The following is a 57671-nucleotide window of genomic DNA, read 5'->3' on the forward strand; positions in this document are numbered from 1 at the left end:
GGTCATTCCTGATGAAGTGGCATTCCCATACACGATCCGCCTTGTTTCAGAAGTGCTCGAATCCAACGGTTCCAGCTCACAGGCTTCCATCTGCGGTTCCACACTTGCACTGATGGATGCGGGAGTACCGATCAAGGCACCTGTTGCCGGTATTGCGATGGGACTTGTCATGAAAGATGACAAGTACACGATCCTTTCCGATATCCAGGGAATGGAAGATGCACTTGGTGATATGGACTTCAAGGTAGCTGGTACTGAAAATGGCATCACTGCCATTCAGATGGACATCAAGATCGAAGGTCTGAGTGAAGATATTCTGCGTGAAGCACTGGAGCAGGCAAGAACTGGACGTGCCCAGATTCTGGATAACATGCTGGCAACGCTCAGCGAACCACGTGCAGAAGTCAGCCAGTATGCGCCTAAAGTCGAAGTCATGCATATCAAACCGGATCAGATCAGAGGCGTCATTGGACCCGGTGGTAAAAAGATCAACGAAATCATTGATGAAACAGGTGTCAAACTGGATATCGAACAGGATGGTACGGTATTCATCGGCCATACTGATTCTGAAATGATCGAGCGTGCGAAACAGATCATCAAAGACCTGACACGTGTTGCCGAAGTAGGAGAAACCTATATGGGCGAAGTGAGGCGCATTGAGAAGTTCGGCGCATTCGTCCAGCTCTTCCCGGGCAAGGATGCACTCGTCCATATTTCGCAGCTTGATACTTCAAGAGTTGCCAAAGTTGAAGACGTTACTGAAGTTGGGGACAAGTTCCTTGTCAAAGTAACTAACATCGACAACCAGGGCAGAGTAAATGCCTCCCGCAAAGTACTTCTTGAAGAGGAAAAAGGAGAGAAGCAGTAATGATTTTTGATAAAGTTGAACTTGATGAAGTGACTTATGAAGTCACGGGTCAACTGAGAATCAAAGAAGATGATGAAGTGAAGGTCATTTTTGAAGACCTGATGTTCGGAAACACACTCAAAGACCTGAATTCCAGAGAAGAGACAATCGATCATCTCACGCTGAAAAGCAGCGAAGAGACAAGATACAATGCAGAAAAGGTTAAAGTATCCCACCTTACAATAGATGGGAAGTTCTACCACGCCACTTTCAAGTAGGCTTTAGGAGGAAATAATTTGAACGAAGCAAAAAAAAATGAAGCGAAAGTCAAAATCATACCGCTCGGTGGCGTCGGCGAGATTGCAAAGAACATGTACGTGGTCGAAGTGGAAGATGAGATGTTCATCCTCGATGCGGGACTCATGTTCCCGGAGGATGAAATGCTCGGTGTCGATATCGTCATTCCTGACATCACCTATATCCAGGAAAACAAGCAGAAGCTGAAGGGGATTTTCCTTTCCCACGGCCATGAGGATGCCATCGGCGCGATTCCTTATATCATCGATTCCCTCAATGTGCCGATCTACGGATCAAAACTCACTCTTGCACTCGTCAAAGATCGCCTCAAGGCGAAGGGCGTCAACAAGAAAGTGAAATTCTATACAATCAACAGTCAGTCCCGCATGAAGTTCAAAAATGTAGAGATGGTATTCTTTGAAACAAGCCACAGCATTCCCGACTCCTATGGCGTGAGCCTGGAGACGAAGTACGGTTCCATCGTCTACACCGGTGAATTCAAGTTCGATCAGAGCCTGAAGAACGGCTACGGATACAACATGGCAAAGATGTATGATGTCGCCAAAAAGGATGTTCTGGCCCTCATCAGTGACTCCACTGAAGCGGAAAGAAGAGGATACAATACGCCTGAAAACATGGTCGAAGAGCATATTCTGGACGGTTTTGCGAGAGCACGTGGAAGAATCATCGTATCATGCTATGCATCAAACTTTGTACGCATACAGCAGGTTCTGACGAATGCCGCCAAGACACGAAGAAAGGTTTCATTCCTCGGCCGTACGCTGGAGAGCTCATTCAAAGTCGCACGCAATATGGGATATTTCGATATTCCGGAAGGCCTGCTTGTTCCAAGCCATGAAATAGGCGACTATCCTGATAATGAAGTTGTCATCATAGCGACAGGATCACAGGGCGAACCGATTGAAGCACTTGGCAGAATGTCCCGGGGTCAGCATGAAGTGACGAATATCAAGGAAGGCGATATCGTCTATATACTGACGACACCTTCTTCAAATATGGAAGTCATCCTCTACAGCACCATGAATGAACTCGTCAAAGCTGGTGCCGAGGTGGCGACACCTGAGCGCAGTGTCCATGCATCCGGCCATGGCATGAGCGAGGAGCTCAAAACCATGCTCAATGTAATGAAGCCGAAGCATTTCATCCCTGTACAGGGAGAATTCAAGATGCAGATCGCCCATGCCAAGCTTGCCGCTGAAACAGGCGTGGAGCCTGAAAACATCTTCCTGCTGGAAAAAGGTGACGTTGTTACTTATGACGGCCAGAAAATGATCAGCGCAGATAAGGTCACTGCAGGAAATGTACTGATCGATGGCAGCGGCGTCGGCGATGTCGGCAATATCGTACTCAGAGATCGCAGACTGCTCAGTGAAGATGGCATCTTTATCGCTGTCATCACCATCGATCCGAAAAAACGCAGGATCATGGCTGGTCCGGAAATCCAGTCGCGGGGCTTCGTCTATGTCAAGGAGAGCGAAGACCTTCTGAAGGAAGCAGAGGAACGTGTCCATAAGATCGTACTTGATTCGATGGACGAAAAGAAACTGGAATGGAGTACGCTCAAACAGAGTATAAGAGATGATCTCGGCAAGTATCTGTATGACAATACAAAACGACGTCCGATGATCATCCCGATCATATCTGAAATATAAAACAGGAATGAGACTGCCAGTTCTGGCAGTCTCATTGTAAATAGGAGGGAAGCATACGATGGCAAAGAAAACAGGGAAGACGCGGAAAAAGAAGAAGAATAATAGAAGCTATTATTCGATCTCCGCCTTTATTCTCATCGTCATTTTGTTCATCACCATTTTCCAACTCGGTGTCATAGGCACATACATCGATGCATTTTTTGCCTACCTCTTCGGTACAAGCAGGTATTTTACATATCTTATGCTTTTTCTTGCAAGCATATATCTGGCAGCGGAGCAGAAAATGCCACTTACCCGCAGAATGGGCGGTTATCTGCTGATGCAGTTCGGACTGCTGTTCTTGTTCCACACACTGCTTTATATCGTAGACAGAGCAAGAATAGAAGACTTCTATACATTCCAGCAGACTGTGGAAACGATACAGACAGTCGGAATCATGGCCTTCTTCGGTGGCGGTGTCATCGGCCAGGTACTGTTTTCATTTTCGTCCACAGGCATATCCATGATGGGTACACTGCTGCTCGGACTGATCTTCCTTTATATCAGCTATCTGCTGATTACATCGAAGAATATCGAGCAGTCAATATCACATGATATGGCAAAGACATCAGAAGCGCTGAAGAGCATTGCGAATGCGCTCATCAGAGGCCTGAAGGCACTTTTCGACCAGCTGGTCAAACTCTTTTCACGCCTGCGAGAAAAGACATCGGACAGGAAGAAAATGGATGCCAAAACTAAGGCGCCTGCCAAGAAAAAGCAGCAGTCCGCAAAAAAGGATATTGCAGCGGAAAAAGAGGCGCTGCCCGATAAATCGAAGCGGCCTGCCGCCTTTGAAGCAGATGAATCCATCATTGAAACGATGCATGAATACGACCGGACGGAAGCCATTGAAAACAGTGGAGCGACTGCAGATAAAACGGCTGCAGATTCCGGTACGACAGCTGAAATTGAGAAAAAAAGCACTGAATCCACAGAAATTGAATATGAGAATGAAGACTTTGCGGATGATTATGATGCGACAGATGAGGGTGCTGAAGTTGACTCTTCAACCTTTGATGAGGAAGAGATCAAACAGCTGAAGGAGTACGAACTGCCGTCCATCACCATGCTGAACGACGCTGAAGTTTCCGAGACGGTCAGCAATAAGGAAGTACTGAAGCAGGGCAAGATTCTTGAAGAGACGCTGAAGAACTTCGGGGTGAACGCTAAAGTCTCCAAAATCCGTATCGGCCCTGCTGTCACCCAGTTTGAAATCCAGCCGGATATCGGCGTCAAGGTCAGCAAGATCATCAACCTGCAGAATGATATCGCACTCAGCCTGGCTGCCAAGGATATACGAATAGAAGCACCGATTCCAGGAAAGTCCGCAGTCGGCATTGAGGTGCCGAACTCAGTCATCAGCATGGTGACACTGCGTGAAGTGCTCAAACGGCGAACAAGTGATAATCCACTTGAAGTGGCCCTCGGCAAAGATATTTCCGGCAGTCCGATTTCTGCTGAACTGAATAAGATGCCACACCTTCTTGTTGCCGGTTCCACCGGCAGTGGTAAATCCGTCTGCATCAACGGCATCATTATCAGCATCCTGATGAATGCAAAACCACATGAAGTCAAAATGATGATGATCGACCCGAAAATGGTTGAACTGAACGTCTATAACGGTATTCCGCACCTGCTGAGTCCTGTTGTGACGAATCCTCAGAAGGCGAGTGACGCACTGAATAGGATCGTCAGCGAGATGGAACGGAGATATGACTTGTTCTCCCATTCCAATACACGTAACATTGAAGCATACAACCAGTTTCTGGAACGTGAAAGTGAAACACCTGAAAAAGTTCAGAAACTGCCTTATATTGTTGTCATCATCGATGAACTTGCCGATCTTATGATGGTTGCTTCGAAAGATGTTGAAGCCTCCATCACAAGAATTGCGCAGATGGCGCGTGCCGCAGGCATCCATCTGATCATCGCGACCCAGAGACCATCGGTTGATGTCATCACCGGTATCATCAAAGCGAACATCCCATCAAGAATCGCCTTCAGTGTCAGCTCCCAGACGGATTCCAGAACCATCATCGATTCACAGGGAGCAGAGAAGCTGCTGGGCCGAGGCGACATGCTCTTCCTGCCATCCGGCAAATCCAAGCCGATCCGTGTCCAGGGGGCATTCCTCTCAGATAACGAAGTCAGTGATGTCGTCCATTATATAACAAGCCAGATGAAGGCCAACTACGAAAAATCGATCATGAACAAACCGGTTCAAAAAGAGCAGAAGGAATCCGAGGACACGCTCTACCCGGATGCCAAATGGTTTGTCATCGAAGAGCAGCGTGCAAGTGCTTCCCTTCTGCAGCGTCAGTTCAGGGTTGGCTATAATCGGGCTGCCCGTCTGATCGATGACCTTGAGGCAAATGGGGTCATCGGACCAAGCAGTGGCAGTAAACCGAGAAACGTACTTGTACAGAATGAAGAATAAGGAGTAATACATGTATACAGTAGACCGTACTGAAGTGAACCATATCCCGGCAGTCATCATCGAAACGAACCAGTTCAAGACCATAACAGTCCAGCTCCAGTTCAGAAGCAGACTTGAAAGAGACCGCGTAACAAAAAGAAATATATTATCCAGGATGATGATCAAAAGAACCCTCCAGTTTTCGAAGGAGGCAGATCTTCTTAAATATCTCGCCCATTACTATGGTGCCCATCTGACTTCGAATGTCGGCCGTAAAGGTGAGGACCATATCGTCACCTTCGGCATGGAATTCGTCAATGACAGGTTCATCAAGGAAAATTTGGATGTGGCAGGGGAAATGTGCCGCCTGCTGCGTGATGTTCTAAAGACCCCCGTCCATTATGATGAGTCGTATGAAGACTTCTTCAGGAAAGAGAAGCGTCTCTATAAGAACCGTCTCAAGAGCATGAAGGATAACAGGGCACAGTCGAGCTTCCAGTCCATGATCGATGTCATGTTCAAGGACGAAGGATACAAGTACTTGTCCCATGGTGTTCTGGAAGATATCGATGAGATCACTCTTTTGGATATAAAAACAGAGCATGAACAGATGATGGCGGACGATGACCTGGCCATACTGGTTGTCGGCGCAGTGGATGGCAGCATCAAGCAGGATCTCTCCGCAATCTGTTCACGGGAAGAACCGGTTGTGTCCGAGCACAGAGCATATCCATACCGTGAAGTGGAGAAAGTCAGTAGAGCGAAGGATACACAGCAGATCGAACAGGCGAAGCTGAACATGGGATTCCGGGTGAACATCAGTAACCTGCAGGAGCAGATGGCATTCAATGTCATGAATCAGATGTTTGGAGGTTCCGCCTCCTCCCTGCTGTTCAGGAACATCCGCGAGAAGCTGAGTCTGGCCTATCAGATCCATTCACAGGTGGATGTGAGAAACGGCTATCTGTTCGTCATGGGCGGTGTCGATCCGGCCAACGTGGAAAAAGCGGAAGCTGCGATACTCTCCGAGCTTGATGCAATAAGGGAAGGCGCATTCGAAGCGGAGTTCGTTGAAGAGGTCAAAAGAATGATGAGAGTGAACAGGCAGGAAGTCATGGATAAGCCGAAAGGTCTGATCACCATGGAGTACAATCGGCTGATCCAGGGCGTACAGGAACAGTCATGGGAAGAACGGCTCGCTGCAGTGGATAGTGAGATGATCAAGGAGATCAGCAGTCGGGTAGTCCTCGATACTGTATACGTACTGACAAGGAGTGACGAAGATGAAAAGAATTGATTACCCTGAAATAGATGAAAGTGTATACCAGCATCAGTGTGCCAATGGCCTCGACGTATTCATCATCCAGAAGCCCGAGTACAGCAAGAAGTTCGTCACCTACACGACGAAGTACGGCTCGATGGACGATCATTTCAAGGTGGACGGGGAGTCCTTCAAAGTGCCAGAAGGCATTGCACACTTCCTTGAGCACAAGATGTTCGAAAAGGAGGATGGGGATGTCTTCAATCTCTTTTCCAAATATGGCGCCAACGCCAATGCGTTCACATCATATGATCGGACTTCATACCTTTTCAGTACGACTGAGTCTTTTGAAGAGAATCTGAAACTGCTCATGGATATGGTCGAAAAACCCTACTTCACCGAAGAGACGGTCGAAAGGGAGGTCGGCATCATTGGTGAGGAAATAAAGATGTACCAGGATAACCCTGGATACAAGCTCTATTTTGAGACATTGAATCAGATGTATCATAATCTACCGGTCAAAGACGATATTGCAGGTACGGAATCTTCGATTGGTGAAATTACCAGCGACCATCTGTTCCTGTGCCACAGGACATTCTATCATCCATCCAATATGGTGCTCATCCTCGTCGGGGAATTCGATGTTGATGCTGTCATGGCGTCCATCGATACCCATCAGTCGGAACGGAATGTCATGGATGCTCCAGAGATCGAAAGACTGCTGCCCGAAGAACCACGTGAAATCGTCAAGCCCCGCAGTGTGCTTGAAATGGATGTTGAGGAGACACGCGTCATGCTCGGATTCAAACATAAGCAGGGTAGCAATGACGCCATGGAACGTCTGAAAAGAGACCTGTCGGTGATGTTTGCACTGGATATGGTATTCGGCGAGCAGTCGGTGTACTACTATGAACTGATGGAAAAAGGGCTGATCGATGACTCTTTCAATTTCAGCCATATTGAAGAGCCTGCCTTTTCCCATCTGCTGTTTGCGTCCAATACGGAAGCGCCTGAACGGTTTACAGAGGAGATTACGTCTATAATAGAGACAGTCAAGGACAGCGATTTCTTTACAGATGACAAATTGACGGTCCAGAAAAGAGAAATCATCGGTGACTACCTCTCCAGCCTGAATTCGCCGGAGTATATCGCCAACCAGTACACCAAATACTATCTGGACGGCTACGATCTCTATCAGCTGCCTGAAGTCATAGACAGCATTGAAATCGATGATGTAAAACGGCATTTCACTGATGTTCTGGACACCCGGTACATGGTGGAATGCATACTGAAACCGCATGACTAGGCATATCATCGTCGGTAGTACCGGCGATATTGGCAGTGCCATCCATGCCGGCCTCCGGGATGCAGCCGAAATCTGGTCTTTTTCCAGATCCCGGACCCCGGATCACGATGGCATACATCATTTCCTTGATCTGTCCCAACCGTTGGATGCCGTAGCAGTGGAAAATATTTTCAAGGGTATCGATCATGCAGACAGTCTGATCTGGTGTCCTGGGGAAACGCTTTTTTGCATGCTGCAGGATACGCCGCTTGAAAAAGTGGATGCCCAGTACAACATCTCCATCCGATCACTGATCACGTTCATCAACGTCCTCCTGCCAAAGCTCAAGAAAAGTGGATGCGGGCGTATCATCATCATCACTTCGATTTGGGGCCGTCATGGTGCCAGCTACGAAAGTGTCTATGCTGCCATGAAGGGTGCCCAGGAGACACTCATCAAATCTCTTGCCAAAGAGCTTGCAGATACCGGCATTACGGTAAATGGGGTTGCACCCGGCGTTGTTCATGGAAAGATGACCAGTGAGCTGTCTCAGGCGGACCAGGCATTTCTGCTTCAGGAGCTGCCGCAGTCACGCTTTGTCGCGCAGGAAGAAGTCGTACATGCTGTGAAGTACCTGCTAGCTCCTGAAGCACAATCTGTCACAGGTGAAATTCTGAATATCAATGGGGGATGGTATACATGAGTGATACTGAAAAAGGAAAGCCGATGTATCCCGAGAGAAATATTGAACAGTATATGGAATATGAAATTCTGAACAATCGTCCCGGTCTGCTCGGTGACATCTCCTCGCTGCTCGGCAACCTCGGCATCAGCATCGATACGATCAACGGGGTGGAGAACAGAAGGCGCGGACTGCTGGTCCGTACGGATGAACTCAACAAATTGAAGCGCTTCGAATATATGAGCGCCTATATCGATGACATCCAGATACTTAAAATAAGAAAGCCGCAAGTACGGGACAGGCTCGCTGTCAGACACGGCCGCTTCATCAAAAGGGATGAAGAGGACAAGAAGGTCTTTCGGTTCACCCGGGAGGAAATCGGTATTCTGGTGGATTTCCTGGCTGAAATATTCAAGGAGAAAGGCCATAAGCTCATCGGCGTCCGTGGCATGCCGCGTGTCGGAAAGACGGAGTCCATCGTGGCGGGCAGTGTGACAGCAAAGAAGAAATGGCTCTTCCTCTCTTCGACGCTGATCAAGCAGACAGAACGTACAAGCCTGCTCAAAGGTGAGTACGATGAGAATAATGTGTTCATCATCGACGGGGCGGTGACCATGAACTCCACTGGGGATGCCCATAAGCAGCTGATCAGGGAAATCATGAGCTACCCCGCTGTCAAAGTGATCGAACACCCGGATCTCTTTATTGAAGGCATGCAGTACAAGCTCGAAGATTTTGATTATATCATTGAACTCAGAGAAGATGAGAACCAGGAGATCACTTATGAGAAGCATAAGAAACAGCACTGGTTCGAAGATGAAGATATGAATTTCTTTGGTGGAATGTAGGGAGGACCCATGAAACTCGGTGCTTATTTGAAAAATAAAAGAGAACAGTCAGGAATCACTCTGAAGGAGATGCAGGAAAAGTCGGGCATCAGAAAAGATATCATCAGACTGATTGAAATGGGCGATTTAAACGCATTGCCTGAGCCCGCTCATGCGGCTTTCCTGCTGCAGCAGTATACCCGGGCAGTCGGTCTCGATTCCGATGCCATCATGGAAAGGTATGCAGACGAGCTGCCTGATGAAAACGTAAATGAAAGAAAGCGGAACCAGTCTCAGAATGAGGATTATCAGTATTTCAAGAAAGTGCTGATCAGCTTCCTCGTCCTGATCAGTGTCCTTTTCGTCGGTTGGATGGTTCTGCTCCAGGTCGGCGCACAGACGGATCTGTTCGAGAAGAAACCGATCTACGATGTGGAGGAGGAACTCATCACTCCGCCGGAGGAAAGCGAAGAAGAATCTTCAGAGACGGCAGAACAGACAGAGGAGCCGCCGACGGAAGAACCGGAGGAAGCTCCGGCGACCGACTATTCCTATGGTGGCTCCGAAGGCAGTACGTTCTATTATGATCTTCACGTCGTGGAGCCACTGGTCATTTCACTCGCAGGCGAGAACGAATCGTGGGTGACACTGACGGATGACGCAGGCAACACGTATGCTTACGAAAACCTGACTGAAGGGGAGTATGAAGTCTCCCCGGAGGCTTCAATCGTCTATTTGACACTCGGCAATTCGACCGGTATCAATGTCCTCATTGATGGGAAGCCTCTTGATAACCCCGATGCCGGAAATGCAGTCACCGTCTATTATGAATTCAACCTGATAAAGGAGGAGTGACATGAATATACCAAATCAGCTGACTGTATTCAGAGTGCTTCTGATACCGGTCTTTCTGATATTTGTACTTGTGGATTTCGGCTGGGGTACCTTGAGTGTGCTCGGAGGAAATGAAATTACCGTCAGCCAGATGATCGGTGCCATCATCTTCATCGTGGCTGCCCTGACGGATTTTCTGGACGGGTACCTGGCCAGAAGGTGGAACCTGATCACCAACATGGGCAAATTTCTTGATCCGCTGGCCGACAAGCTGCTGGTGACGACTGGTCTGATCGTCCTTGTTGAACTGCAGGTCATCTCCTCATGGATTGCAGTCGTCATCATAGCCCGCGAATTTGCTGTTACCGGTTTGAGATTACTTCAGATCGAACAAGGGTATGTGAGTGCTGCAGGGCAGCTCGGCAAAATAAAGACTGTGTTTCAGATGATCGCACTGATACTTCTTCTGTTCGGTGATATGCTTACGCAGTATGTGCCATTTTCGCCAGGGATGGCAACGATGTACATCGCAGTATTCTTTACGATATTGTCCGGAATCGAGTATTTCTATAAGGGCCGGGCAGTTTTTAAGGCTGATGGGGCGAAATGATTTTCGCGTGCGTTTCTGACAGTTGTGCCATAATTGCGAGCCTGATCTGCAGTTGAAAGATAACCGCTGCAGCAAGTTGTGAAACGGGAACTAAAAGCGAACATATATTCGCTTTTTGGCATCCGATATGGTATAATATATTACGAAATGAATTAATGGAGGGTAATTATGGACGAGAGACAAAAAGCGATAGATACAGTGATAAAGAACATGGAAAAGTCATTTGGCAAAGGCGCCGTAATGAAACTTGGAGATGATGCTGGACGCAAAGTTTCTACAGTTTCCACCGGATCCATCACGCTGGATAAGGCACTTGGTGTCGGAGGATACCCTAGAGGCAGAATCATCGAAATCTACGGACCAGAGTCTTCCGGTAAGACGACCGTAGCACTTCACGCGATAGCATCAGCGCAGAAGAATGGGGGCATTGCAGCGTTCATCGATGCAGAGCACGCTCTGGATCCTGACTATGCGCAGAATCTCGGTGTGGACATAGAGAACCTCTACCTGTCCCAGCCGGATACAGGGGAACAGGCACTGGAAATTACAGAAGCATTCATCAGGAGTGGTGCAGTTGATATCGTTGTAATCGATTCCGTAGCAGCACTGACACCAAAAGCGGAAATCGAAGGCGAGATGGGGGATGCCCACGTCGGTCTCCAGGCGCGACTCATGTCACAGGCATTGAGAAAACTGTCCGGTGCGATTTCCAAAAGTAACACGACAGCAATTTTCATCAACCAGATCCGTGAAAAGGTCGGCGTCATGTTCGGGAATCCGGAAACGACATCCGGTGGCCGTGCACTGAAGTTCTACAGCTCCGTCCGTCTTGAAGTCAGACGTGCCGAACAGCTCAAACTGGGTACGGACATCGTCGGTAACCGTACGAAGATCAAAGTGGTCAAAAACAAGGTGGCTCCACCATTCCGTGTTGCAGAAGTGGATATCATGTACGGTAAAGGCATCTCGAAGACGGGTGAAATGATCGACCTGGGTGTCGAGAATGACATCGTTGAAAAGAGCGGTGCATGGTACTCCTATGAAGGCGAACGGCTTGGACAGGGTAAGGAGAATGCCAAAGAGCATCTTACCAACAACCCTGCACTGCTCGAGGAGATCGAAACGAAACTGCGAAATGCACTCGGATTCGGCAAAGATAAGGACGGAGATGCGTCTGAAGAGGAAGCTGCTTCAGACAAGCTGTTTGACGAGGAAGAACTATAAACGAATAAGTGTATGACCAGTGAGCACCAGAATGCAAATAAGACGTTCTGGTGCTTGCGTTTTTTTGTGTTTATCTTTAGAATTGTATATATATAATATTGATTATGCATGATATTATATACAACAATAGCTAGAGCCTGTTAGGGAGGTGTTTATTGTGGACATGATAGACATTTTCTTAATCTTGCTTGGCATTATTCTAGGTGTTGTAATCGGATATTTTATCGTCAGAAACACTTTGACTAAACGGCAGCAAGAGGCGCGAAGTTCTGCTGAGCACATCATCAATGAAGCGAAGAAGCAGGGTGACAGCCTCAAGAAAGAAAAGCTGCTCGAGGCAAAAGAGGAGAATCAGATTCTCAGGGAGACGTTCGAGCGTGAATCCGGTGAGAAGAGAGATGAACTCAAGGCACAGGAATCCAGATTGCTGAATCGGGAACAAGTTCTTGATAGGAAAAGCGAAGTCCTGGACAAAAAGGATGAGGCACTGGATCACAAAGAAGCCAAAATTGAAGAAAAACAGCAAATGGTTGATGCCGAGGATCATAAGATTAAAGAAATCATCAGTCGGCAAGAAGAAGAACTCACTCGCATCTCCGGACTTACGCGCGAAGAGGCGCGTAATGAAATTTTCGCAGAAGTGGAGCGGGAACTGTCACATGATATGGCTGTAATGGTCAAAGAGAAAGAGAACCAGATGAAGCTGGACGTGGATAAGAAAGCGAAGGAATTGCTTGCTGTGACTGCCCAGCGATATGCAGCAGAATATACAAGTGAATCGACAGTATCAGTCGTTACATTACCAAACGACGAAATGAAAGGCCGCATCATCGGCAGGGAAGGTCGTAATATCCGTACACTGGAAACATTGACGGGTGTCGACCTCATCATTGATGATACGCCTGAAGCGGTCATACTTTCAGGTTTTGATCCCATTCGTCGGGCAATTGCCAAGAACGCACTTGAAGACCTTGTGCAGGATGGCAGAATCCATCCAGGACGCATTGAAGAAATGGTGGATAAAGCCAAACGCAATATGGAGACGAATATTCGTGATGCAGGGGAAGCAGCTGCTTTCGAACTTGATATTCACAATCTTCACCCTGAACTCATCAAGCACCTCGGTAAGATGAAGTATCGACTCAGCTACGGCCAGAACGTGCTTAAGCACTCTGTTGAAGTCGGCTATCTTGCTGGCATGCTTGCAAGTGAACTCGGTGAAGATGTGCAGCTGGCAAGAAGAGCTGGACTGCTTCATGACATCGGCAAGGCCATCGACCATGAGGTGGATGGCAGCCACGTCGAAATCGGAGTGGAACTCGCCAAACGCTACAAGGAGCATGGTACGGTCATTAATGCCATCCATTCGCACCATGGCGATGTCGAACCGACAAGCATCATTTCGATTCTTGTTGCAGCAGCCGATGCGCTGAGTGCAGCAAGACCAGGTGCAAGAAGAGAGACACTTGAGAATTACGTCAAGCGTCTTGAAAGACTTGAAGCCATCGCTGAAGGATATAGTGGTGTAGAGAAGACATTCGCCATCCAGGCCGGCCGCGAAATACGCGTCATGGTCAAGCCGGATGAACTGGATGATCTGAAAGCCCACCGTCTTGCAAGAGATATCAAGAAGCAGGTTGAAGAAGAACTGCAGTACCCTGGACATATCAAAGTGACAGTGGTCCGAGAAATGCGGGCAGTAGAATATGCCAAATAGAAAACCAGCAGGATATCCTGCTGGTTTTCTTATTTTAGTCTATATTTACATATTGATATCGATATCTCTGATGCTGCTGAAAGCTTCGCTTGTCTCCTGGGTGGTGTTGGAAAATCTTTCGTATTTTTCAGCGAGCTTATAGGCACTCAAGTAGAGCTCAAGGCTGTCTTTCGCTTTGTCTTCAATGCTTTCGCTGTTTGAAGGATTCGCCATAAGGGCCAGTTTCGCAAATTCTTTCGGATCGATGGATAATGTCAAATTGTTCACTCCTAAGTTTTTTATAAATTATAGTTTCCCTAAAACATGTATAATAAACATCAAATTGAATTTAAAGGATGAAATCGAATGCGTATTCTATTTATTGGAGATATTGTAGGAAAAGTCGGTCGAAGAATGCTGTCGGAGCATCTTCTGGGACTGAAACGGGAGCACGGTGCCCAGGTGGCCATCGTCAACGGTGAGAACGCTGCCCACGGCAAGGGAATTACTGAAAAGATCTATAAGGAGATCCTGACAAGTGGAGCGGATTTCATCACCCTTGGAAACCATGCGTTTGCCAAGCGGGATGTCTATGAATTCATGGAACAGGATATCCGCATGGTCCGTCCGGCCAATTTTCCGGAAGGAGCACCCGGCAAGGGGTATGGTGTCGTCAATGTAAATGGCGTAAAGCTGCTCATCATGAATCTGCAGGGACGCAGCTTCATGGATGCCATCGACTGTCCGTTCAGAAAAGCGGACGCAATACTCGAAAGTGTGGAAGCTGATGAAATCTTTGTCGACTTCCATAGTGAGACGACAAGTGAAAGCCTCGCCATGGGCCATTACCTGGATGGCAGGGTGGATGCTGTAGTCGGTACGCACACGCACGTCCAGACGAATGATGAACAAGTACTGCCGGGTGGAACAAAATATATTACTGATGTCGGCATGACAGGATTCAAGGACGGCATACTCGGCATACGCAAAGAAGAAGTCATCGAACGGTTCATCCATCAGCTGCCAGTCCGCCATAACGTACCGGAGGAAGGGGCGGGTATCCTTTCCGGTGTCATCATCGATACTGGTACCAATAAAATAGCCAAGATCCGCATTGAGGAATAGCGGTCATCCAATAGGCTGATTTTCGTTCTGGGCATGTCCATATGATCGAAAACTGTCCTGAATTTTGGTATATTAGCATAAGGACAAGGAGGCAATGTGTATGAATGAACAATTGTCATGGAAAGTCGGTGGCCAGCAAGGCGAGGGCATTGAATCGACTGGAGAAATATTTTCAACCACACTGAATAGAATGGGCTATCACCTTTACAGCTACAGGCACTTTTCAAGCCGTATCAAAGGTGGCCATACAAATAATAATGTCAGAATTTCCACTAAAGAAGTAAGGGCGGTCAGCGACAACATCAATATTCTTGTTGCATTCGACCAGCAGACCATAGACCTGAACAGCCATGAGCTTGTTCAGGACGGCATCATTCTTGCCGACAGCAAATTCAGTCCTGAAAAAGATGAAAACCTGAATGTACAGCTTGTGTCCATTCCCTTTACAGAGACTGCCAAAGCACTTGGCAGCCAGCTGATGAAGAACATGGTGGCAATCGGTGCCAGCGCCAGGCTGATGAACCTTGAACTTCAGCCTTTCAAGGATATGATCTATACGATGTTCATCAGAAAAGGGCAGGAGATCGTCGATGCCAACCATGAAGCGCTGATCCAGGGCTATCAGCTGATGGATGATGAGATGGTGCGAATCAAGGGCGACTTTGAAATGCTGCCATCGGACAGCGAACCGCGCCTGTTCCTGATCGGCAACGATGCCATCAGTTTCGGTGCACTGAATGCAGGTGTAAGATTCATGGCGGCATATCCGATCACACCGGCGAGTGAGATCATGGAATATATGATCAACAACCTGCCGAAGGTCGGTGGCACTGTCATCCAGACGGAAGATGAAATCGCAGCAGTGACCATGGCGATCGGTTCCAACTACGCAGGTGCAAGAAGCTTCACCTCATCTGCAGGACCGGGTCTGTCACTCATGATGGAGTCGATTGGTCTTTCAGGCATGACGGAAACACCACTGGTCATCGTGGATACGATGCGCGGGGGACCATCGACGGGTCTGCCGACAAAACAGGAGCAGTCGGACCTCATGCAGATGATCTACGGCACACATGGAGATATTCCTAAAATCGTACTCGCACCTTCTGACGTTGAAGATGCATTCTACACAACGATAGAAGCATTCAACCTGGCCGAGTACTATCAGGTGCCGGTCATCATGCTGTCCGATCTGCAGATGTCACTCGGCAAACAGTCATCTGCGCCATTTGACGTTTCCAGGGTGGAAATCAACCGCGGCAAGACAATTACTGAAGATATTGAAGATCAGGCGGATGAGTACTTCGAACGCTATGGTGACGAGGAAGATGGCATATCGCATCGACCGATCCCGGGTATCAAGGGCGGCATCCACCATGTGACCGGCGTCGAGCACAGCCCGACCGGCACACCGAATGAAAGTCCGGAGAACCGCCAGGTGCAGATGGACAAGCGGATGCGTAAGCTGAAGGACTTTACGATGGAGGAACCATTCAAGGTCCAGGGCAATGTGGACAGCGATCTCCTGATACTCAGTTTCCTCAGTGTCAACGGCGTCGCCAGGGAAGCGGCCGAACGGATCGATGCGGATGTGACGACAGTCAATCTCAAGCAGATCCACCCGTTCCCGATCGATGCTTTGAGACCGTACCTCGATGGCGCCAAGGAGATACTCGTCATAGAGCAGAACTACAGTGCACAGCTGCAGAGCGTACTGAAGATGAACTATCCGGGACATGACAGAATCCGTTCCCACGTCAAATATGATGGCACGCCTTTCAAGCCTGAAGAGATTGAAACGCATATCAACTCGATTCTTAAAATAAAGGAAGTTATGTAATGGCGACATTCAAAGACTTTAGAAATAATATCAAACCGAACTGGTGCCCGGGCTGCGGAGACTTCAGTGTCCAGGCAGCCATACAGAAAGCGTGTGCTGCCAATGGGCTCGAGCCGGATGAGCTCGCTGTCATTACCGGCATCGGCTGCAGTGGCCGTCTGAGCGGGTATATCAAATCATACGGTTTCCACTCCACGCACGGACGCAGTCTTCCAGTGGCCCAAGGTGTCAAGATGGCAAATGATGATCTCACAGTCATCGCCTCCGGCGGGGATGGAGATGGCTTCGCAATCGGCATGGGACATACTGTCCATGCATTGAAAAGAAACATCGATATCACGTACATCGTCATGGACAATCAGGTCTACGGTCTGACCAAAGGGCAGACTTCCCCGTCCTCCGGCAAAGGGTTCGTCACGAAGACGACACCGGAAGGCTCCAAGGAGAATCCGATACAGCCGATCAGAACGGCACTGGCAAGTGGTGCAACGTTCGTTGCCCAGAGTGTCAGCTCGGACATCAAACAGCTGACGGCAATCATCCAGCAGGCGATGGATCACAAAGGATTCAGCTTCATCAACGTATTCAGTCCGTGTGTGACCTACAACAAGGTGAACACCTACGACTGGTTCAAGGAGAACCTGATACCCGTCGAGGATATCGAAGACTTTGATCATACGGATGCAAAGAATGCGATGCAGAACGTCATGGAGTATGACGGTCTTCTGAAGGGCATCATCTACCACGACCAGGAAGCAAAATCCTACCAGGAGAACATTGAAGGATATCTTGACCAGCCGCTCATCAAAAAAGAAATGACGCTGGAAAACGACACATTCGATGAACTGATGGCGGAATTCCGCTAGGTCATATGCCTGAAGCTTCGAGCTTCAGGTTTTTTTATTTTATCTATTAAAATAGTTTGAATTATGTCATAATTGGTTTAATACTTCGGTAACCGAAAGAAATGGGTGGAACAATTGCTGACAGTCTACAAATACGCGCTCAAATATAAGTGGTTCATCGCAGTAGCTCTCTTCTTCATGTTCATTGAACTGGCCGTAGAGCTGCTTCAGCCCTATCTGATCTCGAAAGTCATCGATGATGGCATCGTGGCACAGGATATAGATGCTGTATGGTTCTACCTGCTGATCATGTTCGGCATCAGCATGGCCGCCTTCATCAGCGGCATCATCAACTCCTACTTCTCCAGTCAGGTCGCCACGCGCTTCAGCTATGATATCCGGACGGCACTCTTCCGGAAGGTCCAGTATTTCACACTTGCGACGCTGTCCAAGTTTCCGACGTCAAGCCTCATCACGCGGATGACCCAGGACGTCCTGCAGACGGAAATGCTGCTCTACATGTCTTTACGCATCATTTTAAGGGCTCCGCTGCTCGTCATCGGATCCCTCATCATGTCGTTTGTCGTCAATCCGACGCTCGGCTTCTATCTGTCATTCCTGACACCGGTCCTTCTCATATTTCTTATCCTTACTGCACGCAAGGGCGGTCAGATATTCCTGCGTGTACAGAAACGTCTGGATAAGATCAACCGCTTCATCCAGCAGAATCTTGAAGCGGTGAGGCTGATCAAGGCGAATGATCGGGAAGAGTTCGAAATCAGCAAATTCAGCAAGGTGGCCGGCCGCCTGCGCGACGATACGGTCTATGCACTGAGGCTGATGGAATCCATCATGCCTGTACTGCTTCTGATCATCAACGGCAGTCTGCTCGTCGTGCTGTGGATGGCATCCGATCTGCTGCAGAGCAACAGTGTCGAAGTCGGTGAAGTGGTTGCGGTCATCAACTATGCACTTCGCATGCAGGGCGGCTTCTCCATGTTCGCCTTTATCATCATTGCATTCAGCCGTGCAAAAGCTTCCAGCGAACGGATGGAGGAAGTACTTGAGGCACCGGTTGCAGTGAACAACAACGAAGAAATAAGGAAGGTCGACCAGGCCGGTACAGTGAAGTTCGAAAATGTCTCCTTCAAGTATCCCGGTTCGACACGGTATGTCCTCCGCAACATCAATTTTGAAGTGAAAGAAAATGAAACACTCGTCATCATGGGAGGCACCGGGTCCGGCAAGAGTACGCTGCTCAGCCTGATTCCGAAAATGTACGATGTGAAAGAAGGAGATGTCTATATCAACGGCATCAATGCAAAAGACTGGAACGAGGATGACCTCAGGGAGACCATCGGCTACGTGCCGCAGTCCGCTGTACTGTTCTCGGGCAGTATTTTTGAGAATCTGCTGTGGGGCGATCTCGATGCAGGGGAGGCGGAAGTGTTCACCTCCACCCAGAAGGCGCAGATCCACAACTCGATCAATACTTTCGACCATCGCTACGAGACGCGTGTCGGCCAGAGAGGTGTGACGCTATCCGGCGGGCAGAAGCAGCGTCTGTCCATCGCCCGTGCCCTTGTCCGCAGACCGGGCATACTGATTTTGGACGACAGCACCTCAGCGCTTGATATACGCACGGAATCGGCGCTCTGGGAAGCAATCAAGGAAGAGGAGACGACACAGATCATCGTCACCCAGAAGGTGGTCACGGCCAAGATGGCTGATCGCATCCTTCTTCTCGATGGCGGAGAGATCAGTGCACTCGGACCGCATGAGACGCTGATGCAGGAGTCGTCTCTATATCGATCCATTGTTCAATCGCAGATGGAAGGGGGTCAGCTGGATGATTGATTTTATAAGAAGACCATTCGGCAATGAACCGGTCCTTCGAAAAGAGGAAATCGGACGCAAGAAGAAGAAGGAAGATCAGCGGGCCAATGATATATGGGGCACACTGAAAAGAATGTGGCGCTTCATCAATGAAGAGCGGGTGCTCCTCTATGCCATCATATTCCTCGTCACACTGACCAGTCTGCTCAGCATCACCGGTCCATTCCTCGTCGGCTACATTGTCGACAACTATTTTGTACAGGGGCAGCTCGATGGACTCGCTCCGATCCTGATGCTGCTGCTCGTAGTCTATGTACTGCTGTCTTCAACACAGTATATGGCTGCATTCATGATGGTCGGCCTATCGCAGCGCACGGTATACAAACTGCGCTCCAGACTGTTTTCACACATGCAGAAACTGCCGGTACGCTTCTATGACAAGCGTCAGCACGGTGAGCTGATGAGCCGGATGACAAACGATATCGAAACCATTTCACAGACGCTGAATACATCTTTCATCCAGTTTACGACGAGTGTCGTCACACTCATCGGTACAATCAGCGTCATGATCTACTTGAGTCCGCTTCTGACATTGCTCACAGTATTGATCATTCCGGTCCTGATTCTGGCAGTAGGCTTCATTACGAGGAGAACCGGACCACTCTATAAGAAACGCCAGCGGGCCACTGGTGAAATGAATGGCTATATCGAGGAGATGGTTTCCGGCCAGGAGATCGTCAAAGTATTCTCCCAGGAGGAGACGGCGATCAAAAACTTCAATGAGAAAGCCGGAAACCTCAGGGATATCACTTTCTGGGCATTCCTCTATGCCGGGTTCATTCCGAAAGTGATGAATATGCTCAACAACATCAGCTTTACGATTGTTGCGGGTGCCGGCGGGCTGCTTGCGCTTTCCGGCAATGGGCTGGTAACCATCGGAACGATCGTTGTATTCGCCGAGTACGCGAGACAGTTTACACGGCCGCTTGCCGACCTGTCCAACCAGTTCAACCAGGTGCTGTCGGCCATTGCAGGTGCCGAGCGCGTATTCGGAATCATGGATTCCGAAACTGAGAATGATGAAGGAAAGATCCAGGACAAAGTCATTGAAGGTGAGATCGAATTTGATGACGTATCCTTCTCCTATGATTCCGAGCAGAAGACGCCGACGATCAGAAATCTCAGCTTCAAAATAGAAGCCGGAGAATCTGTGGCACTGATCGGCGCGACAGGTGCAGGGAAGACGACTGTCATGCAGCTGCTCGCCCGGTTCTATGAAACAGATTCCGGTCAGGTCAGGATCGATGGAGATGATATCCTGGACTATGCACGTTCTGCCGTACGCTCACAGACGGCGTTTGTGCTGCAGGATCCATATCTTTTCGAGTCGACGATCAGAGAGAACATACGCTACGGCAAGCTCGATGCGACGGATGAAGATGTCATTGAAGCGGCAAAGCTTGCCAATGCCCATGATTTCATCGTCGAGCTTGAAAATGGCTATGATACCATTCTTGAAGCGGATGAAGGATTCATTTCCCAGGGTCAGAAGCAGCTGATTTCAATCGCCCGCGCACTGATTACGGATCCCGCCATCCTGCTACTGGATGAAGCGACAAGCAGCATCGATACCGTGACGGAGCTCAAGATCCAGGAAGCACTGGAGCGTCTCATGAAGGACCGCACCAGCATCATCATCGCCCACAGGCTCAACACGATCAAGGCGGTGGACAGGATCTTCGTCATGGACCTCGGTGAACTGGTCGAAAGCGGTTCGGAACAGGAACTGCTCGAGCTTGGGGGACGCTACTTCCAGATGGTCTCCGATAATAAATAGCTTCACAAAAGTCTGAAAATGTATTAAGATGGGTTCAACCGAATAAGAAACGACCACTAGGGGTGTCCATTTGGACTGAGAATCACCCTCATTACCTGATCTAGATCATACTAGCGTAGGGAAGTGGCATATTTTCCTACAAATATGCACACCACTCGCTAGTGGTGTGTTTTTTATTTGGAAAATATCTCTTGGAGGTTTTCGTCATGGTAAAAAGAAATGGACTGACACTGACTGATGTACTGGTCACAGTCGTCATTGCACTTGTATTTTCATTCATCTACTCGATATGGGGCGGTGTCTATACGGCACTTGAACCGCTGGGTCTGCACTTGAACCAGCTGCTCTATGGAATGTGGTTCATTGCGGCGGTGGTCGCCTATCTGATCATCAGGAAACCGGGGGTGGCGCTGATTGCTGAATTTGCGGCAGCTTCGGGTGAGACGATCGTGCTGCTGCAGTTCGACGTCATGCTGATCGTCTATGGACTGATCCAGGGTCTGGCGTGCGAGATTGTTTTTGCGATTGTAAAGTATAAGAGCACTTCGCTGATGGTCGCCGTCACTGCAGGAGTGGCAGCGGCGCTCTCCACACTGCCGCTCGACTGGTATTATGGCTACCTCGGCCAGCTCGCAACGTGGAATCTGCTGCTCATGTTCGGCTTCAGAGTGCTGAGTGGTGCACTCATAGCCGGCGGTCTTGCCCATCTGCTCTATCAGGGGCTGAAGGGAACCGGCGTACTGAAGCTTGTCGGTCGTAAAGTGCCCGCAGACGAAGGGTTATAGTAGTGGGCATCGCAGTCAGAAATCTCAGATTGAAGTTCCCGGAAGCACAGGCACGTCTGTTTACAGATCTTGATCTGAAAATAGAAGACGAGGAGAAGGTGCTGATCGTCGGTCCAAGCGGCTCGGGCAAGAGCACGCTCCTTAATGTGCTTGGCGGGCTCATTCCGAATGTCATCAACGTGCCGATGAAGGCTGATCAGCTGGCCCTTCCGGATTCCGCTGCCTATGTCTTCCAGGATCCGGATGCCCAGTTTACGATGCCGACAGTCGCTGAAGAGCTGGCATTCGTCATGGAGAACAGACAGGTCAGGGCAGAGGATATGGATCAGCAGCTCAAGGAGGCACTCGGTACGGTCGGCCTGGATGTCGATCCCATCACCGCCATCCAGACGCTGTCCGGCGGCATGAAGCAGAAGCTTGCCATTGCCAGCGCACTGCTGCAGCAGGCGGATACACTGTTTCTTGATGAGCCGACGAGCATGCTCGATGACGGTTCTGCATCGCATCTGTGGGAAACAATCCAGCAGATGTGGAAGGGTCGTACGGTAGTGATCATCGAGCATCGTGTAGAAGATATATGGGATAAGGTTGATCGTGTCATCCTCATGGATGATGCGGGGCGGATCGACAGGATGGCGTGCCCTGATGAAATGCTCAAGAATCATCGGGATGCACTTGATGCATTCGGCGTCTGGCATCCGGAGTCCTGGTGCAATGCGCCGGAGTTTTCCGAAATAGAAGCGCAGCCCGATGTACTGCTTGAAGCCAGGCACCTGATGGTCAATAGAGGAAGCAGACAGCTTTTGACCATCGATGCACTTGATATCAGAAAAGGCGAATGGATTACACTTGAAGGGGACAACGGAACAGGCAAGACAAGCCTGCTCCTTGCATTGATGAGACTCATTCCTTCAAAAGGGGACGTTCTTTTTAAAAATAGAAAGGTGAGGAAGCCGAAGCACTATGGAGGCGCACTCTATCCGGTATTCCAGAATCCTGAACTGCAGTTCATTACAAACACGGTCTTTGACGAGGTGTTCATCAACCTCGAGCTGCATTTCGACAAGGGAGAAGCTGAGCGGAGAGCCGGGGCATTGCTTGATAGGCTCGGTCTCGGCAAAGTGGGGCATCTGCATCCGCTCGAGATTTCAACAGGGCAGAAGCGGCGTCTGAGTGTAGCGACCGCAGCAGGCGGTATTCCTGAAATCATCATTCTGGACGAACCGACTTTCGGTCTTGACCAGCGTCATGCATTCCGGCTGCTTGAAATGCTGCATGATATGGTCAAGTCGGGCACGACCATCATCATGATCACCCACGATGAAGAAATCAAGGTACGGTATCCATCGAGAAGGCTGCGGATAGAAGAAGGAAAACTGGTGGAAGAAGCGGGATTTGATGCTTGAAGCAATCAGACATTACAGTACACCTGCCGATCAGGTCAATCCGCTCACCAAGATCCTGATTGCGGTCGGACTGTTCCTGACCGTCATATTCATCCATGATCCGAACCATCTCTTCCATCTTTCGATTCTGATGCTGATCCTGCTCGCCCTGCTGAGCGGTGTCAAAATACGGTATCTCGCACTGTTCACTGTCACCATCCTGTTTTTCGGAATGATCTCGAGCCTGTACATGATTTTCTACGGAGAAGGTACGACTACGCTACTACGCTTTGGCATCGTTCACATTACAGAGGAAAGTGCTGTGCGGGGCCTCCATATCATGATGCGCGGTGTCGTGCTGTCTTTCTTCGGCGCACTGATTGTGTTCACAACCAGATTGACGGACGTCTTCTACAGCATGATGCAGCAGGGCAGGCTCAAACCGAAGTTCGCCTACGCCTTCATGGCTGCGATCCGCATGGTGCCGATCATCGCAGGTGAGTATATGACACTGAGACGCGCCCGCAAAGTGAGGCGTCCATTGATCCACAGGAAATACATCAGCGGCTATAAAGGTTTCTCCACCACCATCATCACGCTTTTGAGCCAGAGCATCCGCCGGGCCTACCGCCTTGGCATTGCGATGGAATCGAAGGGTTTCGATGATGGAGCGAGAACATACTATCATCGGACGTCGTTCTCGGTACTCGACATCATTTTCATCATCGTCATCATTCTGACTGTCATTTCTGCCAGTGAGCTCGGTCAGTGGTACAGCCCATTTCCGACAAGGGATGCCAGATGAGATGGCAGCCAAATAGTTTTGAAATATGCAGTGAAAACATATATACTGATATAAGATTTGATTCACCGATGATTGTTGCGGATGATGAATGAATAATGCCGGTCCTCCGGTGTCAGAATATGAAAAGGTGGAAGCTCTATGTATACGAAAGACGATATTGTAAAAGAAGCAAAAGCGCTTGGCAGCATGATTGCAGAGACCGAGCAGGTCGATTTCTTCAAAAAAGCTGAAGCGAAGATTCACGAGAACAAGGATGTCCGTGAAAAGATGGCAAGTCTGAAAAGCCTTCAGAAACAGGCTGTCAACTTCCAGAACTATGGTAAGGAACGCGCCTACCAGATGACCGAGGAAAAGATCAGGAAGGTCGAAGCCGAGCTTGATGAAATGCCGATCGTCAACCAGTTCAAGGAGTCCCAGGGAGAAGTCAATGAGCTGCTCCAGATGGTTTCACACGCAATCAGCCAGACGGTGACAAATGAAGTCATCACTTCCACAGGCGGCGATATTCTCGAAGGTGAAACCGGGGCGGCCATGAAAAACATGCCGAACCAGGGCAATCACTAGTATCAGGCCATCAAAGGATCGCACATTCATGTGCGGTTCTTTTTTTGTTCCTCAAGTTCAGATAAAAAGAAAAAGAGTGCGGCTCGCAGTTCAACATGGATGCGGGCACGTGATATAATGCAATTATATTTTAGTAATGGAAGTGTTTAGATGGCTACAGTAACACCAATGATGCAGCAGTATTTGAATATCAAGGAGGAGTACCCAGATGTACTGCTCCTATACAGGATGGGGGATTTCTACGAACTGTTCTATGATGATGCGATCACTGCGAGCAAACTGCTCGAGATCACGCTGACGTCACGTGACAAGAAGAAGGATCCGATTCCGATGTGCGGCGTTCCCTATCATTCAGCGAAGGGCTATATCGAGCGCCTGATCGACCAGGGCTACAAGGTTGCCATCTGTGAACAGCTCGAAGACCCGAAGCAGACGAAGGGCATGGTGAAAAGGGGCGTGGTGCGGGTCATCACGCCGGGCACACTGATCGATGACTTCGGCATGGATGACGGCCGCAGCAACTATATTCTTGCACTGGATGAACAGGGCGGCTTTTTCAATGCATCCTATTCGGATATATCAACGGGGGAGATATCCGCATTCTGTACGGATGATCTGACAGTTCTGAAAAGTGAGATCGACCGGATCGGTCCGAGGGAGATTGTCATCGAGGAGAATATCCAGGGCATTCTGTCCGAACTGTATACAGACCCCCCGGTCAATACCCCGTTCACAAATGATGTGCATCATGCACTTGACTATGACCCGGCGATCACCGAAGGTGAAAAAAGGTCGCTGGATCTGCTCATCAGCTATATCCGTGCCCATAATATGCGAGATCTGAAGCATTTCAGAACAGTGGCAAAGCATCGCATCAAGGAGACGATGCAGCTCAACTATGCCGCCCTGTCCAACCTGGAGCTCCTCGAGAGCCTGCAGACCAAGAAGGCGAAAGGGTCGCTCTTCTGGTACATGAACCGGACCGAGACGCCGATGGGCAAGCGAAAGCTGAGAAAATGGATTGAGCGGCCGCTGCTCAGCCAGGAAGCCATCGGTGAACGTCAGAACGTGGTGGCTGTATTACTGGACCACTTCCTGGAAAGGGAGGATATCAGGCAGCTGCTCAATAACGTCTACGACATCGAGCGGCTCGTCGGACGCCTCAGTTTCGGCAACATCGATGCCAAGGATCTGGTCCAGATGCGGGATTCCCTGGCAGGGCTGCCGGCAATTCAGAGTATGCTTCAGCAGATCGGGCTGCTTGATACGCCTTTATTCAAATCTTTCGATACACTGCAGGATGTCCACACACTGCTCGAATCGAGCCTTGATGACACGCCGCCGAAGACGATACGCGAAGGCGGCATCTTCAAGGAAGGGTACAATGAAAAACTGGATGAATACCGCTATCTGTCCAATAATGGCAGAATATGGCTGAACGACTATATCGAGGGTGAGCGGGAGCGGACAGGCATCCGGAACATGAAGATCGGATTCAACAAGGTGTTCGGCTACTATATTGAAATTTCGAAGGGTAATGCTGTAAACTTCGATGCTGATCATTTTGAATACCACCGCAAGCAGACACTTACCAACGCTGAACGCTTCATTACACCTGAACTGAAGGAGATGGAGTCGAAGCTGCTCGGTGCCCAGGACGAAAGCATCATTCTCGAGTATGATCTCTTTGTCGAGCTTCGTGAGCAGATGGAGCAGTTCATTCCGAGGCTCCAGACGACAGCCGATATCATCAGTTCGCTCGACTGTCTCATCTCATTTGCGACCGTGGCGAATGAATACCGTCTGGTACGCCCTGAATTCAGTGACAGTACGCTGTCCATCAAGGAAGGCCGCCATCCCGTGGTCGAGAAGGTGATCGGCGAGAACACGTATGTACCGAACTCCCTCGACATGGACGAAGAGACGTTCATCTATCTGATCACAGGCCCGAACATGTCAGGTAAGAGTACGTATATGCGGCAGACGGCAATCATCAGCATCATGGCCCAGATGGGCATGTTTGTTCCTGCCGAGGCAGCCATACTGCCGATCTTCGATCAGATATTCACCCGCATCGGGGCGAGCGATGACCTGGCAAGCGGCAAATCGACATTCATGATCGAAATGATGGAGGCGAATGAGGCATTGCAGAACGCGACCGAAAACAGCCTCCTGATCTTCGACGAGATCGGGCGGGGGACCTCCACCTATGATGGGTTGTCGCTCGCCCAGTCGATGCTCGAATATATCCACGATCACATCGGCGCCAAGACACTCTTCTCAACGCACTATCACGAAATGACCCGTCTTGGAAATGAACTTGATCATCTGAAGAATGTCCACGTCAAGGCAACTGAATATGATGGCAAGCTGATTTTCCTCCACAAGGTGAAGCCCGGCCCGGTGGAGCGGAGCTACGGCATCCATGTGGCGCGTCTTGCCGAACTGCCGGATGAAGTGACAAAACGGGCACACGAACTGCTTAAAGGATTCGAGCAGGATGGACACGTCGTCGGCAGCGCACAGCTGTCGCTGCCGCTCGATGATACGGAGGCGGCAGAATCCCATCCCGTCATCGATAAGCTCAAGGCTGTCGATGTCAATGAGATGACGCCGCTTGATGCGATGATGAAGTTGCAGGAATTGAAAAACGAGCTTGAAGGCGAGTGGTGATATGGGTTCAATAAAAGTACTGGATAGTGCGATACAGAATAAGATAGCCGCCGGAGAAGTGGTTGAACGGCCGAGTTCGGTGGTCAAGGAACTGCTTGAGAATTCGATTGATGCCAATGCCAGGCAAGTGGAAGTATTCATAGAAGAATCGGGAATGAAGCAGATCCGCATCGTGGATGATGGGGATGGTATCCATCATTCGGATGGCCCACTCCTGTTCCAGAGGCACGCAACAAGCAAGATCGACACGGATTATGACCTGTTTCAGATCCGGTCCCTCGGCTTCCGTGGAGAGGCGCTGGCAAGTATTGGTGCAGTGGCGAAAGTGACGGTGGAAACGAATCATCTCGATGGCAACCCGGTGTTCATCCGATTCGAAGGCGGCAGACTGGTGGAACAGATTCCCGGCAAGGAACGGAAGGGGACGGATATCACCATTACCGACCTCTTCTACAATACACCGGCAAGGCTCAAGTACATGCGCTCGATGCGTACGGAGAGCGGCAAGATCATTGATGTCATCCAGCGCATGGCGCTGGCCTATCCGCGAGTCAGCTTCCGCCTCGTACTCGATCACAGTGAGAAGGTCATGACGAAAGGAAATGGCAATCTCAAGGAAGTCATCAGCGATATCTATGGATTGAACATCGCACGCCATGCGGTGTCATTCGAGGCTCAGGACTCGGATTTCCATATCCAGGGCTTCCTCATCCGTCCGGAGATCAACCGCAGCAATCGGAACTATCTCAATATTTCCGTCAACCGCCGGTTCATCCGGAGCTTCAGACTGTCGCAGGCTGTCATCAATGGCTACCACACACTGCTGCCGAAGGATAAATACCCCATTGCAATCATCGACATCACAATGGATCCGAAGCTTGTCGATGTCAACGTGCACCCGGCAAAAACAGAAGTCCGCTTCTCAAAGGAGAGGGAGCTGAACCAGCTGCTCGAGACGGCAGTCCGTTCGCGCATGAAGGACGAGATGCTCATCCCCGACATCACAAGAAAACCACCTGTATCCAGGCAGCAGACGACGCAGGGGACTCTTGATTTTTCGCATGAGGACAGGAGTCGGCCTGAAGCAAGGAAAACGGAGACAGACTGGCAGCAGCCTGCGACTTCTGATTTCAGTAAGGCTTCGACCGAGTACAGGGTGACTCCGAACAAGACGGTGCTGAATGAAACACGGGATGAGCCGGAACCGCCGCCAGAACGTCCGGTGCATGAAAAGCCCAGCCAACATCCGGCTGCAGAGAGGCAGCCTGCAACCGGTCACACATCAGAGACTGCCGAGAAAACGGTGGAAAGGGAGAAGCTGCCATATCTTGAAATCGTCGGCCAGCTCCATGGCACCTACATCATTCTCCAGAATGATACCGGCATGTATATGATGGATCAGCATGCTGCACAGGAACGCATCAAGTACGAGTACTATTCTGAAAACATCACCAGAGGGAAGACGGACAGTGTGCCGCTTCTGATTCCGTATACTTTCGAGTTTCCGATGAATGATATAATAGAAATTGATGATAGGCAAAAGCGCCTCCAGTCACTCGGCTTCGATATCGAGAAGACAGGCATCAGGCAGTATGCTGTGACGGCCTACCCGAACTGGATCGATGACAGGAACCCGGAGGCGGATATCGGGGAACTGATCCACTTCGTCTCTTCAAAGCCGGACTTCTCCGTCAACCAGTACAAGGAGGAGATGGCGATCATGATGAGCTGCAAGCAGTCCATCAAGGCGAATCATTACCTTGATCGGCCACAGATCGAGGGACTGCTTGAATCGCTCAGGGCATGCAGGTCACCTTATACGTGTCCACATGGCCGCCCGGTCATCATCCATATGAGCACTTACGAAATCGAGCGCATGTTCAACCGTATTATGAAGTAGGGAGGAAAAAGATGAAGATCAGCGAAGAGATGATATACAACCAGGGCCGCCACATAAGAACCAGAATATTTTCTCCGGAACAGCCTATATGTGCCATCCAGCTCCTCCATGGCATGGCGGAGCATATGGGACGCTACAGCGAAATGATGACATGGTTCGCCATGAATGACTGCATGGTCATCATGCATGATCACCGTGGACATGGGGAAGATGATCAGGATCTTGGTCATTTTGACAACTTCAACCTGCTGGTGGAAGATGCGCTGGCTGTTTCAACGGTCATTCCGGATGATCTGCCGAAGTTCATTCTGGGACACTCGATGGGTTCCATCGTTGCCAGACGACTGCTTGAGCGCAGGGTTTATGATGGCGGCATCATCGTCGGCACCGGCAGCAAGGATGCCTTCATCGATCGGATATCCTCAAAAATGCTTGGTTCACTTGCCAATGCAGCACCGAGGACAAGATCGAAGGTGATCAACCGGCTTGCTTTCGCGGGCTATGACCAGTCATTTCCGGGAACCATGAAGAACCGCTGGCTGTCTGAAGATGATGGCAAGGTGGAACAGTACAACAGGGATGACTATTGCGGATTTCTGATGAGCAACCGGGCACTTGCAGAAATTGTGCATCATATCCAGTACAGCCAGAAGCAGGGGAATCTGAAACAGCTGGATTACAATGTCCCCATCCTGCTGATCGGCGGCAAGGAAGATCCTTTCTCAAACAGGGGAGAGGATATACGAAAACTGGCGCGCATCTACCGGAACTTCGCCGATAGCGTTACTGTACAGCTCTATGGCACAAGCCGGCATGAAGTGCTTTTTGAAAAAAATCGTGAACAGGTCTACAACAGACTGGTGGAGTGGGTGATGAGACATGTCTGAAAAGAAGAAGCTGCTTATTCTGGTGGGGCCGACCGCAATCGGAAAGTCATCACTTGGAGTCGAAATTGCGAAGCGGTTCAATCTGGAAATCATCAGCGGGGACTCGATGCAGGTATACCAGGGAATGGATATTGGTACAGGAAAGATTACAGAAGCGGAGATGGACGGCGTTCAGCATTATATGATCGACGTCATGCCGCCGGATACCGCTTTTTCGGTGCACGATTTCCAAAAGCATGTCGATGAGGTCATCGATGAATTCCATGAAGCGGGGGATATCCCCTTTATCGTCGGTGGTACCGGACACTACATCCGTGCACTTATCTACGGCTATGAGTTCAACGATGAGGATGATGCGGAAAAACGGGCTTTGACAGACCGGCTGGAGCAACTGGGCTCTACCATCCTTCACAGCCGTCTCAAAGCCGTCGATCCGAAGCTTGCACAGGAAATCCACCAGAACAACCGCAAGCGTGTCATCCGTGCACTGGTCAAGCATGAACTGAGTAACCGCATCAGCAGCAGAGAGGGCCCCGGCTACACAGATGAGATGAAATATGATACATTTATAGTAGGATTGACACGTGATAGAAAAGCGATGCATGAGAACATCAATGCTCGTGTCGAAAAGATGTTCGAGATGGGGCTTGAAGATGAAGTCCATGCACTGATGAGTAACAGTTCCCTATCCAGAACGGCGGGTGCCGCCATCGGCTACAAGGAGTTTCTGCCATATTTCAATGGCGATGCTTCTCTTGGCGATGTGAAAGAAACCATAAAACAGCATACCAGGCAATATGCCAAACGACAACTGACTTTCTTCAGGAATCAGCTTCCCGTGAATTGGTACGATCTTGATTCAGTGAATACGGATACTATATTTGAGGATATATATCAATTCCTACACACGAAGGAGAGAAAGAAAAATGACTAATGGTGATCTGCAGGAAAAGTTTCTCAGTGAATTCAAGGAGTCGGAAGTCGAAGTGACCGTGTTTCTGGTAAATGGGTTTCAGATGCGGGGGACTGTGATAGACTTTGATAGATTTGTCATACAGTTGAAGTCGGGCGGCAAGGATCATCTGATCTACAAGCATGCCATCAGCACTTTCACCAAATAGCAGAAAGCATCCCATCTGATGGGATGCTTTTTTAGCCTCTGAGCACTCTGATCAGATCATCTTCGAATGTAAGCGGGGATTTCCGAGGGGGCAGGCGTTTCACGATTCTGCCTTCCCTTGAAATCAGGAATTTTGTGAAGTTCCACTTTACGCTGCTGGTCAAAAGACCGGTCTTGCTTTCGGTCAGGTGTCTGAATAGGGAATGGATGCTGTCGCCTTTGACATGCACCTTCTCCATCACTGGGAAGGTCACCCCGTATTCTCTATAGTAGTGGATCTTTGCCTCTGATGCATCGAGCGGTTCCGAATTCATAAAATCGTCTGAAGGAAAGACAAGTACGACGAATCCCTCGTCCTTGTACTTCTGAAAGAGAAACTCAAGTTCCGACAGCTGGTTGCAGAGAGCGCAGTCGCTCGCTGAATTGACGATCAGAATGACCTTCCCTTCAAAGTCTTTCATCTGCATTGGTATACCGGCGTCATCATGCACTGTAAAATCATATATGTGTGTCTTCATGTTCCAGGCCCCTTTCTAAAACGACAAACACAAATATATAAACCATTTAGACAAAATAAAGGCAAGCTAAACACGAATGGCAATAACTGTTCCATAAGAGGGTATGGAATGGTAAAGCAGCCGAGGAGGTACGCAAATGTCAAAAACGTATAAAGGTGTCATCATTTCAGTGAATACACAGAGAAGAAAAGACGTCCAGTCGGAAGTGGAAGAGCTTCGGAGTCTGGCGGAATCGGTGGATATCGAGATCATCGGTGTCCATGTACAGAACCGGTCATCAGCAGATCCGAGATCATATGCCGGTACGGGCTTCCTGTCGGAAGTACGTGAATCGTACGATGAAGACGAAGTGATCGACTATACGATCGTCAACGATGAAATCACTGCCAGTCAGAACCGGTCGATAGAAACGATCATGGATACGAAGGTCATCGACCGCACACAGGTCATTCTGGATATTTTCAGCCTGAGGGCCATGTCGAAAGCAGGACAGCTTCAAGTAGAACTGGCCCAGCTGCAGTACCTCGTGCCACGGTTGAAAGGCCAGGGGATCAACCTGTCGCGTCTTGGAGCGGGCATCGGGACTAGAGGTCCCGGGGAAACGAAGCTTGAAACCGATCGAAGGCATATCAACCAGAGGATCAAGGAGATCAGGAAGCAGCTCCAGGTCGTGGAGTCCCACCGCGAGCGGTACCGTGAAAAGCGGAACAGGAACCAGGTGGTCAAAGTTTCGCTCATCGGCTACACCAATGCCGGCAAATCATCGCTATTCAACGCCATGGCAAAAAGCGATACGTATGAACAGAATGCACTTTTCGCCACACTGGATCCAAAAACGCGGCAGATCACACTGCCGTCCGGCTTCGAATGCATCCTTTCCGATACCGTCGGATTCATCCAGAACTTGCCGACAACCCTTGTCGAAAGCTTCAAATCGACATTGGAGGAGGCGGCGGACAGCGACTTCCTGATCCATGTCATCGACAACAGCTCGGAGAACCTGCAGACGCATTACGATACGGTCAGAAGTCTGATGAAACAGCTGGATATGGAGCATATTCCATCGATTGTATTCTTCAACAAGACGGATATCGATGATTCCGTATACTACACACCGAGTGAACCGCATGCATATGTCAATACCGGGATGCCGCCGATGGACATCCTCCGCATACTTGAAGACTTCATGAAAACCCACATGGACAAGTATGAAGCAGAACTGCCACTGTCCGAACCGCAGAAGATCTATGATCTCAAGCGGTATACGATTGTGGATGAACAGGTGCTTGATGATGATACGGAAACGTACAGAATGACCGGTTATGAGCCGCCAGGCGCATGGAGTAATAGAATTTCAGGAAGAAACGAGGAATAGCTGCTTGGAACATACAGAGATAGAAGCATTGGTGGAAGCGTCCATCGATGAGATCGAACCGATCATGAAAAAGAATAAAAAAATTGCACAAAGAAATTTCAACAAGGTGATGAATGCATTCCATGCCAATGGTGTGGCAGAAAGCGACTTTACCGGTACAACGGGATATGGATATGATGATACCGGCAGGGACAAGCTTGAAGCAATCTACCGGTCGGTATTCAGGAGCGAGGATGCGATTGTCAGAAGCCAGATCATCTCAGGTACACATGCAATCAGCCTCGTCCTGCTCGCCCTGCTTGAAAAGGATGATGAACTCATCTATATCAGTGGTGAACCATACGATACACTGGAGAAGGTCATCGGCAATTCCGCCCGGGACATCGGCAGTTTGACCGAGAAGGGTGTCGGATATAAGTCGATTGATCTGGTGGATGACCAGTTTGACGAAGCAGCCATCATGGCCGCCATTACACCGAAAACCAGAATGATTGCCGTGCAGCGATCACGCGGCTACAGCATGCGCAAGTCAATCGGCATCAGCGAGATGGAAATAATGATCCAGAAAATAAAAGCACAACATCCCGACATCATCATCTTTGTCGACAACTGCTACGGCGAGTTTGTCGAGACAAGGGAACCGATAGAAGCAGGTGCCGACGTCATTGCCGGCAGCCTGATCAAGAACCCGGGTGGCGGCCTGGCCCGCATGGGTGGCTATATTGCTGGTAACAGCGATCTTGTGACACGCATCAGCTACCGTCTGACTGTACCCGGAATCGGCAAGGAGATGGGTGCCAGTCTCAACGCACTTCAGGATATGTACCAGGGCTTCTTCATGGCGCCGCATGCAGTCATCGAGAGCCTGAACGGTGCCGTCCTGACAAGCCACCTGCTGTCAAAAGCAGGGCTTAAAACAGATCCGGCATCTGCCGCTAGGCGCACCGATCTGATACAGAGTGTATCCTTCAATACGCAGGAAGAGATGATCACATTCACCCAGATGATTCAGAAAGCCTCACCCGTCAACTCGCAGTTCCTGCCAGTGCCAAGTGATATTCCAGGATATGAGAATCCTGTGATCATGGCCGCAGGGACATTCATACAGGGTGCCTCACTCGAACTCAGTGCCGACGGTCCGATACGCAGTCCATATACCGTATTCGTCCAGGGCGGCCTCGTCTTCGAGCATGTCGTCTACGCACTGACCACCGCACTCGGTGAAATGACGGAAAAAGAAATGATAGTATTGTAGACTCCAGGGGAACCTGGAGTTTTTTTATTAGCAAATGAAATAAATCGATCAGGGTATAGGAATAAAAAGTAGATTTTTAAAGTTATTAAAGATGAGTAATATAAATCAGATTGAATCAGAAAAAGGGGACAAGACAATGATGTATTTGGAATTGATGCTGCCGATCATTTTTCTGACAGTCATACTGCTGTTTACAACCCGGTCCAAGCTCTTCAACAGTAATGGAAAAAGTATGAAGCATTCGAGTGCGGACATCTTTCTCAAGTCTGTACTTGGTCTTGAGATTGCTGTTGTGGCGGTGCTGCTGATCGCCAGCAGTATGGGATGATTAGCTGGATGCTTCTGTTGATAAATGCATTGACAGTCAATTCATATGTTGATAGTATGAATTGTAGCGACGAACTGAATAGATACCTTTTCGGCATACCATTCGGCCCAGGCATTACGGTTTATATGGGAGGATAATCAGAAAACGACCCGTCAGCACTAGCTGACGGGTCGTTCATTATGGATGGCAATTATTGTGTGATCTGCTCACTTTCAAGTGATGTCTGTCTGATGTTTTCGCTTCTAAGATTGAATACAAGATTCAGGATGATGGCAGTGAGACTGCCGAGCACGATGCCGCTTTCAGCAATGACACCGAAGGTTGAAGGAACGATTGCGAACAGCTCAGGGACTGCAGTGACGCCGAGACCCATACCGATTGAAATGGCAACGATCATCAAATTGTTCTGATTCTCGAAATCGACTCTTGAAAGCATTTTGATGCCGTATGAAATGACCATGCCGAACATTGCGAGCATTGCACCACCGAGTACAGGTGTTGGGATGGCCATTGTGATGGCACCGATTTTTGGCACAAGTCCAAGCAGTATCAGCATGACACCGGCAATGTAGATGATGCGCTTGTTTCTCACGCCGGACAGTTGGACGAGTCCGACGTTCTGGGAGTATGTCGTGTAGGGGAAGGAGTTGAATAGGCCGCCGAGGATGATGGCCATGCCTTCTGCACGATAGCCGCGCTTCAGATCCTTCTCTTCGATATCCTTTTCACAGATGTCCCCGAGCGCAAAGTAGACGCCTGTCGCTTCAACCAGTCCGACAACTGCGACGAGCATCATCGTCATGATCGGCACCAGATGGAATTCCGGCATGCCGAAGAAGAAGAAGTGGGGCAGGTGGAACCATGATGCATCACGTACTTCAGTCATATTTACCATACCGAAAAATGAACTGATGATGGTGACGATGACGATACCGCTCAGGATGGCGATGGATTTAAGGAACCCTTTGCCGAATCTGAAGAGGATGAGGATGACGGCAAGTGTACTGAATCCGAGTGCGAGATTTAAACCGGAACCGTAGTCCGCACTGCCCTGACCACCTGAAATATCATGCATGGCGACGGGAACGAGGGTGATCCCTATGATGGTTACAACTGTGCCAGTAACGACTGGCGGGAAGAAGCGGATTATCTTGCTGAAGTATTTTCCGATCAGCAGGACGAAAAGTCCGGTGACGATGATGGCGCCATAGATTGATGTGATGCCGTAAGTATTGCCGATGGCGATCATCGGCCCGACAGCAGTGAATGTACATCCGAGGACAACGGGCAATCCGATGCCTGAGAACTGGTTTTTCCAGACTTGCAGAATGGTTGCGATACCGCACATGAAAATATCTATGGCAATCAGATACGTCAGTTGGGCGGATGTGAGTCCGATGGCGCCTCCGACAATCAGTGGAACGACGACTGCTCCTGCATACATGGCGAGTACGTGCTGGAACCCGAGTGACAGCTGTTTTCCTTTTGACATCTGCATTATGCATTCACCTCTGATAGGAAGTTGATTTCTCCATTGGAGAGGGAGGCGATGCGCGCGAGGGATTCAACATGATAGCCTCTATCCTTCAGCTTCTGCGGACCACTTTGGAATGATTTTTCGATGACGATACCGATGCCTGCAACTTCAGCACCAGCCAGATGGACGATATCGGCGAGTGCATTCGCGGCTTCACCGTTAGCAAGGAAGTCATCTATAATGAGCACAACATCTGATTCATTGATGAACTTGTCGGCAACAGCGATAGTATTTGTTTCTTGTTTAGTATATGAATAGACCTCTGCAGTAAGCAGATTCTCGTCCAAGGTCAGCGATTTTCTTTTCCTTGCGAATACGACCGGAACACCGAGAGAGAGTCCCGCCATCACTGAAGGCGCGATGCCTGAAGATTCAAGCGTCAGTATCCTCGTAATGTTTTTTCCTTCGAATCTTTCTTTGAACGCCTGGCCGATCTCAGCCATCAGTTCCGGATCGATCTGGTGATTCAGAAAGTGATCCACTTTCAGTACCGTGTCCGATAATGCGACACCTTCGTTCAGTATTTTTTCCTTGAGCAACTGCATGAACAACACCCCAAAAAGTATTTTTAAAACAAAAAAACTCAAAGCACACATCATGAGATGAGTATACTTCGAGTGTATCCACGCAAGTTACTCACCCATAGTCAGGACGTTTACGGTGTCCCGGTAGAAACTTGCAGGCCATATCCCCGCGATTATATGAGTGCTTTGTATTTAAGATGTAGATAATCATAACATAATAAACGAACTTTTCAATACTATTTTTGACTGAAGTTCACATTTTAGTTTAAAAGTACAACGTTTTTGTGATTTAGTTCGGTTTTTATGTCGTCTGATACGTAAACTGGGCATCGTGCAGTGATCTGTAGATGCCGTCCTTTTTCGCCATCAGTGCTTCATGGGTGCCGTTTTCCGAAATGCCTTCTTTTGTCACGACCATGATACGGTCTGCATTCTTTATTGTGGCGAGCCTGTGCGCAATGACAAGTGTCGTCCGGCCTTCGGCCAGACGGTTCAAGGCAATCTGGATCTGTACTTCCGTTGCGGTATCAAGTGCGCTCGTCGCTTCATCAAGTATGAGAATCGGCGGATTTTTCAGGAACATGCGTGCAATGGCGATGCGCTGTTTCTGTCCACCTGAGAGTTTGACGCCACGTTCCCCGACAACCGTATCAAGACCATCACGGTAGCTGTCGACAAGTTCTTTCAGCTGCGCTTTTTCAAGTGCTGCATATATTTCCGAATCGTCTGCATCCGGCTTGCCGTATGCCACGTTATCCCGGAGTGTACCTGAAAACAGGAAGACATCCTGTTGTACTGTTCCAATGTTTCCTCTTAATGAAGCGAGTGTATAGTCGCGGATATCCGTGCCATCCACCTGGATCGAGCCTTCCGTTACATCATAGAACCTCGGCAGGAGGGAACATAAAGTCGTCTTTCCTGCACCACTTGGTCCAACAAACGCAACCGTTTCCCCAGGATTGATGGACAGCGAAACATTGTTCAGGACCGTCTTGTCTTCATAGGCGAAAGTGACGTCATCATAGATGATATGACCTCTGGCGGAATCGAGTGGTACTGAATTTTCATGATCCTGCACGTCCGGCTCTTCACGCATGATTTCGGTAAAATGGTTGAAACCGGCGATGCCGTTCGGATAGAGTTCGATTACAGCATTGATCTTTTCGAGCGGTTTGAACAGCATGTTTGAAATCAGGATGAACGCGGCGAACTCGCCGAACGTCAATTCACCATTCATAGTATAGTACGCACCTGCGATCAGGATGAAGACGGTGACGAGACGCATCAGCATGTATGTACTGGATGTATTGAATGCCATGATCTTATAGGCTTTCAATTTTGTTTTCCGGAACGACTCGTTCAGTACTCTGAAGCTGTCGTATTCACGTCCTTCATTGGCAAACGCCTGTACCAGCCTGATGCCGCCGATCTTGTCCTCGATCATATGGTTGAAGTCCGATACACGACCGAAAAGTTCCCGGAATGCGACGGTCATCTTCTTATTGAAGTAGATGGCGATCACCAGTATGAGCGGCACGATGATGAATGAAATGATTGCCAGCTGAGGGTGGATGGCAAACATGATGCCGAACGCGCCGAGCAGGGTCATGATCGCGATGAAGAGATCTTCAGGACCATGGTGGGCCATCTCACCGACATTCATCAGATCGTTGGTCAGTCGTGTCAGCAGCTTGCCGGTTTTGGTGTTGTCGAAGAAACGATAGGATAAACGCTGGATATGACCGTAGAGATCATTGCGTATATCCCGCTCTATGTTCGTCCCGAGCATGTGTCCATAGTAGGTCACGACGAACTGCAGGAACGTATTGAGCATATAGATCAGGATGAGTCCGACAGCTGCTATGACGATCCATTGCCAGTCGCCGGATGGCAGGAGCCTGTCGATGAACAGATTGACGATGAGCGGAAAGCCGAGTTCAAGCAATCCGACAACAACTGCGCAGAAGAAGTCCGTAAAAAATAGAAGTTTATACGGCGCATAATAGGAAAAGAAACGTTTCAAATGGTGTACCTCCAGTGCTTATATGATTACATTATGTATGAATTACTTATCGATTATACCATGGCGGCTATCATTACGGAGTCGGTCCAAAGTCTTTAAATTATAGATAGACTATACTCAAACCTCACTGAAGAATTTTCATATTTGGAATGCTTGTTTAGGTATACAGCCAAAGGCGTATACTTGGTCAATTGTGTTATTCTAAATATAAATACATCTTCCGGTAAGATATTATTACAGTTTAGGCCATTCTGCACTGAACCAACTATGCAGGAAAACTATCTTTTTTATAATGCATACATTATTTGCATTAACAAATTTAATTCTACATCAAAATTTCAGGAGGAGAGACCTTTGTCAAAAGGAGCGAAGAAAATTCCGAAGTACAAGATGATTGAAAATTATATTATGCAGAATATAAAAAGCGGCCACTATGCAAAAGGGCAGCCGATAGAGACTGAGCAAGAGCTTTCAAGAAAATACGAAGTGAGCAGGGTTACAGTGAGACAGGCTACCAATAATCTTGTGGCGAGAGGCTACTTATCACGTAGCCAAGGGAGTGGCACCTATGTTTCAGAGCAAAAAGTCGTTAGTCGGGCAACTACGGTTAAAAGTTTTACAGAAGAGATGAGAGCGATGGGGAAAGAAGTGTCGTCCGAAGTACTGGACTTCAAAGTCATTGCAGCAAGTAAGGAAATTAGTCAGAAACTGAATTTGGAGGTAGATAATCCGGTCTATCATATTGTCAGGCTGAGGAAAGCCGATGGGGAACCGATGATGATCGAGACAAGCTACATGAGTGTACTGAAATATCCGGATCTGACATATGAGCGCCTTTCCCAATCCAAATACAGCTATATAGAACAGGAAAGGAAGCTTACCATCGACCATTCCCACCATATTGTGGTACCGATCATGCCGACTGAAGAAATGATTGGTTACTTTGGATGCGATCCGACGTCTCCAATACTAAAGGTCTTCAATACAACCTTTCTGACTGGCGGCAGTATTCTGGATTATACAGAACTGGTAATCAATACCGAGAAATACCAGTATCAGTCTATAAGGCAAAAATAGAAAAGAAATAGAAGATGCTGACCAATTATGGTCAGTATTTTTTTATTAAATGATAATACAAATTATAATTTGTATTGACAAATATTATTCATTTGCTATGATAAAAATATGAAAACGCTAACAGCTATTTCAACATCAAATTATGGATAGATCCACGAGGATGAAAGGGGATTAATTATGAAAGACAAGTTTATGAGTTTTGCACAACAGCTCGGCAAAGCAATACTTCTACCGGTTGCGATACTCCCAGTAGCAGGACTGCTGCTCGGTATATCAGCTGCATTGTCCGGTACAGCAGTAATCGAGGCGTATCCTATTCTGGATAATACAGTGCTTCAAGCTATTCTGACCATCATGAATGCAGCCGGTTCTGGAGTATTTGATGCTTTACCACTTATATTTGCTGTCGGTATTACTATTGGATTGGCAAGAAGGGAGAAAGGGCCCGCTGCTTTGGCTGCTGTTGTCGGCTACTTCGTGCTGATCATCACCATCAATTCACTCCTCGAAGTTACCGGGCAGCTGGCGCCTGAAGGTACGGATCCAAGAACACTCGGGCAAGGGTCGCAATTTGGTGTTCTGACACTTCAAATGGGTGTTTTCGGCGGTATACTGACAGGTATTGTCACCGGTTTGGTACATAACAGATTCTATAACATAAAACTGCCTGAGTTTCTCGCTTTCTTTGGTGGTTCAAGATTCGTTCCGATTATGAACACGTTTGTATTTCTTATCGTCGGGGCAGTCATGTTCATCATTTGGCCATTCATAGGAAATGGCATCGCAGGCTTTGGAGAGTTTGCCACAGGCCTTGGTACACTGGGTGCATTCCTCTATGGTCTCCTGCTACGCATGCTTTATCTGTTCGGTCTGCACCATGTGTTCTACCTTCCATTCTGGACGACTGCTGCTGGTGGAACGATGGAAGTAAATGGACAGATGGTGGAAGGATTCCAGACAATATTCCTAGCCCAGCTGTCAGACCCTGCAACAACAAAGTTCTACAGTAATCTGGCTCTTTTCAACAGTGGACGTTACTTGCACTTCATGTTTGGCATGATCGGTATTGTACTCGCAATGTACACAACAATACCTAAAGGCCCGAGACGCAAGGCGACTTCAGGTTTCCTGATTTCAATCGGACTGACAGCATTCATTACAGGGGTTACAGAACCCATCTCTTTTGCACTACTGTTTGCGTCACCAATACTTTTTGTTGCAGAAGCGCTGCTCTTTGCTACGAGCTTTGTTGTAGCAAGTCTGTTCAACATCACGATCGGTTCGACATTCTCAGCTGGTGTCACAGAGTTTCTCCTATTCGGTGTTTTCCAGGGGAACGAGAAGACCAACTTCATCTGGGTATTGATTCTGGCCATTCCGGTCATCCTCGTCTACTATTTCGTCTTCAGGACGCTGATTCTGAAACTAAATGCGAAGACACCTGGACGGGATGAAGAGGATATAGAAGAAGCGGAGCACAGCCACAAAGCATCCTATGATTCTGGCAAGGCAGAAACGATTCTTGCAGGATTAGGTGGTCTTGATAACATTACGGATATTGACAACTGCGCAACGCGATTGAGAGTCACTGTCAAAAAGCCTGATCAGATCAACTCGGATACTTTGAAAAGCACGGGCGCGATGAATACGGTTGTTCGTGGAAAATCCATTCAGGTAATCTATGGACCTAAAGTCAACATAGTAAGGAGCGACATCGACGAATACCTTGACAACTCAAACCAACAGATAAAGTAGGATGCAGCGGAGCATCACGGAGAGGAGATCCAATTTGAAGAAAAATATCATCTACATCCATACGCACGATAGTGGAAAAGTGCTGAGTCCATACGGATATGATGTACCGACCCCGTCACTGCAGGCGTTTGCTGAAGAGTCGACGCTCTTCAGGCAGGCCTACTGTGTCGGCCCTACGTGCTCTCCAAGTCGTGCCGGTCTGCTGACAGGCATGTATCCCCACAGCAATGGCATGTATGGACTATCACAACGAGGATTTAAACTGCATGATTATAACCAGCACCTTGTAAATTTTCTGAAATCAGAGAATTATCATACAGTACTATGCGGAATCCAGCATGAAGCGGGTAAATATACTGATCATGAAGAAGCAGCGCAAATCATCGGGTACGACAAGAATATTTCCGCCGATAATACGGATTTGACAGAGCGGGAACTGGTCGAATGGGATTATGAAAATGCCTATAGTGTAAGTGAATGGTTGAAAAATGTAGATAATGACAAACCATTCTTTCTGTCCTATGGACTTTTTGCAACACATCGTAAATTCCCTGAAGAAGGATTTGAAGGTCGACAGTTCGATTCGAAATATGTAATGCCGCCGACGCCACTTCCTGAAAACGAGACGGTTAGAGATGACTATGCCGGGTATCTGCGGTCTGCAACATGGTTCGACCGATCTTTTGAAGTCGTTATTGGCACTTTGAAAGCGGAAGGACTATATGAGAATTCCATCATCATCTTTACAACCGATCATGGGCTTGCCTTTCCATTTGGAAAATGTACACTGTTCGATTCAGGCATCGGTGTCTCGCTCATCATGCGTGTACCGGAAAGCGTGATGAATGGTGAAGTGGTAGAGGGAATGGTTTCCCAGATTGATATATTCCCGACCCTCTGCGAGCTGATCGATGTGGAACAGCCATCCTATCTTCAAGGTGTCTCTTTTGCAGACATGTTCAAGACGAAAGATCTTGAGACACGGGAAGAAGTCTTTGCAGAAATCAACTACCATACTTCCTACGAGCCGGCGAGGAGCATACGGACGAAACGATATAAATATATCAGATTCTTTGACAAAGGCTACTTGAAAGTAAACCGCACAAATATCGACAACTCCGAAAGCAAGGCCTTCTATCATGAAAACGGGCTGGATCAGGTTGCAAAACCAGAAGAAGGCCTGTATGATCTGCTCTATGATACAGGTGAGAGAAACAACCTTGCAGAGGATCCGGAATATCTGGAAGTGCTCGAGGATATGAGGCGTCGTCTGAACGCTTATCAGAAAAAAACGGATGACCCGATTCTGAATGGTCATTTCGATATCAGACCAGAGTGGAAGGTCAATAAGAAAGAAACGTATAATCCGAGTTCGAAGGATCCCGAGGATTATGAGGTCGGCCAGATCAGATAATTATAGAAGGAATGAAAAATGCCATGGATACTAAAAAAAACTGCTGTGCTGTTTCAAGAGCTACTATTGAGGCAGGCGGTAATATGGAAGCACCGGTCGGATTGAAGAATGACGGACATGCAGTCCATGCTGAAGATATGGTACTGATTCCTGGTGGTGAATTTCTGATGGGAACGGATGATCCGGATGCGAATCCTGAAGATAACGAAGGACCTGTAAGAAGAAGGGAAGTATCATCTTTCCTCATCGATAAATATACTGTCACCAACCGGCAATTCGAGGAGTTCGTCAATGCGACAGATTACCGCACGGATGCTGAAAAATTCAAATGGTCATTTGTATTTCATCTATTCTTGTCAGAAGCGGCAGCACAAGCTGTTACGCAGGCTCCGATGGGTACGCCTTGGTGGCGGGTGGTCGAAGGGGCGGACTGGAGGCATCCGGAAGGTCCGGATTCCTCCATCGACCAGCGAATGGATCATCCTGTCGTCCATGTTTCATGGAATGACGCTATGGCTTACTGTAAATGGTCGGGTAGAAGACTTTTGACAGAAACTGAATGGGAATACGCTGCAAGAGGGGGACTTGAGCAGAATAGATACCCATGGGGGAATGAGCTCATGCCGGATGGTGTACATCATTGTAATATATGGCAGGGCCACTTCCCTGAGGTGAATTTTGAGTCGGATGGATATGCAGGGACTGCTCCGGTGAATGCGTATCAGCCTAATGGCTATAATCTTTATAATATGTCTGGAAATGTGTGGGAATGGTGCAGCGATACATTCTATAAATCTGCACAAGATCCGGCATTCCATCTGACGGCGCAGCCCAGATCGATGCGTGGCGGATCATACCTCTGTCACGAGTCCTACTGCAATCGGTACCGGGTTGCAGCGAGAACTTCAAATACACCGGACAGTTCCACAGGAAATACAGGTTTCCGTTGCGCAATGGACGCTTAAGGTATGTATATACAGCTGTATGAACTAGGAAAGCAGTACCTGGCATTTATAGCCAGGTACTGCTATTTTGCTTTGTACTGCTAATGATTCCGCTAGAAGCTACAAAGTGATATTTCATATTTTCACCTCTCATACTGATAGGCTTCGAGCAGGGCGACGACCATATCGAGCACCGGGGTTTCGAGGTTGCCTTTCTGCTGATGGAGGTATTTCTGGATGAAGGCATACTCTGTTCTAGTGCCTGAAGTGGCATCATAGTACATGCTTGTACCCATTTCACGATTGTAGCTCTTATATATGGAGAGTGCCGTATCAATAAACGCAGTGTCTATAATATTTTCCTTTTGATTGATGATGGCCATCCCTTCTTCGAGTAGTGAACGGGTCAGGTTGACGACGGACTCAAGATCGAAGATCTTTGCAGTATTACCGGATAGGGCGGTGAGTGAATTGATGCCGAGGTTGATCAGCAGTTTTTCATACCGGGCACGCAGGAATGCGTCGGATTTATTTATTTCGAGTTCTGCGTCAGTACTCCTGGCCAGATCCTCCATAAGCGTATCCAGGTGGATGTATGGCCTGTCTTCAATGAGCAGTCGGGCATCCTGGAAGTGTTCGATCATGTCTTCGTGCTTCTGTCCGCTGATATAGACGACTGCGGGCACAGGAGAGTGGAAGAATGCATCAAACCCCATACCGTTTTCACATAGAACGATCTCGGTGTCGTGGTGGCTCATGGCAGGAATAGTGCGGCTCAATGATTCGAGTGCAGTCGCCTTGGTCGCAATGAAGATGACATCGAAAGGGGTCTCTTCATGTTCCTCTATATTTTCAATCTGGTATGGATAGTAGTGCTTTTCTCCATTTTCAAGTATGGTGAAGCCTTCTTTTACCGACTTTCCGAAAAGTGTGGTATCATGATTGAGCTTTTTAAGTTCTCTGGCAATGACGCTGCCGACAGCGCCGATGCCGATGACTGCAATTTTCATATAATTACCTCCTTCAAGGTGGATGTAGCGTTCATAAATAATATGGTAGACTAATTATAATATATAACTTTCGAATGGAAAGGGGCAGCAGCATGAAAGCGACAAGTGATTGGAAACAGATGAAAAAAGAAGGTGAAAAGATCACCATGGTCACGGCCTACGACTACCCGAGTGCAAAGCAGAGCGAATCGGCAGGCATGGATACACTGCTTGTCGGTGATTCACTGGGCATGACGGTACTCGGCTATGACAGTACAGTGCAGGTGACGATGGATGATATGATCCACCATGCCAAGGCGGTGAGACGGGGGGCACCCGACACATATATTGTCGTGGATATGCCTTTCGGCACGTATCATGCCAATGTGGATGACAGTGTGCGCAACGTGCTCGACCTGTATCAGGCGACGGATGCCAATGCCATCAAGCTTGAAGGCGCAGGAGGCATCGATATCATCCGGCGTGCGGTCCAGGCTGGTGTGCCCGTGGTCGCCCATCTCGGACTGACGCCCCAGTCAGTCGGCGTTACAGGGTTCAAAATGCAGGCCTCTGACGAAGCGGCTGCGATGCAGCTGATCCAGGATGCCAAGGCAGTCGAGGCAGCCGGTGCCTCCATGCTCGTACTTGAAGCGATTCCTTCAGACCTGGCTGAAAAGGTGACTTCTGTCCTTGAGATACCGACAATCGGTATCGGTGCCGGCGTCAATGTCGACGGCCAGGTGCTGGTCTATCACGATGTGCTGCAGTACGGCACGGAACGCCTGCCGAAATTCGTCAGACCTTACGCCGACTTCAATACGGCCGGAGTGCAGGGCTTGAGTTCATACGCGGCAGCAGTCAAAGCAGGCGAATTCCCGGACGAGGCGACAACATACAAGAGGAAGGTATTTGAAGAATGATGAAGACAGCAAATACGATCAAAGAAGTGCGCAGTATACTGGAAGAGACAAAAGGGCAGTCCATCGCACTGGTACCGACGATGGGATATCTGCATGAGGGGCATATGGCGCTCGTTCAGGCAGCGCGTGAGCGGGGCGATATCGTAGTGGTGAGCATATTCGTCAATCCACTGCAGTTCGGTCCGGACGAGGACTTGGACAGCTACCCGAGAGATCTCGAACGCGACCTTGAAATCTGTCGTGCGCATGGCGTGGATGTCGTCTTCCATCCGGCAGAGACGGAGATGTATCCGAAAAAACCGGAACTCCTGCTGAACCTCGAAAGCATGGCATCCATTCTTGACGGGGTCAGAAGGCCGGGGCATTTCGAAGGTGTGGTGACGGTGGTGAACAAGCTGTTCAACATCATCCGGCCCGATTATGCCGTATTCGGTGAGAAGGACCGCCAGCAGCTGATGATCATCAGACGGATGACCGAAGACTTCAACCATGATATAAAAATTATCGGTGTGCCGACGGAACGGGAATCGGATGGTCTGGCGAAGAGCAGCAGAAATGTCAACCTGTCTGAAACGGAGCGCGTGGAAGCTGCTGCGATCAATCAGGCGCTTCTGATGGGCCGTGATCTGATCCAGGAAGGTGTCACGGATGCTGCATCAGTCAAAGAACGCATCGAGGCCCATGTTGTGGATCATACCTCAGGTGCAATCGATGATCTGCAGATCTTCACACATCCCGATCTTAATCCTGTTCAAACCATAGAGGGTAATGCTATAATATTCATTGCTGTTAAGTTTGAAAGAACACGGTTAATAGATAATGTGATGGTGATGAAAAATGATCAGAACAATGATGAACGGTAAAATTCACCGTGCAGTCGTGACGGAGGCCAACCTGAACTATGTCGGCAGCATCACGATTGATCCGGTACTTCTTGAAGCGGCGAACATATTGCCGAATGAGTTGGTGCAGATCGTCAATAATAACAATGGTGAACGTCTTGAAACATATGTCATCGAAGGCGAAAGAGGCTCTAACGAAATCTGTCTGAATGGTGCTGCTGCAAGGAAAGTGCAGATCGGTGATGTCATCATCATCATCAGCTATGTGCAGCTGGATGAGTCGGAGCTCGCTGCATTTGAACCGAATGTGGTGATTGTGGACGAACAGAATAACATCGTCGAGCCTAAGTACTTTGAAAAAAGACAAACCGAATATACACATCAGGGAAGTAATTAGACATCTGTTTAATTACTTTTTTTGAACTTTTTTAAAGGAGGTGGATTCATGTTCGGCAAACTTTTCTTTATCATCTTCATATATGTCGTCTCTACGTTTCTTGCACCTGCGGTGCAGTCGTATGATTTCGAGGAGGGTCTCAACCGCAGCTATCTGAATGGCTGGCTTGAGGAACACGTCTATCCGACGTATGATATGAGCGAAATACATGAAGTCAACAGTGAACAGACACAGGAAGTTGCCATCAATCTGGGGAGCCAGTTTGCAGTGGAGGACCAGGAAGTATTGGGGAGCGAGTATGCAGGAGATTTTGTTGTTGAAAATGATTACGGCATGTTCAGGATGCTGCTCGTCAATGAAGGGCAGGTGACCGGCGCCTATACGAACAGTGATGATGTCTCGATCGACACGATCAATATCGAAGGCATGGACCGTGAAAGTGTCAGAAATGTCTACGGAGAACCAGTGGAGTCGATCAAGAAGGGCTGGAAAAGGCTCAGGGTAAACAATGAGGAATATGAGGTCTATGATCTGAAGGACAAGTATGTCTACTTCTTCTATGATCTGCATGATGCAGAGAAGGTGAATGGTGTCCTGATGCTTGCGAAGGATGAGATACGGGCGACTGAAACACTGTATAATCACCCGGCTCCAGAAGACAATTCCAGAATGAATCATCTTCTGATCAATGCAACAAGATACGAGTATGGCTTCAATCCGCTTGAAGCGGATGAGCAGGCAGCAGTTGCCGCACTCGGCCATAGCGAGGACATGGCCGAGCGGAATTATTTCAATCATGATTCACCCGATGGAGAAACGCTGAAAGACCGTATAGAAGCAGCGGATGTGTCATATCGCATGGCTGGAGAGAATATTGCCATGGGACATACATCAACCATCTTTTCACATCATAGCCTGATGAACTCAATGGATCACCGCGTCAATACACTGAAGCCGGAATTCACCCACCTCGGTACAGGTACAGCCTATAATGCTGAAGACATTCCATACTATACTGAGAACTATATTTATAGATGATGTATGATGCTTTAGAGTAAAAGTACTCCATTATGTGCGTTTCAAAGTTCTGGCATGGGGAATCTATTAGTAGACACCACGGGTTTTCTGGAAATGATTATCACCTTTCCCATCACCCATCCTGATAGACCGAAAGAACGAGGGGATGCAGTTGAAGACTAAAACGCAGGAAAACAAAACAAAAGATTCTACAGATATTCTGGAACAGGTAAAAATAATACTTGGTAGATAAATAAAAAAAGTAGCAATGGAACGAATGACAGGATGGAACTGGAAAGGGCATAATAAAAAGGGCGCATATGCGCCCTTTTAGTATGTCCAATTTTTTAGTTTAGAATGAGCGGAACAGTCCGACGACCTTGCCGAGCACGGTTACGCTGTCCACTATGATCGGTTCCATCGATGCATTCTCAGGCTGGAGCCTGTAGTAGCCATTTTCCTTATAGAAGCGTTTGACTGTCGCCTCATCCTCTTCCGTCATGGCAACAATGATATCCCCATTGTGGGCAATATTCTGCTTGCGCACGATGACACGGTCGCCATCATGGATGCCTGCTTCGATCATGCTGTCCCCGGCAACGTTGAGGAGGAAGATTTCACTATTGTGATTCGCTGTGAAATGTTCCGGCAGCGGGAAGTACTCATCGATATTCTCTACAGCTGTAATCGGCAGTCCGGCTGTAACCTTACCGAGTACCGGAACGTGGATGACCGGACTGTACTGGTCATTTTCCTCTGTGATGATTTCAATTGCTCTGGGCTTGGTCGGGTCCCTCTTTATATAGCCCTTCTCCTGCAGTTTCGCAAGATGTCCGTGAACCGTTGAACTGGACTGCAGTCCCACTGCATTTCCAATTTCTCTGACACTTGGCGGATATCCCTTTTCGTGAACGGTAGTCTTTATAAATTGATATATCTGCTTTTGTCTATCTGTTAGCGCCTTCATATATATACCTCCGACTCATTATATATCTGATTCTATCATATATACGAACACGTTACAAACGTTTGTTCGTAATTCCATTGACCCGGAACAGATGTTCTGTTATCATGATGATACAAACATACGTTCCGGAGGAGATTTTATGACAATCAAGGAATTCAAGCTATTGAGTGCGATATTTGCATTTGCGCTGGTTGCCGGTCTTATATTCATGTTCGACTCCCATAAGATAGAGAACACACATTCCAATATTGTGTATATAGATGAGTTTGAAGTTGTAACGGAAGAAGCACCAATGACGGCCGAAAAGGAAACGGATGTTCCGGAGGAACAATACACGGAACGCACACATATCGATCACATGATGGAGATGATCGGGCTGATAGAATGACTGCCAAGTATGAGAATGGTCTCATACTTTTTTTTATGGTAAATTATAAGGGAGTGGACAGGAGGTTTCAGCATGCTTGAAAAAGATAAACTGCAACGCATCAATACCCTGGCTGCCAAAAAGAAAGCAGGCAGCATTGAAAAGAACGAACTGGAAGAACTGAAAGATCTAAGGGAAGAATATTTGAAAAACTTCCGTTCATCTTTCAGGAAGCAGGTCGAAAACACGAAAGTGGTCGACCCTGAAGGCAACGATGTAACACCTGAAAAACTCAGACGTATTCAAGAAGATAAAAATACCAGAGACTAAAGGAGCATTTGAAATGACATTTGATAAGACGGATCAGCTAGCAGTCAATACAATCAGAACACTTTCAATCGATGCGATTGAGAAAGCAAACTCCGGACACCCGGGACTTCCAATGGGTGCGGCACCAATGGCTTATACTCTATGGAGCCGTCATCTGAATTTCAACCCGAACTCCATGGCATGGTTCAACCGTGACCGTTTTGTACTGAGTGCGGGGCACGGTTCCATGCTCATATACAGCCTGCTCCACCTGAGCGGTGCGCTTGAGATGGAAGAGATCAAGAACTTCAGACAGTATGAATCCAAGACGCCGGGACACCCCGAGTTCAAGCATACTGAAGGCGTGGAGATTACAACAGGGCCACTCGGACAGGGCTTCGCGATGAGTGTCGGCATGGCCATGGCAGAAAAGCATCTGGCCGCAAGATTCAATCGTGATGACTTTGACGTTGTGGACCACTACACTTATGTCGTGGCAAGTGATGGCGACCTGATGGAAGGCATCTCCCATGAAGCGGCTTCATTGGCCGGCCACCTCGCTCTCGATAAGCTGATCGTCCTTTATGACTCCAACGACATCTCCCTCGATGGGGACCTCGACAAGAGTTTCTCCGAAGACATCAGAAAAAGGTTTGAAGGCTACAACTGGCATTATATCAAAGTAGACGATGGCAACGATGTCGAGCAGATCGACAAGGCCATCACAGAAGCAAAATCATCCGATCAGCCGACGATGATCGAAGTGAAGACAATCATTGGCTACGGTGCACCGAACAAGCAGGGAAAAAGTGCTTCCCACGGCGCGCCACTGGGTGAAGAAGAGCGCAAGGCAGCGTTTGAGTACTATGGCTTTGATCCTGAAGAGACGTTCAAAGTGGATGCTTCCGTATATGACCGTTTCAGTGAAACAATGAAGCAGAGAAGCAACGAGAAGGAAGAAGCATGGAACAAGATGCTGGAAACGTACAAAGAAGAGCACAGCGAGCTCTACAAGGAACTCGATGATGCCATCAACCATCGTCTTGCAGAGGACTATGATAAGGATCTGCCTTTCTATGAAGCCGGTGATTCAAAAGCGACACGTGCCACTTCAAGTGAAATGATCCAAGTGCTTTCAAACAGTGTGCCGACGCTATTTGGTGGTGCTGCCGACCTTGCAAGCAGTAATAAGACGAACGTTAAAAATGAAGAAGACTTCGACCGCACCAACTATGCCGGACGCAACGTCTGGTTCGGTGTAAGGGAATTCGGCATGGCTGCAGCACTCAACGGTATGGCAGCCCATGGCGGCATCTATCCTTATGGCGGAACATTCTTCGTATTCAGTGACTACATGAAGCCGGCAGTCCGACTCAGTGCACTGATGAAGCTGCCAGTCACTTATGTATTCACACACGATTCCATCGCGGTGGGTGAGGATGGTCCGACACATGAGCCAGTTGAACAGCTTGCGGGTCTGAGAGCCATTCCGAACCTGAACACGATCCGTCCGGCAGAAGGCAATGAAACACGCGCTGCATGGAAAGTGGCTATGGAAGCTGTAGACGCACCGACTGCACTTGTATTGACACGTCAGAACGTTGAAGCGCTCGACGTCCCTTATGAAACAGTGGAGGAAGGTGTGAAGAAAGGCGGCTATCTTGTATTCGACAAAGGTGACGATGCCATTCTATTCGCATCCGGAAGTGAAGTGCCATTGGCAGTCAAAACAGCCGAGCAGCTTGAGGCTCAGAATGTGAATGTCAAAGTCGCTTCCATTCCGAATATGCAACAGTTCCTGAAACAGGACGCGGCATATATCGAAAGTGTAATGAACACACACATCGAAAACAGGACAGCCATCGAAATGGCTGCAAGCTTCGGCTGGCACCGTTTCATCGGCATGAACGGCAAAATCCATGCAATCGACACATATGGTGCCAGTGCACCGGGAGATGTTGTAATCGAGAAGTACGGATTTACCGTCGAGCGTGTGCTGGGTACAGTCCTCGATAAATAATCTGTTGAAAATCACCTGCTTTTAATGTAAACTTTATTATGGTCTACGAAGAAAGAGGTGAGCAGTTTGGATACTTGGATTTGGATAGTAATTGTTACAGTTGCGCTCATCGGTGGCATTGCGCTTGGATTCTTTTTAGCAAGAAAGTACATGATGGACTATCTTGAAAAGAACCCGCCGATCAATGAAGAAATGCTCAGAATGATGATGATGCAAATGGGACAGAAGCCTTCCCAGAAGAAGATAAACCAGATGATGTCCATGATGAACAAATCAACAACGGACACGAAATCGGCCAAAGATCGTATGAAAGCTTCAAAAAAATAAAATATAACCCGCCTGCACCTGCAGGCGGGTTTATTTTTTGTCTGAAAAAGAATGGAAATACTGAGATGGTTATTATGCTCAAAATTCCTATTATTTAGAATATTTATTGAATAGGAATGGTCGTTCATATATACTTAAACTAGAAGATAAAGGGGGTACTTGAATGAATAGAAGGTTTTTCATGTTGTTTTTTGTATTTGTATTCACTTTGATACTTGCTGCCTGTACAGATGATTCATCTGTTGATGATGCAGTGGATGAAAGCTCAGGAGGAGAAGAAACTTCTGATAATGCAGAAGGTGAAGGTCAAAGCGAGGGTGGCGAGCTGACCGTGGCAATGATGGATGATGCCGTCACGCTTGATCCTCACGGCAGTAACGATTCAGCGTCAGCCCAGGTCAGAAGAAACATATACGAGACGCTCGTACATCAGGAAGTGGATATGGCACTGGCACCTGGTCTTGCAGAGGAATGGGAAGCGACAGAAGACGATGTATGGACCTTCCAGCTGCGTGAAGGCACCACTTTCCATAACGGATCCGAATTTACAGCAGAGGATGTAAAAGCGACTCTTGATCGTGTCAGAGATACTGCAGTGGCGTCCCAAGTGGCATTTCTGTTCGAAATGATTTCTGAAGTGGAAGTAGTTGGCGACTATGAAGTGAGCCTGCGTACGGAATATCCATTTGCACCACTGCCAAGTCACCTGGCACACAATACAGCAAGCATCATCAGCAAAGAACTCATCGATGAGGATTACCAGTCGGCATTGGATGAGGGCGGCGTTGATATGACGGCAGATGAGTACTATGAATTGCGTGAAGAAGGCGGTTCCGAGTACGACGATGTTGCTGAGAGCATCTCTGAACATATCGGTAATGTCATCGGTTCTGACGCGGATGGTACAAACCACCTGATGTTCGAGTCACGTACAGCAGGAGATGAGACGGTACTTCAGAAATTCGAGGACTTCCAAGGTGGAGATCGCAACTTTGATACAGTGACGTTCCGTGTCATTCCGGAAAATGGCGCACGCATGGCTGAACTTGAAACCGGCGGCATCCACGTTGCCGGAGACGTCGACTCCACAAGTGCTGTGAGAGTGGAAGAGGGAGAAGATACTGAACTTGTTGAACAGGAGTCGGTAAGGATGTCCTACCTCGGTTTCAATACCGAAAAGGAACCATTCGATGACGTCAGAGTCAGACAGGCCATTTCCTACGCCATCGATCGTGATGAAATCATCTCTGGCGTATACGATGATATGGGTATCAAAGCGGACGGACCACTGGCGCCAGATGTATGGGGCCATGATGAGAACCTTGAAGGTGTCGAATATGATATGGACCGTGCCAAGGAACTGTTGGCTGAAACGGATGTTGCAGACGGTTTCCAGACGACAATATGGGTGGATGAAGACCCTCAGATCGTCGATACAGCTGTATACATCCAGGAAAAGCTGTCCGAACTGAATATTGATGTGCAAGTCGAGCAGTTCGAGTGGGGCGCGTACCTGGATCGTACATCACAGGGTGACCACGAGATGTTCATTCTTGGCTGGACGACTGTTACGGCCGATGCGGACTATGGTCTCTACGCACTGTTCCATTCCAATAGTCACGGTGCAACAGGAAACCGTTCATTCTATTCAAATGAAGAAGTTGACACCCTTCTTGATGAAGGGCGCACAGAGCCTGAGGAAGATCCCCGATTTGAGGCATACAGCCAGGCTCAGGAAATTCTGATTGAAGAAGCACCGGCAGCCTATCTTTTCCATACGAACTTTGCCATCGGTGTCAATTCTAGCCAGGTGAGCGGTGTGGATCTCGATCCTGTCGGCAATATCAGGCTTGAAAATGTATCATTCAACTAATCCATAATGAACAATAAGAAAAAGCCTTGAGATGACATTCATCTCAAGGCTTTTTCGTCGCTATACTTTTTCGACAACGTAACTGCGCTTTTCTGTGTAATACTTTTTGCCATCTTCCGATGTTTGTTCAAAATAGCCTTTGAACTGATGTGTCACCTTGTATTCGCGTTCGTAATCCGCGAACAGTTCGTCCTCGTTTGATGAAAGGATCATGGCATCTGTTGTACTGATGAAGCCCTCGAGTTCCTGTGCCGTGTAGTGACTGTCCAGTTCGAGATTATGCAGATTAGAGTCGGACATGAAAAAGCCTCCTGTTCAATAATATATTCAACTTTTCCCATCCCCCTGGGTACTAAACATTCATAATCGAGAGCTCAGCCAATCGTATGAAATTTTAAAATCTTCTGTTGTTGATTATTTCATATTTCGAAACATATGGTAGAATTTAAAAGAATATGACAACAAGGAGGATCGCAATGAAGGTTTTTAAGAAAATGGGATGGTTTTTCAAGCGCGAGTGGCGCAGCTACACATTAGGAGTCATCATGCTGATTCTGGTAGCACTCCTGGAACTTGTACCACCGCAGGTCATCGGCTGGGTCATCGACCGCATCACCCAGGAGACGCTGACCGGCAATCTGCTCATGTGGTATATTCTGCTGCTAGTTGCTGTGGCTATTCTGACATACATATTCAGGTATTTCTGGCGCATCATGATATTCGGGGCCAGCTACCGGCTCGGCAGAATACTGCGCTCAAGGCTCTACCGCAAGTATTCCGAAATGAGCCCGGCGTTCTATCAGAAGCGGCGGACAGGAGACCTCATGGCACACGCGACAAATGATATCCAAGCAGTGCAGTCGACAGCCGGAGCTGGTATTCTGACCATTGCGGATTCCCTGATTACGGGCGGGGCAGTGCTCATTACAATGGCGATTACGATCAGTCCGGAGCTGACACTGCTTGCCATGATTCCACTGCCGTTCATGGTCATACTAACAAGCTACTACGGCAAGCTTCTCAACCGTGGCTTCAAAAAGGCTCAGGCTGCCTTCAGCATGCTGAACGATAAGACGCAGGAGAGCATATCGGGGATCAAAGTGACGAAAACATTCGGCTACGAACAGAGCGACCAGGCAGATTTTCGGAAAATGAGTGATGATGTCGTCGAGAAGAATCTCAAGGTATCGAAAGTGGATGCACTATTTGATCCGACCATCATGACCATCATCGGTGCCAGCTACTTCATATCCATATTCTATGGTGCACGGATGGTACTGGATGATACGATTTCAATCGGTGAACTGGTCACTTTCACGACGTACCTCGGCATGATGGTGTGGCCGCTGCTCGCACTCGGCTGGTTCTTCAACCTGGTGCAGCGGGGCAGTGCCTCCTATGATCGTATCCAGGAGATAATGGATACGAGAAATCAGGTCGGCGTCGACTATAAGATAGAAGACCAGCCTGAGGGAGACATCACTTTCGATCTCGGTGCATTCAACTTCCCGGATGACGAGTCGGATGGATTGAGGGATGTGCGATTCACAATCGAAAAAGGGACGACGGTCGGCATCGTCGGCAGAACGGGATCTGGCAAAAGTGCCCTGATCCGGCTGCTGCTGCGTGAATTCGATACAGTCAATCCGGAAGATATCAAGTATGGCGAACATCCCCTGCGCGACTATGAGATCAGCAATCTCAGAAGACAGTTCGGCTATGTGCCGCAGGACCACTTCCTGTTCTCTACATCAATTCAGAACAACATCGCCTTCAGCAATCCTGAAATTGAAAAAGAAGAGATATATCATGCGGCAAGACTGAGTCATGTCCATGAAGATATCAAAGGGTTCACAGAAGGCTACGAAACGGTTGTCGGAGAGCGGGGTGTGTCCGTTTCCGGTGGTCAGAAGCAGCGCATCTCCATTGCACGTGCTCTGATCATGGATCCCGAAGTGCTGATTCTGGATGATTCCCTGTCTGCGGTCGATGCTGAAACTGAGGAACAGATTCTCACCAATCTGCAGAACAGCCGCGCAGGCAAGACAAATATCATCACAGCACACCGTATGAGTGCCGTCAGTCATGCCGATCTCATCATTGTCATGGACAATGGCACCGTCATCGAACACGGAAACCACCGTGAACTGATGAATCAGGGTGGCTGGTATCATGAAACCTATAACACCCAGGCATTGCGTGATGCACTCGAGAGCTCCCTCGATGATCTCGTTCTGAAGGAGGAAAAATAGATGGAAAACAACCAGTTCAATCTCTCTTTCAATGATCAGAAGACAGTGCTCCTGAGACTGATGAAGTATACACTGCCTTTCAAGGGCATCCTGACGATCGGGTTCATCATGCTGATCATTTCGACCATCACCGGTGTCGCGACACCTTACCTGGTCATGATATTCATAGATGACTACTTGACGCCCGGCGTGTTTCCAGAGTCCGAGATCATGTGGCTCGTCATCGCCTTTCTGGCAGTCCAGCTGATCGGCGCGATTACCACCTATATGCAGATCTACCTGTTCCAGTACCTGGCATTCAAGGTCATCCAGCAGCTCAGGATCGATGCCTTCGATAAGATCGGCAGGCTTGGCATGCGGTACTTCGACAAGGTGCCGGGCGGCAGTGTCGTGTCACGAATCACCAATGATACGGAGGCCATCGTCGAAATGTTCATCGGAGTGCTCGCTACATTCCTGATGGCGTTCTTCATGGTCATATCAAGCTTCATCATGATGTTCGTCCTGAATGTCAGACTTGCGCTCATGGCGCTTGTATTCATGCCGGTCATCGTGCTGGTCCTGGCCGTATACCGCAAGTACTCGGCGAACTTCTTCTCCCATGCAAGGCAATTGCTCAGTGATCTGAACGCCAAGCTGGCAGAATCGATCGAAGGGATGAAGATCATCCAGGTGTTCAACCAGGAGAACCGTCTGAGCAATGAGTTCAACGAAATCAATGAAATGCACTATAAATACAATATGAAAAATGTCAGACTTGATGGTCTGCTGCTCAGGCCCGCCATCAGCATGATTTCTGTCCTGGCCATTGCACTCATTCTCGGCTATTTCGGACTGCTCAGCTTTGAATCCACTGTCACTGCCGGTGTCATATTCGCCTTCATCCAGTACATGGAACGATTTTTCGAGCCGCTCAGCCAGGTCAGTCAGAATCTGAACATCTTCCAGCAGGCACTTGTTTCAGCAAGCCGTGTATTCACACTGATGGATGATGACCGCATCGAGCCGGCACAGTCCGAAGATGCTGCTTCAAAAGTGACGGACGGCCATATCGAGTTCAGAAATGTCACTTTCAGCTATGATGGCAGTACGGAGGTTCTAAAGGACATCTCATTCACAGCAAGACCTGGTGAGACCGTTGCTCTTGTCGGCCATACCGGCTCGGGCAAGAGTTCCATCATCAACCTGTTCATGCGTTTCTACGAGTTCGAGCAAGGGGATATACTGGTGGATGGCCATTCCATCAAGCAGATTCCAAAGCAGGAATTGAAGGAGAAGGTCGGTCTCGTACTGCAGGATCCATTCATCTTCTATGGCACCATCGAGTCGAACATCAGGCTCTATCATC

General features: G+C 48.4%; 52 protein-coding genes and 2 riboswitches (2 of these 54 running past the window's edge). Of the genes, 44 read left to right on the top strand and 8 right to left on the bottom strand.

The window, feature by feature from the left end:
* The 12 genes from pnp to rny form a co-directional block, all read left to right on the top strand.
* On the top strand, positions 1 to 868 hold the final stretch of the coding sequence (gene pnp / locus GQ671_RS01110) for a polyribonucleotide nucleotidyltransferase (protein ID WP_160651439.1). Its footprint begins 1250 nt before the window's first position; 868 of the gene's 2118 nt are visible here — the last part of the coding sequence; its start codon lies off the left edge, out of view; its stop codon occupies positions 866 to 868.
* Entirely contained in the window at positions 868 to 1125 is a 258-nt protein-coding gene (locus GQ671_RS01115; RefSeq protein ID WP_160651442.1) for a hypothetical protein, read from the top strand. Before pnp ends, GQ671_RS01115 begins: the two co-directional genes overlap by 1 nt.
* An 18-nt stretch (positions 1126 to 1143) precedes the next feature.
* Entirely contained in the window at positions 1144 to 2817 is a 1674-nt protein-coding gene (locus tag GQ671_RS01120; protein ID WP_160651444.1) for a ribonuclease J, read from the top strand.
* Positions 2818 to 2875: 58 nt separating this feature from the next.
* Positions 2876 to 5293, top strand: coding sequence for an FtsK/SpoIIIE family DNA translocase (locus GQ671_RS01125; protein ID WP_160651447.1), 2418 nt, complete (start codon positions 2876 to 2878; stop codon positions 5291 to 5293).
* Positions 5294 to 5303: 10 nt separating this feature from the next.
* The gene (gene yfmF, locus GQ671_RS01130) at positions 5304 to 6569 is read left to right on the top strand and encodes an EF-P 5-aminopentanol modification-associated protein YfmF (RefSeq protein ID WP_160651450.1); all 1266 of its coding nucleotides are present in this window, start codon (positions 5304 to 5306) and stop codon (positions 6567 to 6569) included.
* Positions 6556 to 7839: an EF-P 5-aminopentanol modification-associated protein YfmH gene (gene yfmH / locus GQ671_RS01135; RefSeq protein WP_160651453.1), complete on the top strand. Its 1284-nt coding sequence runs from the start codon at positions 6556 to 6558 to the stop codon at positions 7837 to 7839. The genes yfmF and yfmH overlap by 14 nt, the downstream gene beginning before the upstream one ends.
* Positions 7832 to 8521: an SDR family NAD(P)-dependent oxidoreductase gene (locus tag GQ671_RS01140; RefSeq protein WP_160651456.1), complete on the top strand. Its 690-nt coding sequence runs from the start codon at positions 7832 to 7834 to the stop codon at positions 8519 to 8521. Before yfmH ends, GQ671_RS01140 begins: the two co-directional genes overlap by 8 nt.
* A 23-nt stretch (positions 8522 to 8544) precedes the next feature.
* Entirely contained in the window at positions 8545 to 9348 is an 804-nt protein-coding gene (locus GQ671_RS01145) for a DUF3388 domain-containing protein (RefSeq protein WP_380645463.1), read from the top strand.
* 27 nt (positions 9349 to 9375) lie between these two features.
* A complete protein-coding gene (locus tag GQ671_RS01150) occupies positions 9376 to 10182 on the top strand; it encodes a RodZ domain-containing protein (protein ID WP_246153075.1) in 807 nt (268 codons plus the stop codon).
* A 1-nt stretch (position 10183) separates the two neighbouring features.
* Positions 10184 to 10771 (top strand): CDP-diacylglycerol--glycerol-3-phosphate 3-phosphatidyltransferase, encoded by a 588-nt coding sequence (gene pgsA / locus GQ671_RS01155; RefSeq protein WP_160651465.1) that lies wholly within the window; start codon positions 10184 to 10186, stop codon positions 10769 to 10771.
* A gap of 168 nt (positions 10772 to 10939) precedes the next feature.
* Positions 10940 to 11995, top strand: a complete 1056-nt coding sequence (gene recA, locus GQ671_RS01160; RefSeq protein WP_160651468.1) for a recombinase RecA — start codon at positions 10940 to 10942, stop codon at positions 11993 to 11995.
* 163 nt (positions 11996 to 12158) lie between these two features.
* Positions 12159 to 13712 (top strand): ribonuclease Y, encoded by a 1554-nt coding sequence (rny, locus tag GQ671_RS01165; protein ID WP_170288598.1) that lies wholly within the window; start codon positions 12159 to 12161, stop codon positions 13710 to 13712.
* 45 nt (positions 13713 to 13757) lie between these two features.
* Here rny and GQ671_RS01170 read toward each other — a convergent pair whose 3' ends face one another.
* Positions 13758 to 13970 carry a hypothetical protein gene (locus GQ671_RS01170; RefSeq protein ID WP_160651473.1) on the bottom strand — a complete coding sequence of 71 codons (213 nt, stop codon included), beginning with the start codon at positions 13968 to 13970 and terminating at the stop codon, positions 13758 to 13760.
* 87 nt (positions 13971 to 14057) lie between these two features.
* On the opposite strand from GQ671_RS01170, the gene GQ671_RS01175 reads away from it, so the two are divergent.
* The 14 genes from GQ671_RS01175 (at position 14058) to hfq (ending at position 31294) form a co-directional block, all read left to right on the top strand.
* The gene (locus GQ671_RS01175) at positions 14058 to 14816 is read left to right on the top strand and encodes a TIGR00282 family metallophosphoesterase (RefSeq protein WP_160651476.1); all 759 of its coding nucleotides are present in this window, start codon (positions 14058 to 14060) and stop codon (positions 14814 to 14816) included.
* Positions 14817 to 14916: 100 nt separating this feature from the next.
* Complete coding sequence (locus GQ671_RS01180) at positions 14917 to 16656, top strand: 2-oxoacid:acceptor oxidoreductase subunit alpha (protein WP_160651479.1); 1740 nt, start codon at positions 14917 to 14919, stop codon at positions 16654 to 16656.
* Positions 16656 to 17522, top strand: a complete 867-nt coding sequence (locus GQ671_RS01185; protein ID WP_160651482.1) for a 2-oxoacid:ferredoxin oxidoreductase subunit beta — start codon at positions 16656 to 16658, stop codon at positions 17520 to 17522. Before GQ671_RS01180 ends, GQ671_RS01185 begins: the two co-directional genes overlap by 1 nt.
* Before the next feature lie 114 nt (positions 17523 to 17636).
* Positions 17637 to 19358 carry an ABC transporter ATP-binding protein gene (locus GQ671_RS01190; RefSeq protein ID WP_160651485.1) on the top strand — a complete coding sequence of 574 codons (1722 nt, stop codon included), beginning with the start codon at positions 17637 to 17639 and terminating at the stop codon, positions 19356 to 19358.
* Positions 19351 to 21174 carry an ABC transporter ATP-binding protein gene (locus GQ671_RS01195; protein ID WP_160651487.1) on the top strand — a complete coding sequence of 608 codons (1824 nt, stop codon included), beginning with the start codon at positions 19351 to 19353 and terminating at the stop codon, positions 21172 to 21174. Before GQ671_RS01190 ends, GQ671_RS01195 begins: the two co-directional genes overlap by 8 nt.
* Positions 21175 to 21222: 48 nt before the next feature.
* Positions 21223 to 21313, top strand: a riboswitch (TPP riboswitch).
* A 67-nt stretch (positions 21314 to 21380) separates the two neighbouring features.
* Positions 21381 to 21959 (top strand): ECF transporter S component, encoded by a 579-nt coding sequence (locus tag GQ671_RS01200; protein ID WP_160651489.1) that lies wholly within the window; start codon positions 21381 to 21383, stop codon positions 21957 to 21959.
* A gap of 2 nt (positions 21960 to 21961) precedes the next feature.
* Positions 21962 to 23365 (top strand): ABC transporter ATP-binding protein, encoded by a 1404-nt coding sequence (locus GQ671_RS01205; RefSeq protein WP_160651491.1) that lies wholly within the window; start codon positions 21962 to 21964, stop codon positions 23363 to 23365.
* Entirely contained in the window at positions 23358 to 24149 is a 792-nt protein-coding gene (locus tag GQ671_RS01210; RefSeq protein ID WP_160651493.1) for an energy-coupling factor transporter transmembrane component T family protein, read from the top strand. Before GQ671_RS01205 ends, GQ671_RS01210 begins: the two co-directional genes overlap by 8 nt.
* A gap of 138 nt (positions 24150 to 24287) precedes the next feature.
* A complete protein-coding gene (locus tag GQ671_RS01215) occupies positions 24288 to 24713 on the top strand; it encodes a RicAFT regulatory complex protein RicA family protein (protein ID WP_160651495.1) in 426 nt (141 codons plus the stop codon).
* A 150-nt stretch (positions 24714 to 24863) separates the two neighbouring features.
* Positions 24864 to 27386 (top strand): DNA mismatch repair protein MutS, encoded by a 2523-nt coding sequence (gene mutS, locus GQ671_RS01220; RefSeq protein WP_160651497.1) that lies wholly within the window; start codon positions 24864 to 24866, stop codon positions 27384 to 27386.
* A gap of 1 nt (position 27387) precedes the next feature.
* Positions 27388 to 29286: a DNA mismatch repair endonuclease MutL gene (gene mutL, locus GQ671_RS01225; protein WP_160651498.1), complete on the top strand. Its 1899-nt coding sequence runs from the start codon at positions 27388 to 27390 to the stop codon at positions 29284 to 29286.
* An 11-nt stretch (positions 29287 to 29297) separates the two neighbouring features.
* Complete coding sequence (locus GQ671_RS01230; RefSeq protein ID WP_160651501.1) at positions 29298 to 30173, top strand: alpha/beta fold hydrolase; 876 nt, start codon at positions 29298 to 29300, stop codon at positions 30171 to 30173.
* Entirely contained in the window at positions 30166 to 31107 is a 942-nt protein-coding gene (miaA, locus tag GQ671_RS01235) for a tRNA (adenosine(37)-N6)-dimethylallyltransferase MiaA (RefSeq protein ID WP_160651502.1), read from the top strand. Before GQ671_RS01230 ends, miaA begins: the two co-directional genes overlap by 8 nt.
* Positions 31100 to 31294, top strand: a complete 195-nt coding sequence (gene hfq / locus GQ671_RS01240) for an RNA chaperone Hfq (protein ID WP_160651505.1) — start codon at positions 31100 to 31102, stop codon at positions 31292 to 31294. Before miaA ends, hfq begins: the two co-directional genes overlap by 8 nt.
* A 31-nt stretch (positions 31295 to 31325) precedes the next feature.
* Here the strand turns inward: hfq and GQ671_RS01245 are convergent, their stop codons facing one another.
* On the bottom strand, positions 31326 to 31811 hold the full coding sequence (locus GQ671_RS01245; protein ID WP_160651507.1) for a glutathione peroxidase: 486 nt from the start codon (positions 31809 to 31811) through the stop codon (positions 31326 to 31328).
* A 136-nt stretch (positions 31812 to 31947) separates the two neighbouring features.
* On the opposite strand from GQ671_RS01245, the gene hflX reads away from it, so the two are divergent.
* The 3 genes from hflX to GQ671_RS01260 all read left to right on the top strand — a co-directional run bounded on the left by hflX (position 31948) and on the right by GQ671_RS01260 (position 34769).
* Positions 31948 to 33186, top strand: coding sequence for a GTPase HflX (gene hflX / locus GQ671_RS01250; RefSeq protein ID WP_160651509.1), 1239 nt, complete (start codon positions 31948 to 31950; stop codon positions 33184 to 33186).
* A gap of 4 nt (positions 33187 to 33190) precedes the next feature.
* A complete protein-coding gene (locus GQ671_RS01255; RefSeq protein ID WP_281354825.1) occupies positions 33191 to 34441 on the top strand; it encodes a methionine gamma-lyase family protein in 1251 nt (416 codons plus the stop codon).
* A gap of 91 nt (positions 34442 to 34532) precedes the next feature.
* Positions 34533 to 34769, top strand: a complete 237-nt coding sequence (locus tag GQ671_RS01260; RefSeq protein WP_211364870.1) for a hypothetical protein — start codon at positions 34533 to 34535, stop codon at positions 34767 to 34769.
* Positions 34770 to 34959: 190 nt separating this feature from the next.
* Here GQ671_RS01260 and GQ671_RS01265 read toward each other — a convergent pair whose 3' ends face one another.
* The 3 genes from GQ671_RS01265 to GQ671_RS01275 all read right to left on the bottom strand — a co-directional run bounded on the left by GQ671_RS01265 (position 34960) and on the right by GQ671_RS01275 (position 38853).
* Positions 34960 to 36267, bottom strand: coding sequence for a nucleobase:cation symporter-2 family protein (locus tag GQ671_RS01265; protein WP_160651516.1), 1308 nt, complete (start codon positions 36265 to 36267; stop codon positions 34960 to 34962).
* Positions 36267 to 36851, bottom strand: a complete 585-nt coding sequence (locus tag GQ671_RS01270) for a xanthine phosphoribosyltransferase (protein WP_160651520.1) — start codon at positions 36849 to 36851, stop codon at positions 36267 to 36269. The genes GQ671_RS01265 and GQ671_RS01270 overlap by 1 nt, the downstream gene beginning before the upstream one ends.
* Before the next feature lie 78 nt (positions 36852 to 36929).
* Positions 36930 to 37031: riboswitch (purine riboswitch) on the bottom strand.
* A 100-nt stretch (positions 37032 to 37131) separates the two neighbouring features.
* Positions 37132 to 38853, bottom strand: coding sequence for an ABC transporter ATP-binding protein (locus GQ671_RS01275; protein WP_160651523.1), 1722 nt, complete (start codon positions 38851 to 38853; stop codon positions 37132 to 37134).
* 354 nt (positions 38854 to 39207) lie between these two features.
* On the opposite strand from GQ671_RS01275, the gene GQ671_RS01280 reads away from it, so the two are divergent.
* From GQ671_RS01280 to GQ671_RS01295, 4 genes are all read left to right on the top strand, one after another.
* Positions 39208 to 39930 carry a GntR family transcriptional regulator gene (locus GQ671_RS01280; protein WP_160651526.1) on the top strand — a complete coding sequence of 241 codons (723 nt, stop codon included), beginning with the start codon at positions 39208 to 39210 and terminating at the stop codon, positions 39928 to 39930.
* 177 nt (positions 39931 to 40107) lie between these two features.
* Positions 40108 to 41685, top strand: a complete 1578-nt coding sequence (locus GQ671_RS01285) for a PTS transporter subunit EIIC (RefSeq protein WP_160651529.1) — start codon at positions 40108 to 40110, stop codon at positions 41683 to 41685.
* Positions 41686 to 41719: 34 nt separating this feature from the next.
* Complete coding sequence (locus GQ671_RS01290; RefSeq protein ID WP_211364871.1) at positions 41720 to 43099, top strand: sulfatase family protein; 1380 nt, start codon at positions 41720 to 41722, stop codon at positions 43097 to 43099.
* Between the two features lie 23 nt (positions 43100 to 43122).
* Positions 43123 to 44064, top strand: coding sequence for a formylglycine-generating enzyme family protein (locus GQ671_RS01295; protein WP_160651535.1), 942 nt, complete (start codon positions 43123 to 43125; stop codon positions 44062 to 44064).
* A gap of 122 nt (positions 44065 to 44186) precedes the next feature.
* Here GQ671_RS01295 and GQ671_RS01300 read toward each other — a convergent pair whose 3' ends face one another.
* Positions 44187 to 45053 (bottom strand): 2-dehydropantoate 2-reductase N-terminal domain-containing protein, encoded by an 867-nt coding sequence (locus GQ671_RS01300; RefSeq protein ID WP_160651538.1) that lies wholly within the window; start codon positions 45051 to 45053, stop codon positions 44187 to 44189.
* A 92-nt stretch (positions 45054 to 45145) separates the two neighbouring features.
* Here GQ671_RS01300 and panB point away from each other — a divergent pair, with 92 nt between their 5' ends.
* From panB to GQ671_RS01320, 4 genes are read left to right on the top strand one after another with little or no spacing between them, the layout of a single operon-like run.
* Positions 45146 to 45952: a 3-methyl-2-oxobutanoate hydroxymethyltransferase gene (gene panB / locus GQ671_RS01305; RefSeq protein WP_160651542.1), complete on the top strand. Its 807-nt coding sequence runs from the start codon at positions 45146 to 45148 to the stop codon at positions 45950 to 45952.
* Positions 45952 to 46815: a pantoate--beta-alanine ligase gene (panC, locus tag GQ671_RS01310; protein WP_246153078.1), complete on the top strand. Its 864-nt coding sequence runs from the start codon at positions 45952 to 45954 to the stop codon at positions 46813 to 46815. Before panB ends, panC begins: the two co-directional genes overlap by 1 nt.
* Positions 46790 to 47191, top strand: a complete 402-nt coding sequence (gene panD, locus GQ671_RS01315; protein ID WP_160651549.1) for an aspartate 1-decarboxylase — start codon at positions 46790 to 46792, stop codon at positions 47189 to 47191. Before panC ends, panD begins: the two co-directional genes overlap by 26 nt.
* Positions 47192 to 47239: 48 nt before the next feature.
* A complete protein-coding gene (locus GQ671_RS01320) occupies positions 47240 to 48229 on the top strand; it encodes a CAP domain-containing protein (protein ID WP_160651552.1) in 990 nt (329 codons plus the stop codon).
* Positions 48230 to 48560: 331 nt separating this feature from the next.
* Here the strand turns inward: GQ671_RS01320 and lexA are convergent, their stop codons facing one another.
* Complete coding sequence (lexA, locus tag GQ671_RS01325) at positions 48561 to 49175, bottom strand: transcriptional repressor LexA (RefSeq protein WP_160651555.1); 615 nt, start codon at positions 49173 to 49175, stop codon at positions 48561 to 48563.
* A gap of 139 nt (positions 49176 to 49314) precedes the next feature.
* Here lexA and GQ671_RS01330 point away from each other — a divergent pair, with 139 nt between their 5' ends.
* The 5 genes from GQ671_RS01330 to GQ671_RS01350 all read left to right on the top strand — a co-directional run bounded on the left by GQ671_RS01330 (position 49315) and on the right by GQ671_RS01350 (position 54071).
* Positions 49315 to 49563 carry a hypothetical protein gene (locus GQ671_RS01330; RefSeq protein WP_160651558.1) on the top strand — a complete coding sequence of 83 codons (249 nt, stop codon included), beginning with the start codon at positions 49315 to 49317 and terminating at the stop codon, positions 49561 to 49563.
* A gap of 72 nt (positions 49564 to 49635) precedes the next feature.
* Positions 49636 to 49872, top strand: coding sequence for a DUF896 domain-containing protein (locus GQ671_RS01335; RefSeq protein ID WP_160651561.1), 237 nt, complete (start codon positions 49636 to 49638; stop codon positions 49870 to 49872).
* 13 nt (positions 49873 to 49885) lie between these two features.
* The gene (tkt, locus tag GQ671_RS01340) at positions 49886 to 51871 is read left to right on the top strand and encodes a transketolase (protein WP_160651564.1); all 1986 of its coding nucleotides are present in this window, start codon (positions 49886 to 49888) and stop codon (positions 51869 to 51871) included.
* A 66-nt stretch (positions 51872 to 51937) separates the two neighbouring features.
* Positions 51938 to 52198 carry a YneF family protein gene (locus GQ671_RS01345; RefSeq protein WP_160651566.1) on the top strand — a complete coding sequence of 87 codons (261 nt, stop codon included), beginning with the start codon at positions 51938 to 51940 and terminating at the stop codon, positions 52196 to 52198.
* A gap of 163 nt (positions 52199 to 52361) precedes the next feature.
* Entirely contained in the window at positions 52362 to 54071 is a 1710-nt protein-coding gene (locus tag GQ671_RS01350; RefSeq protein ID WP_160651568.1) for a glutathione ABC transporter substrate-binding protein, read from the top strand.
* Positions 54072 to 54131: 60 nt separating this feature from the next.
* On the opposite strand, the gene GQ671_RS01355 is transcribed toward GQ671_RS01350, so the two are convergent.
* Positions 54132 to 54371 carry a hypothetical protein gene (locus tag GQ671_RS01355; protein ID WP_160651571.1) on the bottom strand — a complete coding sequence of 80 codons (240 nt, stop codon included), beginning with the start codon at positions 54369 to 54371 and terminating at the stop codon, positions 54132 to 54134.
* A gap of 176 nt (positions 54372 to 54547) precedes the next feature.
* Between GQ671_RS01355 and GQ671_RS01360 the strand changes: the two genes are divergently transcribed.
* Together GQ671_RS01360 and GQ671_RS01365 are read left to right on the top strand one after the other, a co-directional pair.
* Positions 54548 to 56323 (top strand): ABC transporter transmembrane domain-containing protein, encoded by a 1776-nt coding sequence (locus tag GQ671_RS01360; protein WP_160651574.1) that lies wholly within the window; start codon positions 54548 to 54550, stop codon positions 56321 to 56323.
* A protein-coding gene (locus tag GQ671_RS01365) for an ABC transporter ATP-binding protein (RefSeq protein WP_160651579.1) crosses the window boundary here: on the top strand, positions 56324 to 57671 show its 5' portion. 425 nt of this gene lie beyond the right edge of the window; the window shows 1348 of its 1773 coding nt (coding positions 1-1348); its start codon is at positions 56324 to 56326; its stop codon lies off the right edge, out of view.

The sequence above is a fragment of the Salinicoccus hispanicus genome (assembly GCF_009831115.1).
Lineage (GTDB): Bacteria > Bacillota > Bacilli > Staphylococcales > Salinicoccaceae > Salinicoccus > Salinicoccus hispanicus.

Bases quoted from the DNA above. Each gene is read 5' to 3' on its own strand.
- GQ671_RS01115 (WP_160651442.1), top strand. From the start codon at position 868: ATGATTTTTGATAAAGTTGAACTTGATGAAGTGACTTATGAAGTCACG.
- GQ671_RS01125 (WP_160651447.1), top strand. From the start codon at position 2,876: ATGGCAAAGAAAACAGGGAAGACGCGGAAAAAGAAGAAGAATAATAGA.
- yfmF (WP_160651450.1), top strand. From the start codon at position 5,304: ATGTATACAGTAGACCGTACTGAAGTGAACCATATCCCGGCAGTCATC.
- yfmH (WP_160651453.1), top strand. From the start codon at position 6,556: ATGAAAAGAATTGATTACCCTGAAATAGATGAAAGTGTATACCAGCAT.
- GQ671_RS01140 (WP_160651456.1), top strand. From the start codon at position 7,832: ATGACTAGGCATATCATCGTCGGTAGTACCGGCGATATTGGCAGTGCC.
- GQ671_RS01145 (WP_380645463.1), top strand. From the start codon at position 8,545: ATGTATCCCGAGAGAAATATTGAACAGTATATGGAATATGAAATTCTG.
- pgsA (WP_160651465.1), top strand. From the start codon at position 10,184: ATGAATATACCAAATCAGCTGACTGTATTCAGAGTGCTTCTGATACCG.
- recA (WP_160651468.1), top strand. From the start codon at position 10,940: ATGGACGAGAGACAAAAAGCGATAGATACAGTGATAAAGAACATGGAA.
- rny (WP_170288598.1), top strand. From the start codon at position 12,159: ATGATAGACATTTTCTTAATCTTGCTTGGCATTATTCTAGGTGTTGTA.
- GQ671_RS01175 (WP_160651476.1), top strand. From the start codon at position 14,058: ATGCGTATTCTATTTATTGGAGATATTGTAGGAAAAGTCGGTCGAAGA.
- GQ671_RS01180 (WP_160651479.1), top strand. From the start codon at position 14,917: ATGAATGAACAATTGTCATGGAAAGTCGGTGGCCAGCAAGGCGAGGGC.
- GQ671_RS01185 (WP_160651482.1), top strand. From the start codon at position 16,656: ATGGCGACATTCAAAGACTTTAGAAATAATATCAAACCGAACTGGTGC.
- GQ671_RS01195 (WP_160651487.1), top strand. From the start codon at position 19,351: ATGATTGATTTTATAAGAAGACCATTCGGCAATGAACCGGTCCTTCGA.
- GQ671_RS01200 (WP_160651489.1), top strand. From the start codon at position 21,381: ATGGTAAAAAGAAATGGACTGACACTGACTGATGTACTGGTCACAGTC.
- GQ671_RS01210 (WP_160651493.1), top strand. From the start codon at position 23,358: ATGCTTGAAGCAATCAGACATTACAGTACACCTGCCGATCAGGTCAAT.
- GQ671_RS01215 (WP_160651495.1), top strand. From the start codon at position 24,288: ATGTATACGAAAGACGATATTGTAAAAGAAGCAAAAGCGCTTGGCAGC.
- mutS (WP_160651497.1), top strand. From the start codon at position 24,864: ATGGCTACAGTAACACCAATGATGCAGCAGTATTTGAATATCAAGGAG.
- mutL (WP_160651498.1), top strand. From the start codon at position 27,388: ATGGGTTCAATAAAAGTACTGGATAGTGCGATACAGAATAAGATAGCC.
- GQ671_RS01230 (WP_160651501.1), top strand. From the start codon at position 29,298: ATGAAGATCAGCGAAGAGATGATATACAACCAGGGCCGCCACATAAGA.
- miaA (WP_160651502.1), top strand. From the start codon at position 30,166: ATGTCTGAAAAGAAGAAGCTGCTTATTCTGGTGGGGCCGACCGCAATC.
- hfq (WP_160651505.1), top strand. From the start codon at position 31,100: ATGACTAATGGTGATCTGCAGGAAAAGTTTCTCAGTGAATTCAAGGAG.
- GQ671_RS01245 (WP_160651507.1), bottom strand. From the start codon at position 31,811: ATGAAGACACACATATATGATTTTACAGTGCATGATGACGCCGGTATA.
- hflX (WP_160651509.1), top strand. From the start codon at position 31,948: ATGTCAAAAACGTATAAAGGTGTCATCATTTCAGTGAATACACAGAGA.
- GQ671_RS01260 (WP_211364870.1), top strand. From the start codon at position 34,533: ATGAGTAATATAAATCAGATTGAATCAGAAAAAGGGGACAAGACAATG.
- GQ671_RS01265 (WP_160651516.1), bottom strand. From the start codon at position 36,267: ATGCAGATGTCAAAAGGAAAACAGCTGTCACTCGGGTTCCAGCACGTA.
- GQ671_RS01270 (WP_160651520.1), bottom strand. From the start codon at position 36,851: ATGCAGTTGCTCAAGGAAAAAATACTGAACGAAGGTGTCGCATTATCG.
- GQ671_RS01285 (WP_160651529.1), top strand. From the start codon at position 40,108: ATGAAAGACAAGTTTATGAGTTTTGCACAACAGCTCGGCAAAGCAATA.
- GQ671_RS01295 (WP_160651535.1), top strand. From the start codon at position 43,123: ATGGATACTAAAAAAAACTGCTGTGCTGTTTCAAGAGCTACTATTGAG.
- GQ671_RS01300 (WP_160651538.1), bottom strand. From the start codon at position 45,053: ATGAAAATTGCAGTCATCGGCATCGGCGCTGTCGGCAGCGTCATTGCC.
- panB (WP_160651542.1), top strand. From the start codon at position 45,146: ATGAAAGCGACAAGTGATTGGAAACAGATGAAAAAAGAAGGTGAAAAG.
- panC (WP_246153078.1), top strand. From the start codon at position 45,952: ATGAAGACAGCAAATACGATCAAAGAAGTGCGCAGTATACTGGAAGAG.
- panD (WP_160651549.1), top strand. From the start codon at position 46,790: ATGATCAGAACAATGATGAACGGTAAAATTCACCGTGCAGTCGTGACG.
- GQ671_RS01320 (WP_160651552.1), top strand. From the start codon at position 47,240: ATGTTCGGCAAACTTTTCTTTATCATCTTCATATATGTCGTCTCTACG.
- lexA (WP_160651555.1), bottom strand. From the start codon at position 49,175: ATGAAGGCGCTAACAGATAGACAAAAGCAGATATATCAATTTATAAAG.
- GQ671_RS01330 (WP_160651558.1), top strand. From the start codon at position 49,315: ATGACAATCAAGGAATTCAAGCTATTGAGTGCGATATTTGCATTTGCG.
- GQ671_RS01335 (WP_160651561.1), top strand. From the start codon at position 49,636: ATGCTTGAAAAAGATAAACTGCAACGCATCAATACCCTGGCTGCCAAA.
- tkt (WP_160651564.1), top strand. From the start codon at position 49,886: ATGACATTTGATAAGACGGATCAGCTAGCAGTCAATACAATCAGAACA.
- GQ671_RS01350 (WP_160651568.1), top strand. From the start codon at position 52,362: ATGAATAGAAGGTTTTTCATGTTGTTTTTTGTATTTGTATTCACTTTG.
- GQ671_RS01355 (WP_160651571.1), bottom strand. From the start codon at position 54,371: ATGTCCGACTCTAATCTGCATAATCTCGAACTGGACAGTCACTACACG.
- GQ671_RS01360 (WP_160651574.1), top strand. From the start codon at position 54,548: ATGAAGGTTTTTAAGAAAATGGGATGGTTTTTCAAGCGCGAGTGGCGC.